Origin of the sequence: Ancylothrix sp. D3o (assembly GCF_025370775.1) — a bacterium.
Taxonomy (GTDB): domain Bacteria; phylum Cyanobacteriota; class Cyanobacteriia; order Cyanobacteriales; family Oscillatoriaceae; genus Ancylothrix.
Genome location: NZ_JAMXEX010000016.1, coordinates 57,672 through 115,342, shown reverse-complemented (window position 1 = coordinate 115,342; position 57,671 = coordinate 57,672). Strand labels below are relative to the sequence as shown.

Genomic DNA, 57,671 nt, shown 5'->3' with positions numbered 1-57,671 from the left:
GGTGGACATTGCCCACCCCTCGCGTTTTTTTTGGAAATTTGCCTTATCCCAAAGGCGAACCATCAGCAGATTCTAAGACAAAACCGCTATCTTTAATCATCTCCCAATCTTGATTAGCCGCTTGTCCTGGCGTCGTCAAATAATCGCCCACAAAAATTGAATTTGCGGCGTATAAACCTAGCGGTTGCAAACTTCTTAAATGCACTTCTCGACCACCGGCAATCCGAATTTCTTGAGAAGGCAACAAAAATCGAAACAGGCAAAGAATACGCAAACACTGACGCGGGTTCAACGCCTGCAAGCCGGCAAACGGTGTCCCCGGAATCGGGATGAGAAAATTCACCGGCACACTCGTCACGCCCAAATTTCGCAAGGAAAGCGCCAAATCAATTACATCATCGTTTGATTCGCCCATTCCCAAAATGCCACCCGAACAAGTCGTTATCCCGGCAGCCTTGACATGATTCACGGTTTCCAGCCGGTGATCAAAGGTATGAGTTGAACAAATACTTGCATGATTTGATTCAGAAGTATTCAAATTATGATTAACTCGATCCACCCCCGCCGCTGCCAGTCTTTTTGTTTGTTCTTCACTCAACAATCCCAAACAAGCACAAATCTTTAAATCATAATTTTGCTTGACAGTTTGAACGGCATCTAATACACGGCTAAAAGTTGATTCATTGGGCGACCGGCCCGAAATCACCATGCAAAAAGTGCCGGCTTTCAGTTGTTTTGCTCTTTCGGCAGCTTCTAAGATTTTTTCCTTTGCCAAAAGCGGATATTTTTCAATTTCAGCCGTTGATATTTTTGATTGCGAACAATAATGGCAATCTTCGGGACAAAGACCACTTTGTGCATTAAGTAAATAATGCAAACGTACACGGTTTCCCCAATAGTGCCGGCGGACTTTAAAAGCGGCGCTAAGTTGGTCTAATAATACTTCATCAGGTGCTTGCAAAACAGCCAAAGATTCTTGACGAGAAAGACATTCTCCTGCAAGAGAACGTTCAGCAAAATTATTCCAGTCTGGGGTAGTAGAAATAACGGAAGTTAAGACCATTTGTAAGACTCCTAAAGGCTATCAAGGACGCGGCGAATTACTTGATAAATTGATTCCAATTCGTCAGCAGTAATGCAGTAAGGCGGCATCATATATATAGTATTACCAAGGGGACGCAATAAAAAGCCTTCTTCTAAAAATCTGGCTTTAAGAATTGGGGCAATGGCGTTAAAATAGCCGCTTTCTGTTTCTGTTTTGACTTCCATTGCGGAAATTGTACCGCAAATGCGGGTGTTTTCAATGAGGGGATGATCTGCCAACCATTTGTTTAAAAAATAGCGGTGTTGGGTTTCGAGGTTTTGATAGGCGGGGTTTTGTTCTAGTAATTCTAAAGATTTGACTCCAACGCTACAAGCAAGCGGGTTGCCGGTGTAGGAATGACCGTGTAAAAAGGCTTGTTGGGGTTGATCGTTGTAAAAGGCTTGATAAATTTCTTCGCTGGAAATCGTTACAGAAAGCGGCAAACATCCGCCGGAGATTCCTTTGGAAAGGCATAATAAATCGGGGGTGGTTTGCGATTTTAAACAAGCGAATAATTGGCCGGTGCGTCCGAAGCCGGTCATCACTTCATCGTAAATTAAAAGAATGCCAAATTGACGGGCAAGTTGTTGTAATTTTTGCAAAAATTCAGGCCGGCACATTCGCATCCCACCGGCACCTTGCACCAGTGGTTCTATAAAAATACCGGCATATTGTTCGCCGCGTTTTTTCAAGTAAGCTTCGATTTTTTCTAAAGCTTTATTTTCTTTAATTTCCACTTTCTCATCGCCGTCAAAAGTTGCGGGAAACGGCACAACATCTGTAGCAAACATAAGGGAATAAAAGGGCTGCCACCAAGTTGAACTTCTGCCTACAGACATTGCCCCAAGAGTATCACCATGATAACCGCCTTCAAATCCTAAAAATTTTGTCCGGTTAGGTTCGCCACGATTGCGCCAATATTGATAAGCCATTTTGAGGGCGACTTCGACAGAAGTGGAACCGTTATCAGAAAAGAAAACTCGCGTCAAAGATTGAGGGAGATGGGAAAGTATTTTCCGGGCAAGTTTTTCTGCCGGTTCGTGGGTAAAGCCGGCAAAAATAACGTGCTCTAATTGTTGCGCTTGTTGGTAAAGCGTCTCAGCGAGATCCGGGTGTGAATGTCCGTGAATTGTCACCCACCAACTTGAAATACAATCAAGAATTTTTTGCCCATTTTCTAGTTCTAACCATACCCCTTTTCCCCGCACAACTTTTAACGGCGCTGGGGCAAGTTTCATTTGGGTAAATGGTTGCCAGATTGGTGATTCTGAAACGTTAATATCTTGATTCATCCTAATAGCCTTTCCCTGATTAATTCTATTGTTTTTTTTGCCCTATCTTGATGCTAAATAAGCTCGCCAACCCCCTAATTCAGAAATCTCATCGGCATTTTTAACGGCAAAAGATTCACACAAAAATCCTTTCACTTCCTCGCCATCTTCTAACACTAAAGTACCTATTCCTAAAGGTGAGGGAATCATCGCTACAAACCGGCCAAAACCTGCCGCCGGCAATTCCCAGACTTCCACTTCAATTGCATATCCTTCGCCATTTCCTTGACGAATTAAACCGGGTTTTGGAATATTTGTGCCGGTGAGGGCATAAAGCCGGTAAATAGGACTGGTTTTGCAACTTTTTACCAAAGTTCCACCCTCATCTGTTAGTTGATAATTGAGAGGCTGGCCGGTTAAATGGGCCCCAACCACAGCAATTTTGATTCTTTCTTCCATCCTCTGCTTCCTATCAAATTTTGTCTTAATTTTACCCCGATATTGCGCCTAAAGCAAAACATTTGTTGCGCCTAATTTTCCACCCAACTCAGCATGAAGTATTGCACCCAACCGGCACAAAAAAGCATCGTTCCATGCCGGTGCCATCAATGTTATTCCTGTGGGCAATTTATTATTTTGAAATCCACTCGGTAAAGCAATTGCTGCCAAATCAAGTAAATTGACAAAATTGGTATAAAGTCCCAAATTGCGATTGAGTAAAAAGGGTTCTTTTTGCACTTCTTCGACGCTATAAATTGTGCCGGTGGTGGGAAGGGCTAAAACATCCATTGATTGCCATTGAATTTCTGCCTGACGCTTCAATTCTGCTAAGTGATAAAAGCTTTTAAAAGTTGTCACAGCATCAAACCGGCTACCCCCAGAAATAATCTCATAAACGATAGGATCAACCGCGTCTTTATTCTGCATCAAAAACTCACCAACGGCTGCCAATCTTTCCGCTACCCAAGGGCCATCATACAATAAAGGGGCGGTTTCTGCAAAGGCTTTGAAATCAATTTCTACAATTTGATTACCTAATTTTTGTAAGCGATCAATTGCTTCTCGATAGCGTTTTTCGGCTTCCAAATTTCCGAAGAAATTTAAATAACTTTCCCCCGGAATTCCTACCCTTAAATTTTTGTTTTCCGGCAAATTTGTCACCGGCGCCAATCGAGAAAAAGCATCCTCTACATCAAAACCCGCCGCAACTTGCAAAATCGCCTCCGCATCTCGACAAGTGAGAGCAAAAATTGATACACAATCTAAACTGCGTACCGCCGGCACCACTCCCCGCGTACTGAGGAGTCCCTTCGTTGGCTTCAATCCGACAATATTTGTAAACGCCGCCGGCACACGACCCGATCCCGCCGTATCCGTGCCCAAGGCAAAACTCACCAGGCCGGCAGACACCGCCACCCCAGAACCGGAACTCGAACCGCCTGGTATATAACGGCTATCAAAGGGATTGCGGCAAGTTTTATATGGTGTGCGAGTGCCGACAAGGCCGGTGGCAAACTGATCCATATTCGTCTTGCCAATCGGAATCGCGCCGGCTGCACAAAGTTTCTCGACTACAGTAGCCGAACGTTCTGGGATATAGGCAAAGGCGGGACAGCCGGCGGTTGTTGGCACATTGGCTAAATCAATATTATCTTTTATGGCAAACGGCACACCATATAAAGGCAAGTTTTTAGCATTTTGTGCCATCAAATTTTCAGCACGTTCGAGAGATTCTGCCGGTGGAATTAAACAAGTCCAAACTGCCGGATCTGCATATTTTTCGATGCGTTCATAAACTAATTCTATAACGTTTGCCGGTGTTAATTTACCACTGTTATAAACAGCAGCCAAACTTCTCAAATCTAAGCTCAAAAATTCATTGGAATTCATAAATTTTTCCTCTTCTATCAAAACAAATTTATCAAAACAAACACAATCTAAATCCCCTGAATAAGTGGCGCAGGCGTTCCGCCTGCGATTGCCCCAAAAATGCCGGCCCCAAAAATACCGGCCCCTCAATTTAAGGTTAAATAAAACGAATCACACGACCCGAAGAAAAAGGCTTAATTGTATTATCCGCCAACCGCAACAAAAATCGACCTTCTGCATCCAAACCGGCAGCCTCTCCCCGAAATTCTTCCCCTCCCAAATCTAACACAACCTCTCGATTTAAAAGCAAATCTCGCCGACGTAATTCCGGCAGCAAAACAGCTAAACCGGCCTCGCCTTGACACAAAATTGATTTCGCCTGCAACAAATAATAACGCAAACGTTCCAACAATACCAAATCTGCCGGCACATCACCACAAACCTCATGTAAACTAATTGCAGAATCCAGCCCCAAAGCCGGTAAATCAACACAACAATTTAAGCCAATACCAACAATAGCACGACTGCGAGAAAAACTCGTAGTTGCCTCACACAAAATACCGGCCAACTTCCGCTCATTTAACCACACATCATTAGGCCATTTCAAACGCAATTTTCCCTGTAAATTTGGCAATAATTCCTCCACCGCATAAACCACCGCCAAACCGGCACTCAAACTTAAACCTGGTAACTGAGAAACCGGCAAATTATCCAAAATAAAACTCGCCGTTAAAACTCCTGCCGGTGACATCCAACTGCGGCCATGCTGTCCCCGTCCCGCCGTTTGATTGCGAGTAAAAACCACATCCCCATCCGCCAAATTTTGACCTTGTTCCATTGCCCAAGAATTCGTACTTTGGCAAGATTCGAGATAGTGTAACCAAGTTTGAGTTCCCGATAAAAAACATTCTTCAGCCAAGATTTGTTACTCCCAAAAAAACCTCTTAATTTTGCCGGTTAAAACCCTATAAATTCTAGCTTTTCCTTAAAACAAAAATTTTTTATAGCTTCTACCATATCACTAAACCTCATACCACATCTGCCTTAAAAAAGTACAGACGAACTGCTGCGAACGTCTCTACATCTGCGTCCATCTGCGTTTATCTGCGGTTAAAAAATTTCTTATTTCCACCGGCCCCACAAAATTCGCTAAAAAATGTATTTGTCTATACAGATTTACCACAATCCCCTGTTATAATCAACAATAGTGACCCAGATTTCAGGGAACCAACCCCAAGTTACCCAAAAATTGCATAGAGAACAGGAATGAGCTTCTAGGGTTCCGGTTTAGCAGATGAGACTGTTAGATGACTGGTCCGAGAGAAGGCGCCGATTTCAACCCCAAAAAATCGGTACACGGCGGGAGAAAAGCCCGGGAGAGCCACACAGTAGAAACTGCTGATGGTAAACTCCTGGGCTTTTGCAGTTGCAAAGAAATCGGAATCCTTGAATACTCGCAAAACCGATAATTTTTAGGAGGAGTATATGGTTCAATCGCTTTCAAATCAAACAACTGCCGGCCTCGATTCCAACCTTATTTTAATAGAAGAAAACATCCGAGGCGGAGACTATTGGACCGGCATAATTAAACGCGGAAACACCCTCAGAATCACAGATTTAAAAGGTTCCCAAGGCGTATCAATGTTGTGTTATAACGCCGACAATCCCCTTGAACGCCTCAACGTCGCCGACACAGCAAAAATCCAATTTAACGCCTTTCTAAAAAAAGGAATGGTGTTATATACAGACATGGGGAGAATCCTCTTTTCAATCACCGAAGATACCAGCGGCTACCATGACTTATTATCTGGTTGTAGCAATGCCAATTCTGTAGCCGCAAAATATGGCGAAGGCGACTATAAAAACTCCCGCACAAACTTTTTAAAAGGCTTGGCACGTTGGGGTTTAACCAAACGAGACATCATGCCAAACTTCAACTTATTTAGCCGCATTGCCGTAGAACCAAATGGCAAAATGGTCTACGTTGAAGGCTGCGAAAAACCCGGCAGCTTTATCGATTTACGCGCCGAAATGAACGTCTTAGTCGTTGTTTCTAATTGCCCCCACGTTTTGCATCCAAATTCAGTTTACGACCCCCAACCAATTCAACTACAAATCTGGAAATCTCCCGCCCCCGCAGCCGATGATTTATGCCGCAATGCCAACCCCGAAGTTGTGCGCGGTTTCATTAACACAGATGCCTTATTTGTTCAGTAAACCTCGACAAAAAAGCCGGTCAATGGCAGGCAAGATGCCTGCCCCACTCAAAACTAGGAGAAAATCAAAAATGGTAGCCACATTTCCAACTCAACTCGACCCCCAAAACGCGATTTACAACGAAGTTTTAGCGGCCACAAAACCCTGGGCCCACGTTGTCAAAAAAGGTCAAATTCTCCGTATCGTTGACCTCGGAGGAAATCAAGCCGTAGACGTTCTTTTTTACAACGCAGACGACACCTCAGAACGTTACAGCGCCCCCGATACAATGGTGCGTCAAGGCAACATTTTCATCACCACCGGCACCCAACTTATCTCTAACGAAGGTCAAGTGATGATGACAGTTTTAAATGATTCTGTCGGACGTCACGACACCTGCGGCGGCGCCTGTAGTCGAGAAAGTAATTCTGTACGCTACGGACTGCATAAAAAACACCTCCACGCCTGCGTAGAAAACTATCTCGAAGCTATCGCAACCTATGAAATGACAAAGCGCGATTTAGTTAGCAACGTTAACTTTTTTATGAATGTGCCGGTGAGTGCAGACGGACGTTTAGAAATTGTTGATGGCATCTCCGATCCTGGCAGCACAATTGATTTACGAGCAGAAATGAATACCCTAGTTGTTATCTCCAACTGCCCGCAAGTTAACAACCCTTGTAATGCTTACAATCCCACACCAATACAGTTAATTATTTGGGATGCGTAGGTTGTTGCTATGCCCACCATTGATTGCCGGTGGGCATAAATTCGCATAATAAATTAATAAAAAAATAACTCATGTTCAACAAAGTTTTAATTGCCAATCGCGGCGAAATTGCCTGTCGAATTATTCGCACTCTCGACCGTTTAGGAATAGCTTCAGTTGCCATTTATTCGGATGCAGATGTTCATGCAAAGCACGTTGCTGCTGCAACCGAAGCTGTTAGAATTGGTGCAGCTGCGGTGGCAGAAAGCTATCTACAATATCAAAAAATATTAGAAGTTGCAAAACAAACTGGGGCCGGTGCAATTCACCCTGGCTATGGATTTTTAAGCGAAAACGTAGAATTTGCAGAAGCTTGTGCCAAAGAAAACATCGCATTTATTGGCCCTACTCCCGAACAAATCAGACAATTTGGATTAAAGCACACCGCCCGTGCCTTAGCAGCACAAAATCACGTCCCGTTATTACCAGGTACCCAACTTTTAGAAACCCTCGAAGAAGCCCAAAAAGAAGCCAATAAAATTGGTTATCCCGTCATGCTAAAAAGCACCGCCGGCGGGGGTGGAATTGGAATGCAAGTATGTTTAAAGGAACAACAACTAACAGATTCCTTTGCCAAAGTACAACGCCTCAGTCAAACAAACTTTAAAGAAAGTGGCTTATTTTTAGAAAAATATATTCAAACGGCCAGACATATAGAAGTGCAAATTTTTGGCGATGGAAAAGGCAATGTTATCGCTTTGGGAGAAAGAGATTGCTCAACTCAACGCCGCAATCAAAAAGTTATTGAAGAAACACCGGCCCCCGAAATCAGCCAAACTCTTAAACAAGAATTATATGATGCTGCTGTGCGTCTTGGCAAAGCCGTAAATTATCAATCCGCCGGCACCGTAGAATTTATTTTTGACGTCGAAAATCAACAGTTTTATTTCCTCGAAGTCAACACCCGTTTACAAGTAGAACACGGCGTTACAGAATGTGTCACCGGCCTTGATTTAGTGGAATGGATGCTCAAACAAGCAGCCGGAGAATTATCCTTAGAAAACTATCAAAATCAATCACAAGGGCATTCAATTCAAGTCCGAATTTATGCCGAAGATGCTCACAAAAACTTTCAACCCAGTAGCGGCTTATTAAGTGCAGTAAAATACCCCGAAAATATCCGCTGTGACAGTTGGATAGAAGCCGGCACCGAAGTCACCCCCTACTACGATCCATTGTTGGCAAAAATCATTGTTTATGCCGAAAATAGACAAGCAGCCCTGGAAAAACTCAAAACCGCATTAGACGAAACCCAAATAGCAGGAATCGAAACAAATTTAGATTATTTGCGGCAAGTTTTAGATGATTCTAACTTTATCGAAGCCAAACTTAGCACGAAGTTATTAAATAACTTTGAGTATAAACCCCAAACCATTGATGTCTTAGAAGGCGGAACTTTTACCGCAATTCAAGATTACCCCGGACGTATTGGATATTGGGATATTGGCGTACCTCCCTCCGGGCCAATAGATCATTTAGCATTCCGATTAGCTAACAGTATTCTAGGCAATTCTGAAGACGCTGCCGGCTTAGAATGTACCGTAATGGGGCCGGTTTTACGCTTCAATACCAGCACAGAAATTTGTTTAACAGGGGCACCCATGAAAGCCACCTTAAACGGGCAACCCGTACCCTTTTGGACAGTAGTTTCAGTGCCGGCCAATAGCACCCTAAAACTCAAAAGCATTCAAGGACATGGCTACCGAACTTATTTAGCAGTAAAAAACGGCTTTGACGTACCCGAATATCTCGGCAGCAAAGCCACATTTACCCTTGGAAAATTTGGCGGACACGCAGGCAGAACCCTCAGAACCGGCGACGTTTTACACCTCAACAAATCCCAAAATCAAACAACAAATTCCCCCGTTTCCTTACCCCCAGAATTAATACCCCAATATACAAACGAATGGGAAATAGGAGTTATTTACGGCCCGCATGGTGCGCCTGATTTCTTCACAGAAGAAGACATCCAAATATTTTTTTCAACCCGCTGGACAGTGCATCACAACTCAGCACGAACCGGCATACGTTTAATCGGGCCCAAACCAAAATGGGCACGTTCAGATGGTGGCGAAGCCGGCTTACATCCCTCCAACATTCACGACAACGCCTATGCTATTGGCACCATTGATTTCACCGGCGATATGCCAATTATTTTAGGCCCAGACGGGCCGAGTTTAGGCGGTTTTGTCTGTCCTGCTACTATTATTCAAGCCGAATTATGGAAAATTGGACAACTCAAACCAGGCGACACCGTTAAATTTTATCGCCTCAACTTTGAGCAAGCATTAGAACAAGAATTAGCCCAAGATGAACGAATCAAAACCCTAAAATGTCCCTCAAATCAAAAGCCGGTTTCCACTTCCCTTGCCCCAAATCATAGCCCCATTCTTCATCAAATCCCCCAATCAGAAAACCAAATCGCCGTCACCTACCGGCCCGCAGGAGATAAATATCTCTTAGTAGAATATGGCCCCCTGATTCTTGATTTAAATTTGCGTTTCCGAGTGCATGGATTAATGGAATGGTTAAAAAACAACCACGTCTCCGGAATCATTGATTTAACGCCCGGAATTCGGTCACTACAAATACATTATGACAGCCGAAGATTGCATCTTAAAGACCTACTTGATAGCTTAATTAACGCCGAAAAACAACTAGCCGCCATTGAAGACATGGAAGTGCCGACGCGCATTGTCCATTTACCCCTAGCCTGGGACGATCAATCAACACGATTAGCTATTGAAAAATATATGCAATCTGTGCGGAATGATGCCCCTTGGTGTCCCAGCAATATTGAATTTATTCGCCGCATAAATGGACTAGATAGCATTGAACAAGTCAAAGAAATTGTCTTTAATGCTAGTTATTTAGTCCTGGGATTAGGTGATGTTTATTTAGGGGCACCGGTGGCAACACCCATCGATCCGCGTCAACGTTTAGTTACCACAAAATACAACCCTGCGCGCACTTGGACACCCGAAAATGCTGTCGGAATTGGTGGCGCTTATATGTGCATTTATGGCATGGAAGGGCCCGGTGGTTATCAATTTGTGGGCCGCACTTTGCAAGTTTGGAATTGCCATAAAGAAACCGCAGATTTTGAAGCAGGAAAGCCCTGGTTATTGCGATTTTTTGACCAAATTCGCTTTTATCCAGTTTCCTCCGAAGAATTATTACGCTATCGAGAAGATTTCCTCCAAGGCAAACACAAACTCAAAATAGAAGAACAAACCTTTAGCCTCAGAAAATATAACGAGTTTCTAAATTCAATTTCCTCAGAAATTGCCACTTTCAAAGCCAAACAACAAGCCGCATTTAACAGCGAAAGAGAACGCTGGGAAAAAGCCGGTGAATTTACCCGCCAAGTAGAAGAACCAGAAGCAGAAACCACAGAAGCAGAAATTAACTTGCCGGCTGATTGTGAAGCAGTAGTGGCGCATCTTTCCGCCAATGTTTGGCAAGTTTTAGTTAAACCAGGAGACATTATTTCTGAAGGAGATCGTTTAGTAATTTTGGAAGCAATGAAAATGGAAATAGCCGTCACTGCGGATAGCGCCGGCACCGTAATAGAAGTATATTGTACCCAAGGGCAAACCCTAACCGCCGGCCAAATATTATTAGCCGTAAAACCTTCCTAACTTTGGCGTTTTAAACGCACCATAAAAAACCCATCCATTTGATAAAGATGGGGCCAAACTTTAACCCAACCTTCCTCACTCATAAAACCCCTAACCGGCGAATTGAGTGAGGGTTTTTCTATTTCCCAATTGGGATTTTTCCCTAAAAAATCCTCAATCACATCCTCATTTTCCGCAGGATGAACCGTACAAGTAGCATACACAATCACACCCCCAACTTTCACCCATTCCGCCGCCTCCGCCAGCAATTCTTTTTGAAGATTTGCCAATTCCATAATATTTTCTGGAGATTGTCGCCAGCGAGCTTCTGCACGTCGGTGTAAAGTCCCCAAACCCGAACAAGGTGCATCAAGTAATACCCTATTTGCTGCATTTTTAAACTGCGGAAAATTGCGACTATCGCCGGTTAAAACTTCTATCGATTTTAACTCAAGCCGGTCTGCATTTTCTTGCACCTTTTTAAGTCGAGAACTTACCTTATCACAAGCCCAAATTTTGCCCGTATCCGCCATCAATTCCGCAATATGAGTCGTCTTACCCCCCGGCGCCGCACAAGCATCAATAATCACCTGATTCGGTTGCGGATCTAGCAAATAACCCACCAATTGCGCGCTACTATCTTGCACACTCCACCACCCCTCTTTATACCCCGGTAAATTTTCAATAGCACCGGCACCCCCAGTTAACCTCAAAGCCTCCGGTAAATGCCGCACTCGACTAACAGCTACCCCCGCACCCATCAACGCATTTTCTACTTCTTCAATCGACGTTTTCAAAACATTAACTCGCAGATCAATTGTCGGAGATTGATTAAACCATTTACATAACTTTTCCGTTTCTTCCACTCCCAGCCGGTTAATCCAATTTTCAACAATCCAATCAGGATAACTATATAAAATCCCCAAACGCTTCACAGTATCAGCCGGCAATTCTAGCGCATCCTTTTCTTTACCCAGCCGGATATATTGCCGCAAAAAGCCATTAACAAAACCCGCCAAACCCGCTAAAGAATTTTGTTTAGTTAACTCCACCGTTGTATCAACAGCCGCCGACTCAGGAATATGATTAAGAAAGCGAATTTGATATAAACCAAGATGTAAAATAATCCGAATATCAACCGGCTGCTGTTCAGCCTTCTTTTTCGCCAATTGATCAATAATTGCATCAAGAGTTCGCTGCCTTCTCACACAGCCATAAATTAACTCAGTTGCTAACCGTTTATCTTGAATACTTAAAGATGATTTTTGCAGCCATTTATCAAGTGCAGCCTCAGCAAAAGCATTCTGCCGGTAAACATCTCTCAGAGCAAAAAAAGCAACTTGACGAGGATTATTAGTCACGTTAAAAACCAACCTAAACGATATTTTTTTTAACAATAGGAACCTCTACCCGAAAATATAACCTTTTATTCCCTTCCCTATAAGGGAAGAATTGGGCAGAGGTGCTTGTGGATTTAAAATATCACAAAAAACGCACGTCCACCACCGGCACCCCAGTAGCAACGTGCGAACGCAAGTCTCAACAAATTCTAAGCAAATTCCAACCGGAAGCTATTAATCTTACAGCGAATCTCATCCAATTGCACTTTTAAAGAACTCGCCTTTTTTTGATGAATTTGTTTCAGCCGCAAAGCCTCCAACAACAAATCATCCCGTCCTTCTTTCTGAGCTAAAAATGCCACCTGCACCCAAGTATAAACCTCATCTTCCGCCTTATCATACTCCTCTTCTAAATGATTTTGGGTGGCAATTGCTATCGCTAATTCTTCCTTTTGAACTTGGTTTTTAGCATTGACAGAATCCTCAATCAATGCCATACCCTGAACCTGGGTGGCCGTTAAAAAATTTTGTGCTGTCATCGTTGTGCGGAGGGATATTAAGTTGCGTAACAAACAAACGCAGTCTATACTAACAGTCATGCCGGTACACTGTTGAAATTACTTAAAAAATCCTATCCTTCCCCAAAATTTTACGGAAAATTTACCCTTGATTTTTCTGCACATCAATGTATTTTTTTTAGGCAAGTTTTTCCTATCAAAAATTGACGGGGAAACAAAAAAGAGGCCGGTTAAGTTCGCCATATTCCAAAATATCCGCCACCACCCGCAACGCCAAAGCCTGAACCCTAGAGATCGCATCATCCTGAGTTTCCCCATAAGCCAAAACTCCAGACATCCCAATCACCAACAGCCAAAAACCGGCCATCCTCTTCTCTGTGAATATCAATCGTAAAATTCAGCCTGAAGCGGTATTGTTGAGACAAGACCAATATAAAAGAACAACTTTCAATGACCTCACTAGCACCCAAACCCGACAAACACAAAAAAGCCAAAGCCCTCAAACCAGGAAGCATCCGCCCCGCCAAAGAACTATGCAGCGAATGCGGCCTTTGTGACACATATTATGTGCATTATGTCAAGGAAGCCTGCGCCTTCATCAACCAACAAATAAGCGAACTCGAAGAACAAATACACGGACAAAGCCGCAACCTAGACAACCCCAACGACCTCTATTTTGGCGTTCATCAAGACATGATGGCCGCCCGCAAAAAACAACCCATCGAGGGCGCACAATGGACAGGCATCGTCAGCAGCATCGCCTGCGAAATGCTCACACAAGGCATAGTTGAAGGCGTCGTCTGCGTCCAAAACACCAAAGAAGACCGCTTTCAACCCATGCCGGTCATCGCCCGCACCCCCGCCGAAGTGCTCGCCGCAAAAGTCAATAAACCCACCCTATCCCCCAACCTTTCCGTATTAGAAGAAATCGAAAAATCCGGCCTTAAACGCCTTCTTGTCATCGGCGTTGGCTGCCAAATTCAAGCCTTACGCGCCGTCGAGAAAAAACTAGGTTTAGAAAAACTCTACGTTTTAGGCACACCCTGTGTCGATAACGTCAGTCGAGCCGGTTTGCAAAAATTCCTAGACACCACCAGCAAATCCCCCTCAACCGTCGTTTATTACGAATTCATGCAGGATTTCCAAGTACACTTTAAACACGAAGACGGCTCTATCGAAAAAGTCCCCTTCTTTGGACTAAACACCAAAGAACTCAAAGACGTATTTGCCCCCTCCTGCATGAGTTGTTTTGATTACGTCAACTCCCTTGCCGATTTAGTCGTAGGCTATATGGGAGCGCCCTTTGGCTGGCAATGGATCGTCGTTCGCAACGACACCGGCCAAGAAATGTTAGACCTCGTAAAAAATCAAATTGACACCCAACCAGTCACCTCCTCTGGCGACCGAAAAGCCGCCGTTCAACAAAGCATTCCTGCCTACGATAAAGCCGTCACCCTCCCCATGTGGGCAGCAAAAATGATGGGAGTTGTTATCGAAAAAATCGGCCCCAAAGGGTTAGAATACGCCCGATTTTCCATTGATTCTCACTTCACCCGCAACTATCTTTATGTCAAACGCAACCACCCAGAAAAACTAGAAAATCACGTTCCCGACTACGCCAAAAAAATCGTCAGTCAATATAAATTACCCAAAGCTTAAACACTGATTGGGTGCTTATCATCCAATTTGATACGCACCCTTTACTTTCTTTATGCAAAAAATATCAAGATTGTCTTTCCTCATAATCCCTTATGGCTTTTATTAACAAAAATTATTAAAACTTGTTTTTAAGGCCCAAATTTTGTAAAATATTCACAGCCGACGGAGATACAGCAAAAATTAAATCCATAAAAACCAAAAACTTTTAATACCGGCTGCCCTTAGTTAAGGCCATAACACAATAGCAAATAAAAATCAACCTCATCCAAATCAACCCCAAAATTTCAATAAAAAATCATGGTCGAATTGTCACATCAACTGCTAGGAGCAACACCATTCATGCCACACGGACACTGTTACCTGTGGAAAACCGGCTTAGTGGGGCTTCATGTTGCGTCTGACTCTCTAATTGCCCTCGCCTATTATTCCATACCCGTCATCCTCATTTGCTTTGTCAGACAAAGAGAAGACCTACCCTTTCCCAAAGTATTTTGGTTATTTGGAGCCTTTATCATTGCCTGCGGCACTACCCACTTTATGGAAGTATGGACATTATGGAATCCTGATTACTGGCTCTCAGGAATTATCAAAGCTATAACCGCCATTGTTTCCCTCTACACAGCCTTAGAACTCATCCCGATTATCCCACAAGCCCTCGCCCTTCCAAGCCCAGCAAAATTAGAAGCCATCAACCGAGAATTAGAAAAAGAAATATTAGAAAGACAAAAAATAGAAGAAGCCTTAAAAGCCTACATGGAGCAACTCGAAACCAGCAACCGGCAACTCGAAGAATTTGCCTACGTTGCCTCCCACGACTTACAAGAACCCCTCAGAAAAATTCTCACCTTTGGCGACCGGCTCAAAACAAAATGCGACACAACCTTAAACGAACAAGCCGGCGACTATTTAGAGCGAATGCAAAACGCCGCCAAACGAATGCAAATTCTCATCAATGACTTGCTGACTCTATCGAGAATCAACACCCCAACCAGCGGCATGAAAACCGTTAACCTCGCTACAATTATCTCAGAAGTCAAAGGCGATCTCGAAGTCAGAATTGAACAGTTAAATGCCAAGCTAGAAATCGGAGAATTGCCAACCCTAGAAGCCGATCCTACCCAAATGCGTCAACTGTTGCAAAACCTTATTGACAACGCCTTAAAATTTACCCCACCCGGAGGAAAGCCCCACATCAAAATTTATAGCCACCCCTACAAAAACCCAGACGGCAATTTTTCAGAAATCGAGGAATATTGGCAAATCTTCGTCCAAGATAACGGCATAGGATTTGATGAAAAATACCTCGAAAAAATCTTTATCCCCTTCCAACGCTTACACGCACGCAGTGAATACACCGGCACCGGCATAGGACTCGCCATTTGTCGTAAAATTGCAGAGCGTCACAACGGCACCATCACCGCCAAAAGCTCACCCACAGAAGGCTCTACCTTCATCATTACCTTACCCATCAACCAAACCAAAAAAGGACAACTAACGTGAACTTCTCCAACAAAAAAAAAATTATCATCCTCATGGCAGATGACGATCCAGATGATCAGCTACTTGCCAGCGAAGCCTTGGAAGAAATCAAATTACCCGCTGTGCTTTACTGCGTAAAAGATGGCGAAGAACTCCTCGATTATCTTTACCAAAGGGGCGCATTCGCCAACCCCGAAAATGCTCCGCGACCGACGATTATTTTACTCGACCTTAATATGCCAAAAAAAGATGGCAGACAAGCTCTTGGCGAAATAAAAGCAGACCCAAGCTTACGGCGAATTCCAGTCGTTGTTCTCACCACATCCAACGCCCAAGTAGACATAAAACAAGCCTACGACGGAGGCGCAAGCTCATTCATTACCAAACCCATGACTTTTGATGCCTTAGTGGATGTTATGCTCACCCTCAGCAAATACTGGTTTAATGTCGTCGAACTACCCCCATTGGGAAGCGGGGATGGACACCAGCCATATCACCATTAAATTTTATCCCCAAGGGTGCTAACTCCCGCCGATTGCTTTTCAAGCCAGCCTCTTTTAATCTTTCTTTTTTTTGCCCACAATTAAGTGTGAAAATTCAAGCCCTGCGTCTCAGGATAAGGCAGTTATTTTTGTTGATTTTGAAACGGTTATTTTCCCTAATTTGGAGCGGAAATTGAGCGATTTAATTGGCCGTTATCCTGCCTTTGGCTCAGCTTTTCTGGAGTGATGATCACAACAAAATGAGTTAATTTATAAAATGTCTTTTTCAAAATATTTAAGTGGTCACCATGTAGTAAAATCTTTGGCACGCAAGCGCTTTATGTTGTTTCAGGTGTTGGTAAAAATTTATGCTGGCGAAAAGAATTTTGCCTTGTTTGGATGTCAAGGCCGGTCGGGTTGTGAAGGGGGTAAATTTTGTTAATCTGCGCGATGCCGGCGATCCGGTGGAGTTGGCGCAGGTTTATAATAAGGCCGGCGCCGATGAGTTGGTTTTTTTGGATATTACGGCCACTCACGAAGACCGCGATATTATTTTTGATGTGGTTTACCGGACAGCAGAGCAGGTGTTTATTCCGCTGACGGTGGGTGGCGGTATTCAAAACTTAGAAACAATTAAAAAATTGTTAAGAGCCGGTGCCGATAAGGTAAGTATCAATTCGGCGGCGGTGCGGGAACCAGATTTTATTAACCGGGCCAGCGAACGTTTCGGCAATCAGTGCATTGTGGTGGCGATTGATGCTCGCCGGCGGACAGACCCAACTAATCCGGGGTGGGATGTTTATGTGCGCGGGGGTCGAGAAAACACGGGCATTGATGCGCTGGCTTGGGCTTCTGAGGTGGTAAAGCGGGGTGCAGGCGAGTTGCTGGTGACGAGTATGGATGCTGATGGAACTCAGGCCGGTTATGACCTTGAGCTAACTCGTGCAATTGCTCAGGCTGTGGAGGTGCCGGTGATTGCTTCTGGGGGGGCCGGCAATTGTCATCATATTTATGAGGCGTTGAGTGAGGGAAAGGCTGAGGCGGCTCTGCTGGCTTCTTTGCTGCACTACGGTCAGTTGACGGTGGGAGAAATTAAGGATTATTTGAGCGAGCAAAAAATGCCGGTGCGGCGCGCCTAAAAACAGCGGCCCACAAGCTGATTATTTGGCCTTACACATCTGGGGGATGATGTTGTCGGGCCAATTCCCCTGGGGTTGCCCCATAGTAGGCTGCTCAGGGGCAATAGCCATAGGGAAAACCACACAATATCCCCCCGTCCGCTTGCCCTTTGTAATAATTTCTTAACAAACGCTTAAGGGTTTTCATTACCCAAGAGTGTTGATACAACCCCTACGATATGTCAAGATAACAATAGTTAAATTATGTAAAGAGATGTTCATAATACTTGTTATTGTTATTGGTTTGGTGGCTTGGTCGCTGCACCTGATGCAGGAAGCCGTGCAACATCGGGAGTTTGCCTTGATGCTGGCCGGTACTCTGGTGGCATCTGCGGCGGCGGCTATGGTAGCGGTTTATTTTTTGATGGGGGGTTATGTGGGTTATGTTACCGAACTGACTCAGCAATCCTATCTTCAAGATTCGGCTGAGGTGGAATATCTTAGCTGGGTTTACCAGACGGATGCGCCGTTTTTTACCGAGGTGCCGACAACCCATCCTTAAACAATTCAACCGGCGCTGTAACTGCTCCAAAACTAACCAGGATCAGTATTTCAAGAAATTACAAAAAAAATTTGCAAAAACGCTTGACATCTTTGAGGAAGTTGTGACAATATGATTAAGCACACCGCAAGGGGTTATAGCTCAGTTGGTAGAGCACCTCAATGGCATTGAGGGGGTCAGCGGTTCGAATCCGCTTAGCTCCACTATAACAATTTTGAATTTTATATTCAGGATTCAATTTCAAATTAAACTTGATTTTGCTTGGTTTTGGCGTTTTTCTAAGCTGGGTGAAACGGCATTTAATAATCAATCAGGATCAGCAATGATGTTTTAAATGGTTCACCGCTCACCGGCCCTCAACAATGAACCATAAATTTGCCGGCATTTTATTCATCTTCTTCTAGCAAGGCTACAGCAACCGCATCAAAAGCAAAAGCAAAGACGAGGGGCATAGGAGAGTGAAGGAGATAACTTAAAACAGCACCGGCAGCGGTGGCAACAAAGGCGGAGGCTGACCAGAATTTTTCATGGCGACTCAAGCCTTTTCGAGCTTTAATCCAGCGCAGGGTTTTTGTAGGGATCGGTTCGGGCATGACGGCGCCGGGGGGAAAAGCCCAATAATTGCTGTAACGTTCTCTAAACCAGTCAGTCCAGCCGTTTTCTTCGCACCATTCTTGAATCCACTCGTCACAGTAATGATTTATATTCATGGTTTTTTAGTTTTTGCAATCAAAGGGTTTTAATAAGTTTGGTTTAAGGGTTGGGGGAGTTTTGAGAAGCCGGTTAAATTGCTCTTCCCCTACGATTTGCCGAGGCTGGTAATAGTTGGGTGAGACAGTACACCAACTGTAATGTAATGCAGCCTTTCATTAATAAATACTAGCAGAAACGAGAGTGAACACAAAGCAATTGATAACAATCTTTACTAAAAACAAGGCATAAGTAATAATACTCAAAAAAGCATAATTGGGGAGATGGAAAACTTAAGATTTTCTTTCTTTTGGCAGTTGTCACTTAAAATAGAAACAGATTTTAGTAAATAGAAAAATTATTTGTGGCTAACATAGAAGCAAGCGAAACCCAGAATTTGCCAACCGCCCCGGCACTTTTGCAGACTCCGTTGTATGAGACGATCCAAAAACTCAAACCTCGGATGACAGATTTTTCGGGCTACTCCATGCCGGTACAGTTTGCCGGTATTAATCAAGAACACCAAGCAGTCAGAACCAATGCGGGGATTTTTGATATTTCTCACATGGGAAAATTTCTCTTTCGCGGTAAAAATTTGATTGAAAAATTGCAAGAATTGGTGCCATCAGATTTAAGCCGGTTGCAGGCCGGTCAGGCACAATATACAGTTTTATTAAATGGACAAGGGGGGATTTTAGACGACATTATTTTTTATTATCAAGGCTGTGATGATGGTGGGATTCATGCGGGAGTAATGATTGTTAATGCGGCGACTAAATCACAGGATAAAGCCTGGATTTTGACGCATTTAGAAGCAGTAAATGGCGAAAATCCAGAGCCGGTTTTGATGCAAGATGTCTCGAAAGATAAGGTTTTAATTGCCATTCAGGGGCCGAAAGCGGTGGAATATATACAGCCGTTTGTTAAGGCTGATTTGAGTGTGGTAAAGGCGTTTGGACATTTGGAAAGTGAGGTGTTGGGGGGTGTCGGGTTTCTGGCAAGAACCGGCTACACCGGCGAGGATGGATTTGAGGTAATGGTAGACCCAGAAATAGGGATAAAATTATGGGAATTTTTGATTGAAGCAGGGGTAATTCCTTGTGGTTTGGGTGCGAGAGATACCCTGCGTTTAGAAGCAGCAATGGGGCTTTATGGGCAAGATATTGATGCCCATACAACGCCTTTGGAAGCGGGGTTAAATTGGGTGGTGCATTTGGAAAGTAAGGGGGATTTTATTGGCAGGCCGGTGTTGGAAAAACAAAAGCAAGAAGGGGTGAAAAAAAGGCTGGTTGGTTTGCAAATGCAGGGGCGGAATATTGCCCGACACGGGTATCCGGTGCTATATGAAGGTAAGCAAGTAGGAGTGGTGACGAGTGGGGCACCGGCACCGTTTTTAGGCTATCCAATTGCTTTGGCTTTGGTGGCGAGTGAGTTGTCAACAGTTGGGCAGGAATTGCAGATAGAAATTCGGGGAAAAAGTTATCCGGCGGTGGTTGTTAAAAAGCCGTTTTATCGTTCAACGAGCCGGTTGTCTAAGTAATTAAAGATTGCCAATGGTGGGCTATGCCCACCCTAAATAAGCTTAAAAAAATGAAGAAATTTTATGGTAGTTTTATTGCGATTTTATTAATTTTGGTTGTGGTCGTTGGCAACATCACATTTACTCACGCTTTCAACACCCCGCAAGCGTTTGGATCACCCGGAAATTGTCCAAATTGGTCGCCTTCTACCTTAACGTTTTTAGGAACTGCTGAAAATCGCAATTCTAAAGTGTGGTTCACCGGCACTTCTGGCATTTTAACTCAAATTTTTTACCCCGCCGTTGATACTCCCGCCACCGTTGATTGGCAATTTTTAATCGGCGATACTGCCAAAACTTGGGTAGATGAAGAAAAACAAGATACCACCAGTGAAGTGCTTTTAAATAACCCTCATTCTCTGGCTTGGGAAATTAGCAATACTGCCAAAAATCAACAATATAAAATTCACAAAACTATCTTTACAGATCCCAACCGTAACACTCTTATTCAGCAAGTTACTTTTACTGCTTTGCGCGGAACTGTAGGCGATTTTAACCTCTACACTTTATATCATCCAGCGATTTCTAATCAAGGCCGCAATACCACCGGCTACCATCGCCAAAACTTCCTCTTTGCTACCAATGAAAAAACTGCTCATACTTCCGCTTTAACAAGTTCTCTGCCTTTTACAAAAAAGTCATCTGGTTTTGTGGCAAAAAGCGATGGCTGGCAAGATTTAAAAGCTACGTCTGATTTTAAAATGGATTGGACGTTTGAGAAAGCAAGTAATGGCAATATTGCTCAAATGGCGATGTTAGATTTGAGTGCTTATGCCAAACAGAAATCGATAACATTTAACTTGGTTTTGGGGCTTGGGGAGAGTGCAAAAGAGGCTGAAAAAAATGCCAGCAAAACTTTAAAAGAAGATTTAAAAAAAGTTTTGACAACCTATAATCAAGAATGGGAAAATTATACAAATCGGCTTAATAATTTTGGTGGCACGGCGGACGAGCAATATTATGTGGCGGCGATGACATTAAAAGCTTCTCAGGATAAAGATTCTGGGGCAATGGTAGCAGGTTTGGGTAATCCTTGGGGCAATTCTAATGGGGGAATTTGTACTGCTTTGGGGGTGACAAATTCGGGAGGATATCATTTAATTTGGCCGCGAGATTTATATAAATTTGCTAGTGCTTTAATGGTGGCTGGGGATAAAGAGACGGCAAATTTTGCTTTAGATTGGTTGTTGAAAAAAGGTCAACAAAACGACGGACATTTTACGCAAAATGCCTGGGTTGATGGTACTCCTTATTGGAATGGGGTGCAGATGGATGAAACGGCTTTTCCGATTATTTTGGCTTGGAAATTAGGGCGAAATGATGCTGAGACTTATCGTAAAAATATCCAACCGGCAGCCGATTATATTATCAAATATGGGCCGGTTACGAGTCAAGAACGTTGGGAAGAAAATGGCGGTTATTCTCCGGCTACTATTGCGGCGGAAATTGCCGGTTTGGTTTGTGCGGCGGATATTGCTAAAACTAATGGGGATTTTGAAAGTCAAGAACGTTATTTAAAAACGGCTGATTTTTGGCAATCAAAGGTGGAAGATTGGACTTTTACGACTTCGGGTAGTCTGGGGAATGGCAGATATTTTGAGCGCATTGATGGAAATGGGAACCCGAATGATGGGGAGGTTTTACTTATTAAAAATGGTGGCGGTTTTTATGATGAGCGTTTGATTGTGGATATGAGTTTTTTGGAGTTGGTGCGGCATGGGGTTAAACGTTGGGATAATCCGGCTATTTTAGCGTCTTTGGAGGTAGTGGATTCTACTATTAAACAAACGATTCCTGGGAAAGGAGAGGGGTGGTTTCGTTATAACCATGATGGTTATGGGGAAAGAGAAAATGGGGATGATTATACGGGGGCTGGTGTGGGGAGATTATGGCCTATTTTTACTGGGGAAAGGGGTCATTTTGAGGTGGCTAGGGGGGGAAAGGCTGATAGTTATTTGGCGACAATGCGGGGTTTTGCGAATGAGTCTTTGATGATTCCTGAGCAAGTTGGGGATTTGAATTCACCGGCCGGTTTTGTGCCAGGAACTCCTACTAAATCTATGACTCCTTTAAATTGGTCTATGGGGGAGTATATTACGCTTTTTGCGTCGAATTATTTGGGGAGGGTTAGTGATATGCCGGTGGTTGTTTTTGAGCGGTATGGGGGGATTTTTGAACCGCAGATGAACGCAGATAAACGCAGATAAATAGGATGGGTTGTCTGTTTGGAAATAGGGGGTTTTGGAGGAAGGGGGGGAAAGTTAGGAGAGTAAAAATCGGTTGATAAGATGGGTGAAACGCCATGTTAAAATTGCGGCGGTAACGGCAAGTCCGAGGGCTAAACCGGCCCATAAACCTACCCCTCCCCATTTGAAATAAAAACACAAAATGCAGCCGGTGACAAATCCAACTCCCCAGTAGGAAAAGATGCCAACAAACATGGGAATTTTTGTATCTTTTAAGCCTCGCAAAGCACCGCCGGCAATGACTTGAATGCCATCAAATATTTGAAACATAGCGGCGATGCCTAATAAAGAAATGGCATAGTTGACAACGGCATAGTTTTCAGGTTTTTTAATATCCAAATATAGAGATACAATTTGTTTAGGAAATAGCCAAAAAATTAAACCCATTGCTGTCATAAAAATAGCGCCTATGGCAATCGGAACAAAGCCAGCTAATCTAGCAGCTTTTGGGTCATTTTGTCCGATCATTTGCCCGACTCTAACAGTTGTAGCGAGGGAAATACCCACCGGCACCATAAATGTCATGGCGCCGGTTTGTAGGGCAATGTGATGAGCAGCGAGGGGAATTGTGCCTAAATATCCCATTAAAAAAGCAGTGGTTGCAAATAGTCCAGCTTCAAATGCAAATAGTCCACCAATTGGCAAGCCGGTGTGGATTAAATCGCCTAAGATTGGGATTTCAATGTGGGAGATTTTTTTAAAAAAGTGGTAAGATTTTAATTCCGATTGAGAGAGCATATAAAAAATAGCAGCAAACAACATTAACCAATAAGTTAAGGTACTTGCCCACGCAATGCCGGCTAAACCAAGGGCAGGAAAACCCAACTTTCCAAACATCAAGATATAATTTCCACAAATATTAAAAACTACTCCTGTAACCACAATAAAAGTAATGATTTTGGCATGGTTTAAAGAAGATAAAATACTTCTTAATACTGCCAAGCCAATACTAGCAGGAAAGCCCCACATAATGGGAGAGAGATAATCTTCTGCTAAACGGATATTATCTGGATTTTGGCCCAATAAACCTAAAACTTTACCAAAATTAGCAATTAATATCATCAAAGGAAAAGAGATAAAAATAGCTAACAAAAGTCCTTGATTAGTAATGCGTCGAATGCGATCTTTATCACCCATCCCAAAGGCGACAGCGGCAAAAATGCTTGTGGAAGAAACAATGCCGGTGATGATTAAAACCAGAGTAGAATATATAACAGATCCTAAACCTCCACCAGCGATAGTTGTGCTACCAAGTAACCCCATCATTACTGTGTCGGCAAAATTAGTGGCGGCTTGAGCAAGTTGCGCGGCGGCGAGGGGTATTGCTAGGCGCAAACAGGCTTTTGCTTCTGTTAAAATTTTTGACATTGCAGGGAGATGTTGTGGTGATCACAACTATTTGTTTAAATTGACTTTATATATTTTACTATGAAACTAACAGATTTACTGCGTTTAAATCGGGAAATTAGAGTGATTGGTTTTGATGATGCGCCTTTTATTCGGGGTAGCGGTGAGGCGGTGAATATTGCGGGTATTGTGTGTGCTGGAACGCGGTTTGAGGGGATGGTTTGGGGAGAAGTTGAGCCGGATGGTTGGGATGCAACGCATAAAATTTGTGAGTTATTAATTGGTAAGAAATTTCTTCGGCAATTGCATTTAATTTTAATTGATGGGATTGGTTTTGGAGGGTTTAATATTATTGATTTACAGGAGTTATCTTTACGGTTAAATCTACCTTGTGTGGCGGTGATGCGCCGGCTACCAAATCTGACAAAAATTGAGCAAGCTATGAGCCGGCTTCCAATGTTAGAAAAGCGTCTGGAAATATTAAGCCGTGCAGGGAAAATTTATGCTTATCCGCCTTATTTTTTTCAGGTTTGTGGGGAGTCTCCCGAAGTTATTGCGGCGGTTTTGCCGCGTTTAACTGCTTGTGGAAAGGTGCCGGAGGCTTTACGTTTAGCTCATTTAATTGGGGCTGCGGTTATTAAGGGAGAGAGTAGTAGTTCGGCTTAATTTATTGATGCCATCAGCCCCTTTGAATTCTAGGCGATTAAATTGCCCATGCGATTAAAAATGAGGCTCCGATATAGGCAAAAGCTTCGATTAAACCGGCTCCTAAATTGGGGATTTGCTGATTTACAATTTCGTCGGATATTTTGACACCAGGAACTAAGATTAAATCGGCTAACCAACGAATAGCGATGAGAGAAACGAGACAAAAAAGGAGAGTAAAAACGTATTGGCTGAGGCTAGTTTTCCAGTCTACAAATTCGGGGGAAAATGCAACGCGGACAATATTGCCTGTGGCGATTAATAAGCCGGCTAAAGCAACACCAGCGGCGGGATTATTGCGTTTTTCAATTTCTCGAAATACGTTGTATTTGGTGATTTTTGGATAAGCTAAACTAACTAAAAGTAGCACTCCTAAACCAATAATCCAGCATACTAAACCGACTAACCAGGTGCCGGTTTCTCCACCTAGTGCAGCGTTTAAAATTAAGCCATTGGCGATATGATTGCCGGCTTCTACTGCTGCTGCGCCGGTGTTTCTTTCTTGGAGGATTTCTCTGTCACAATTAAAGCAACGGAGGATTAATTTATCTCCTACCCAGGCGCCGGCAAGCATGAATAAAATTACGGTTGCACCATAACTGGTTAAAACTTGTAATTCCCCTTGCCAAGTAGTTAGGGTTTTGTCTAAAACTCCGCCTAAAGCTAAGACAATTCCGAAGTAATAACCAACGAGGGAAATAGCAACGGCAGGGTTATCTTTAATAAAGAGTTCCTGGTTGAGATTCATGTGCCGGCGGTAGATTTTTTGGTAGGCAAATTGCCCCACCCAAAACACTGCAAATCCGATAATAATTTCTAAACTAATAAAAACCCATTGAAGCATGATTATTTCTCTCCTAAATGGTGTAATAATGTAATGATAGTATCAGCAAGATTGTCATAAAAAAAGTAATCGTGAGCGCCGATGGTTGTCACCGGCACACCGCCAAATTGCCGTTTAAATTGCGAAAATTTGGAATATGCGTGGTTTGCATCACGAGTATAGCCATAAAAGTCATAAACTTGACAATTTTTTGCTTTTGCACGCCGCATAGCTTCCCAATGTAAGCTATAGGATGCTCGGATTTCGGGATGTTGAAAACTGCGTCCGCCGTAAAGGTATGTGGCGCGATTTCCCCTGTAGATAATAATCACACTGGCTAATATTTTTCCTTGCCAAGTGGCGATGCCAATTTCTGCCATATTTGCAGAAAAAAGCGTCTGACAAAGATTGATAAAAAAGCCGTAGGGTTCGCCAAAAAAATGTTGCCGGCGTACTGTTTCCCAAAACAAATCATAAAAAACTGGGATGCTTTGAGGGTTGGTTGTGAATTCTATTTTTACTCCTTTTTTTTGACTTAACTGTAAATTATAGCGTCCTTTGTGCTTCATTTGCGCTAAAATTTCGCCTTCAGTTGGTTGTAGGTTAATTAAGAGAGTTTCCGAGGGTAATAAGTCTGCCGGTGCGCGCACAAAGCTTTTTAAGAAAGCCGGTTTTTCTTGCCAAAGTGGTTCTATTCGCCATGCTATAGCCCCTACTTCTTTTGCCAAAGCTGCGGCTTTTTGTAATAGCAATTGCATGGCTTCTGCCGGGCAGTTTGGTGGTAAAATGGGGCCACCCGGAGAAAGTAATAAGTTGGATTTTCCTGGGTGGGGGTAGTAGTAAAAAATGCAACCCCCAACCAATGTTTCGCCGCTAAATAAACCACAACGAAACGTTTTATATCCTTCTAATTCTTTAAAATCTGCCCACGCCCAAGATTGCATAAAACAGTCTTGAGAAAGCCTATCCCAAAACTGACTATCTGCTGAAACTAGAGTTTGCAATTTTAAGGGTATTTGCATTAAATTAGTTTCGGTTTTCAGAGCCATTTTTTATCCATTCTTCTAATGCAGACCACAACCAACTACCACCTCCAAAAATCATAATAAATCCGATGATTTGTTTCCAATCGCTGCTACTATCGTAATAAGAATCGGAATAGACACGAGTGCCGGTGCTACTTCCAGAATAATAGCCTTTTGCAAATACAGCATCAGGGGTTAATACGTTGGCAATTAAGAGGGTAACAGACAAAATAGTAATAAATTCTGCTGTTTTGGGAGGCAGTTTAGGGAGGTTTTCACCCGCCTTAATTTTTGCCGCTAGTTCTTTCAATTCTTCTAGTAGCTTCGGCGGAAGTTCCTGCGCCCTTTCTAGCATTTTATTAAGTAGTTGCGCGACATCAACTTCTCCTAAAAGTTGTTGCAAATAAGAAAGCCATTCTCGCGTCATTTTAGGGCTGTGGTAGCGGTGTTGCACCGGCACCATTTTTGCTATATCTTCCTCCGTGATTTGTTCGGCTGCATATATTTTTTCTAACCATACTTTTGCCATTGATTCCAGGGCTAAGTTATCCTGAGTTGCTATTATGCCGGTGGCAACTTCTTGAATTTCCAAAAAATCTATCTTATTGCTTTTATCCTCATCTTTTGCTAAATTAAAATTAGGATTTAGCAAGTAATAATAAAGTTGTTTGCAAGTCAATGTATTAATGGCCAGATGGTGACGATTTTTAGCAATTTTTTCGGAAAATATGAAAGCATTAAGCAAACTTTCAGGGTTGAGAGTTTGCAGGTTATCGGGGAAAATCAAAGCTTCTAAATCGCTGCGATTAATGGGAATTGCAGAAGCGATAAAAAAGCCCCAATTCCCATAACCATGACGTTGAAAAGAAGGAATAGAAACTTGTAAAGGTTTTGCCATCAAGCCGGTAGAGAGCAAGGTTTGATACAGACACCAAAAACCTGAGGTACGATTTTCTGGAGAAACGCCATTCGTAGAAATTACCCCACCGGGAATCAAAATTCGATTTAATTCTTGAAACCACTCTTGAGAGTAAATAGCTGTATCTTCCGCGCAAGTTGGGTAAGTAAAATCGCAAATAATCGCATGATAAGAATTGTCTGCAATGGAAGACACAAATGCAAACGCTTCCTCCGCATAAACCCGCACTCGACTATTTTCTAAACTGCCAAAATTATAAGGTTTAAAAATTGTTTTTGCCAGTTCTAAAACCTCTGGGTTGTAATCCACTAAATCTATGTGGCATACCTGCGGGAAGCGTAGCACATCGCGTGCCACCAACCCATCCCCACCGCCGCAGATCAAAACCCGCAAGTTAACGCCACCAAAACGCTGCGCTGTAAGTGCTATTGTTGGCATAACTAGGAACTCGTGATAAAGCGCCTCATCAGCGGTATCAAACTGTAAATCGCCGTTGATATAAAAAGCAAGGCCGGTGTTGTGATGTTCTACAAATAAAGATGTCGGCATTTTTTGATAATTAACCCATCACTAAAAGTAAACCCCAAATGATCAAGCCTACGGAAAAAATCACTTGAAAAATTGGAAAGGGATTAGAAGTTTTTTTGACCAATTGTTTCTCAATAATCGTGATTTGTTCTGGCTTAATGAGTTTGGTTAAATAAACGTGCAAATCCCCATCCGGCCATGCTTCAATTGCTAAATTGCGTTGATGGCTTCTATCCCAATAATCCCAAGTGATGCGGGTAGTTTTATCATAGTCTCCCTCATAGCTACCTTCAGTTTTTGATTCAAAATAGTAGCTATCTCCATAAAGCTTTAGTTCAGGATAAGGAGTATTATGTTCTTGCATATTTTTCCACACATAAGTAAGGATATTATCTTGGTTTTCTGCATTAAATAAACTAGGTTCTGCGACTTCTTCAGATAAATACCAGTTAACCAAATGGCTGGAGTTATCTGGGTCAACTTCTCGCAGTAAGTAATATTCTAAGTCGCTGTGAGTATTCAGTAACCATTCTTCCGTTTGATAACCTTTTGCATCAGTATAGCTGCTATAATCTTTGACAGAATAGTTTAGTTTGTAATAACTGAAAGCATCGCCTGCTCGCAAACTTTGTAAGCGGTCTAAACTAGAAGTTGAAACCATACAAATTCTCCATTTCTTCACTTTTATCATCGGCCAGTTTCCGGCTGTCTCAAGTTTAGCTTAAGAAGCAAAAAATCAAAGCCATTTTTTTATTAACTTTTGTTAAACCTCACCTATTCATTGCTTTCTTCATTGTCTGAAAACTTGGTAGTTAACCGGCACACTGTTGTTTTTTCCACATCCACCGCTAACTCATCCATTGCATCTCCTAATACTTCTTGTAGCACTTTTGTCAAGGTAATTGAAAAATCTAATTCTAAGCCGCGACTTTGTGCAAGTTCAGCCAATTTTGCAAAGCCGGTTTTCAGGGTTTTTCGCTCAGATACAGACAGTTTAAACTCAGTAGTTTCTGATAAGCTTTGGGCCTGCATTGCTTTTTTAATTCGTTCTTGTAACGCCGTCATTTCTGAGTCTAAAAGTTTCCAATAATGCTCAATTTCCTGATAGCGTTTCGCCAAGATGTTTAAATTTTCCGTAGCAGGATCGGGGTTATTTTTATTAAGCAAATGCAATAAAACGCGGTAAACATGAGCTAAATAAACTGGATCTTTGTGAGCATATTCTAGCTGTTTTTCAGTCAGAGGTCTTTTTCCCCAGTTGCTACCTTGTTCTTCCTTATCGACCTCGGAAAATTTACAAATTTGACTAGCTAAAGTTTTGAGAGATAAATTAGGGACGGGGAGAAGATAGTAGGGCAGTTTTTTTGCCATTTCTAGGGTACAGGTTACATTTTTTGCCGTTGTTTTTCCTAAAAACCTCAAGTCATAGCTGGCATTATGAAAGACTTTTTCTATTTCTTCATCTGCCATGATTTCGTCAATAAAAAGCTCAGTTATCTGGGGTTTATCTAAAACATCAAACACATAGGTTTGTTGGCCGGTGAGGTCTCTGGGGTCTGCTAAAACTTGAATCAAAGAAAGTCTCGGCTTTTTGCTTTTATAGTCCGCAACTTCTGTATCTATCCAGAGAATTTGAAATTGGGAAACTTTGGCAATCACGTTTCTCATGTCATCCGCATCGGTTAAATAAGGCATAAAAGAATCTCTTTTTTGGTTTTGTCTGATTATAGCAAAGAGTGCGCGAGAGCGGGCCGGTGTCTATAAAAAATGCTATAATTTAAACACAACAATTTCATGTATAATCCCAACACATAGACGAGTCAAACTTATGTCAACTACAGAAAAAGTCCGCTGGACAACCGAGGATTTAGAATTCTTGCCAGATAACGGCAACCGTTATGAGATAATTGAAGGAGAATTAATCGTGACAAGAGCCCCCCACTGGAAACATCAATCAGTTGCTAACAATGTTTGTGTAGAGTTAACAAATTGGTCACGGCGCACAAAGTTGGGCAAGGCTGTGCAAGTCCCTGGAATTATTTTCACGGATGCTGATAATGTCATCCCTGATGTGGTTTGGATCAGCAATGAACGGTTAGCCGAAGTATTAGATGAAGCCGGCCATTTACGGGGAGCACCAGAATTAGTGGTAGAGGTGTTATCTCCGGGTGAAGAACAGGAAAAACGCGACCGGCAATCAAAGTTAAAATTATACTCAGTTCAAGGTGTGCGGGAATACTGGATTTTTGACAGGCAACAGCAAAAAGTAGAAGTTTATCGGCGGGAAAACGGTATTTTGAAATTAGCGATGACGTTGTTTAAAGAAGATGATTTAACCAGTCCTTTATTGCCGGAATTTAGCGTGCCGGTGGGGGGTTTGTTTGAGTAGGCTTATGAATATAAAATCTACAATAAAAAGGGCCAGTTAATTTAAATTTTACGGCATCTGTACATTTTTAAAACAAGATACCCCTGATTTTCGCCCCATTCTCGCCATGCTGCTGCCATTTGTTTGACTTTGCCACGTTGTTCTGGTTTGATTGGATTTACCGCTATAATTGCGTTCAATGCTGATAACCAGAAAAGGGGATTTTGAATTTGTTAACGTTCTATTTTCGTTCATAGATCCAAAGATGCTAATAGGGTGGTTTTAGCATTTATGGGAATTAGGAGATGTGAGGCCGGTATCCCAGCGGAAAGCAGGAGGCATTTGAAGAAAAGTAGAAAGTTGAAAAGGTGGGCCGGTGGAACTTTTTTGAAAAAAGGAGATTAATCTATCATCTGGGGAGCATCCCGTTTTTGTAAAAGACCGCTTAGGCTAGTTGACCATTAAGATAAGCACAACGAAGTTGTAACATTTGATTCACGTTATGTTTATTCCACTGCGCCCCTACCACTTTCAGTCTTAAATCAAGCTGTTTAATAGCTGACTCCACTGCGCCGGAGCCAATCGAACAAAGCTCAGAAGCTTGCACTCTCTTATAATTAATAATTCGGCTTTTATGTTCTTGTAAATATTTGAGAAAATTTTGAGCTTTTTGACGACGATACTCGCCTAACACAGCAACCGCCCCCTCAACTTGGCCACACCATAAATAAGATTCAATTTGTTGGAGGCGTTTCAGAGAACCCCCAATTTTATAAAGATTTTCTCTCAGATGATACCAATCTAGTATTTCCCACCTTTGTGAAGAACTATAAATTTCTGACATTAATTTCCACACCCCAGGATGACCATCTCCCAAACAAACTAAAAGCTTAGCCAGTTTTTGAGAATTCACCCAATCGCTCAGGAATAAATTATCTTTAAAAGCTGCATTATAATAAACCTTTTGGAGCCTAATTGCTTTATACTCAAGCCATTCGCAGCTTTGGCCTTTTTCTGTTCTGACTCTAACTTTCCCACCATCTGCGCTTAATGGGCGTGACCGTTTGTTGAGCATCAGGAGTAAAAAATTCCGTTCTTTGTACCTGCCTATGAAGTGTAGTATGACCAATTTTTACTCCCATTAAAATTTCTAATTCTAACGAGCGCATTTTGGTAAGATTCATTAGCGCTAATCCGTAAACAACATTTTTCTAAAAATGGAGAAATCCGACAACGAGTCGGCAGATGTAATCGAGAGGCTTGTTTTTCTGTAATAGGAATTTCTCCCACAGAACTTTTTAACTTTCTTGTTCGTCCCTTAATTGTTCCTGTCTTTTCTTTGATAAAAAAAAGCCCCTTGGGGACTGACTTTTTCTAAGATTTGCTGGCGCACTGATTTTTCAATAGTTTCTATGGAAACTAAATCTTCTGAGGGAGTATTTTGGTAAATAATTTTAGCGATAGCTGTGATATGTTCTTGGAGTTTTTGAGATTCTTCAGGGGTCATAAATAAAGGTTGTATTTATGTGAGTGGCATATAATTTATTGTACCACAGTCTGGTACACTTGCAAAAACGGGATTCTCCCATTCATCGGGATATTAAGCCGGCTAATTTAATTCGCCGCAAGTCGGATGGGAAGATTGTTTTAATTGATTTTGGGGCGGTTAAGGAAATTGGCGGTTTGACTGTTAGTAATCAGGGGCAAGTTATGTCTACGATTATGATAGGAACTGCGGGTTATATGCCGGATGAGCAGGCGAATGGGAAACCGCGTTTTAGTAGTGATGTTTATGCGGTGGGGGTGATGGCTATTCAGGCGTTGACGGGGTTAAATCCTGATCCGAGTTTTGGGGGGTTTCCAGAGGATGCGGTGACGGGGGAATTTTCGTGGCGAAATTTGGGGCCGGTGAGTGGTAATTTGGGGGATGTTATTGATAAGATGGTTCGTAAGGATTACCGGCAGCGTTATGTTTCTGCGGTGGAAGTGGTGCCGGTGTTACAAACTATTTTACAGCAACCTATGAGCCCAACTATTCCCTCTCCCCCTCCTGGTAATTCTCAGCCGAAAGGTTTTGTACCAAAAGTCAAAAAATTTATTAAGGATACGAAAATTATCTTAGAGCTTTTAGCGGCTACCGGGGCAGTTGTTGGTTTAATTTTTGGAATAATGGCGTTTTTGAATTTACCCAAAACTTATGAAGATTCTACGTTAGGCGTGAAGTTGAAATATCCTGATAAGTGGGAAAAGCAAGTTTCGCCAGGTGGGTTTTATGGCAATGGTGTGGTGTTTGTTTCGCCAAAAGATGGGAAGGATGATAAGTTTCAAGAAAGTGTGTCTTTGAGTGTGATTTCTAATCAGTCGGCATCGAAGTTTTACGAAAATTTGAAGAAACAAAGGCAGGCGGAAACGGGGGAAACTTTGCCAAATGTTCCTCAAACAACAACGTTGGCAAAGGGTGAGGCAAATTGGGTGGTGAGTGAAGGTGTAGAGGATAAGGTTAAGGTTAAACGTCAGTATGTTTGGCGAGAGGTTGATGGCAAGTTGTATGTTTTGATTTATGCGGCGAAAAGTGAGGAGTTTTCTGAGTTTCAGCCTAAGTTTGATAAGATTAGGGATTCGTTGGAGATTCGTTAGGGTTTTTAGAAACCGGATTTCGTGAAAGTTAGCCGGTTTCTAAAAACAGTTAAACCAAACTGCGAACAGTGGCAATTTCTCGCTCGGCAATGGGGCGAATTTGAGTATTTTCTAAGGTAATAATGGCTATGGTATCACCGTCTAAGGTAACAAATTCTACTTCGTAGAAGTTGCTGTTATTGTGTTGCAAAACTACGGTGCCAATGTCTCCTTTTTTTAATCCATATTGGCTCAGGTCTTCTGTTAAAATAATTCTATCTAGTTCTTCAATCATGTTTTTTTGTTTTGAGTGGATAGGCGGTAACAAGTCGGGGATTTTCTGCGCCGGTGTCTATAAACCAAACTGAACGAACAGGCGGCGATCTGCCATCGGGTGCCGGTAGTATCCCTTCAATCTATGCTGTTTAACATTGTTTTGCTGAATGGGTTTTTGGGATTATTTGTATTATAGTTTTTGGGGAAGGTAAAAACCAACCCAGGCAAGGATGAGGGTAATATTTATTGTTGATTTTGAAATTGTTTTACTAATTTTTGGGCGGTTTGATAACCTTCCATATTCCCTTGCTGGCGAAACAATTCTGCGGCTTTTTGAAAATCTTTTATTCCACTTTCGGTCTCTCCAGTTAAAGCGTATGCAGCCCCCCGGGTGGCGTAAGCTTCGGCATAGCTAGGATTAATTTTAATAGCTTGAGTGAAATCCTCAATCGCATCCTCATACTTTCCTATCTCACTGCGTGCAACCCCCCGGCCGATGTAAGCTTCGGCCAAGTTAGGATTAATTGAAATACCTTTAGTGAAATCCTCAATCGCATCCTCATATTTTTTTAAATGGCTGCGTGCAAACCCCAGGTTGATGTAAGCTTCGGCCAAGTTAGGATTAATTGAAATACCTTTAGTGAAATCCTCAATCGCACCCTGATCGTCTTTTAAATTCCGGCGTACAAGCCCCCGGTTGATGTAAGCTTCGGCCAAGTTAGGATTAATTTTAATAGCTTCAGTGTAATCCTCAATTGCACCCTGATCGTCTTTTAAATCCCTGCGTGCATTTCCTAGGTTGAAGTAACTCCAAGAATGGTTTTTATTAAGCTCAATAGCCTTCTTATAAGCAGTAACAGCATCCTGATAGCGTTTTAAATCTCTCAACACATTTCCTCTGGATAAGTGCAAGGTAAAATCTTGATTATTAATACTAATTGCTTTATCAAAAGATTTCAACGCCTCTTCAGGATTGTTTAAATATTGGCTTAGTAAACCGCCACGCCAACGCCAAGATTGATAAAATTTCGGGTTAATTTTGGTAGCTTTATCAAAAGACTCAAAACCTTTTTGATATTCCCGGTTATAAGATAATGCTAAACCCCTTGCATACCAAGCTTGATCCAAATCCCGATTCAGTTTAATTGCTTCCTCAAACGCCGCAATAGCTTCTTTATATAACTCAATTCGCCATAACTGATTGCCGTAGTTTATCCAATCTTTTGCCTTTGTTTTATCCTGGGGTATTTTTAGTTTAAATAATTCAGTAAAATAAATTGAAAATTTATCGTTTTCATCAACAGAAGCAGGAATTGATGTTTCCAAACTCAACTTTTGCTTCATCTTTAACTTACTTTCCGCTGACTTTAAATCAGCCACAAAAGTTTTTATTGGCACACCTAAACTATAGCCATACTGAATTCCATCTATGTCATTTCCCTCCGCACGTCCATGAATACCAATCACTCGTCCTTGAGTATCCAAAACCGGCCCCCCACTCATGCCACCTTGAGTTATATTCGTATAAACTAGCTCATAACCATAAGTCAAAGAACCTGGATCTTTTGCATAAATAGAACCGTCCTCTTTACCAAAAATAAAACCCGGAGTAAACTTAGGTTTGGCTTTTTTCCCTTCAGCTTTTCCCCAACCATAGGTAAACACCAAGCGTTTTTCATCTAAACTATAATTCCCCAAAGTTGCCACTTGATAATTTTCACTACTGCTAAACTGCAACACTGCTAAATCAGCCTGCCGCTCAAGAGATTTCACCGTACTTTCATTCACCGGATAACGTTTTCCATCTGGGGTAACAACTTCTTTATTTTCATTTTTTGCCACATGATGCGCCGTCAAAACATAATAATTATTCCCATCTCTCGCAATAATCACCCCCGAACCATTATACCCAGCATAATCAATTCGCACAGTAATTTTTTTAGCAATTTCCCTCACATCATTAGGGATACCTGTTAAACTTAACTCCTGAGTTTCAACTAAACTGGGAGCCAATTTTGCCAACACCGGCACCCCCACCCCCCAACTCACAGCCATCATCTTATTTTTATCATTTTCCGAGGGACGAGAACCATCTTCAAACACAAACGGATCGCCAAAAACCGGATAAGCATCTCTGCCATTAACGGCAATTAATTCGCCGCGATTATTCAAAACCGGCCCGCCACTCATGCCTTTTTCAATAGCATTATCATACCCCAGCCGATAACCACCCTGCAAGGATTTCTCAGGTAGCACAGCAATTTTTCCCCGCGCAATTTTCAAATTATTTTGCTCTGAAGGAAAACCCGCCGCCACAAGTTCATCCCCCACTTTCAAAGCCTTAAAAAACTCGTTTTCTTCCACATTTTCTGGAAATTCCGCTACCTGATAATCTGCGGAGGAACGAAACTGCAACAGCGCTAAATCTTTCTCTTTACTATTGACATTTTTATCAATTTCTGCATCATAAATTTTATCAATTTCTGCATCATAAATTTTGCCGTCGGGAGTTTGGATGCGGTGGGGGGTGCCAAGGTTGACGACGTGCTGATTTGTTAAAACTGTATAAACATCCCCCTTTTTATTAATAATTGTCCCCGATCCCCCTGATTTGCCGGCCATGACTTTAACCGTAATAGATTTTGCAAGTTCCTCCAAATTTTGCTGAGAGGATTGAGGAATTGCAGCGGTTGTTTCCGGTTTTTTTGATGAGGAATTACAGCCATAGAAGACGGGGGAGATGAGTAATAAGCTGCCTAAAAAGGCTGTGAAAAAAAGACGTTGTTTTTTCATATTGTTTGACATAAGTTTGGCTGAATTTGTGCAAATATGTTGATGAACTGGGGTTTGGGGCCGGTAATCGGCAATCGCAGGCAAGATGCCTGCGCCACTAGGGGGGTTGATTGTAGTTCCCGCCCTGTGGTTGCACCATACATTTAATTTGCTTATTTTTCTGACGGAATAGATTTAACCCATTTCTCGAAATCAATAGAAGGCCCGCTGCTACTTTGCTCAATGGGCCCCGCCGCACCGAAATTTAAAAGATCCTCAACTGCTTTACCGGCACTATCATTAGGCTTAAGAGTAAGCAAGGTTAAATCGCATTTCCCTCCTTTGACAGTAGAAAAGCAAATAACATCCTGATTATTTTCTCTGCCAACGGTGATAAAATTCAAAACGCCATTATTCTCAGCAGTTTGCATTTTTTGCGTCACTTCTTCGCAACGTCTTTGCGGCGTATATCCACTACCTTCAAAATATTTTGATACCCAACGAATAACCGGTTTTTGTCCAATAGGTGTGAGTGCATAGGTGGTGGGTATGCCGTTTTTCCCAGCCTTACAAACAAAATTCATTTTAAGACGCGGTGGTGTTTCTTCCTTACAACCGGCCACCGTCAACAACAAAACCCCAACCAAAAAACCACGCCAAATTTTCCTATTCATGGCAGAATTCCCTCTACCTAAAGGTAGAAAACGCTCTCAAACTTGAGAGGTATTATAGCTGAAGTTATGGGCCGGTGGCCCCACTTCAGGAAAAATTAACAAAACTCAAAAAAACGCTATACTATCCCCTTCTACACCAGCATCATTAAACATTCCCAATAGTCACGGGTTAGAGAGTGCCTATACAAAAGAAGTCCTACGGACTATAGAATTAAATGGTTAACCCCTTTGGGGTTTTATTAATGTAGACGCTATTCAACCGGCGACAAATACCAGCTACCTATAAAATTAAATGATTAACCCCAAAGGGGTTTTATTCGTGTATATACCGGCCTCAAAAACCGGCCTCAAAAACCGGCCTCAAAAACCGGCATCAAAAACCCTACAATTTGTAATAGCTTCCATAGTCTTTATCCAAACACCGGCACATCTATTTTATCCAAAATTTCACCCAGCCATTCCCAACCCTTCATCCTAACCCAAATTATTCTACCCAGGCGGCTAAGACAAGGTAGGGTTTTCCCATCCCTAATTATCGACTTTAAGCTATAATAAATAACAGCAAAAAACCAAACGAGGAACCCATGACCGAACAAAATCAAGCACGAGATTTATTTAAAGCCGCTTACGAAAACCGCTACACCTGGGATAGCAACTTCCCCGGTTATAGCGCCGACATCGAATTAAAACAAGGCGAAGAAGAGTATCGCGGTCAAATTAAGATTAACGGCGATATGACAGTCGAAGTCACCGGCATTGAAGGCGAAGAAATTAGCCAAAGCGTATATACTCAACTGCGCGATATTGTCACCCACCGTAAACGCAATAGCTTTGAAGACTCCCACAGCAAAAACTCATTTACCCTCGGAGAAACCGACGACACCGGCGCCAGCGAAATTTTAGTTAAAGGAGACTCAATGGGCTCTAATTATAAAATACGAGGCAAAGAAATTTGCCAAGTAAGCCGCGTCATGGGAAGAGTCGCCTTTGTCATAGACACCTACGAAACTTTAGACACCGGCAACGGATATCTCGCCACCGGCTATGATGTCGTATTCCGCAACCCCCAAACCAACGAAATTATCACAGAACGTCAGCATCAAGATAAATTCGAGAAAGTAGGCGATTATTATCTAATGACACAGCAAGTCATCCACGCCAAAGAAAAAGGCCAAGAAATCACCACCGAGTTTAACTTCACGAATATTAAACTACTCGTGCCGGCCACCGTTTAAACTGGATGCTGGGCAATAAACTTCAATGGCTAGGTGTGCCCAGCGTACTTAAGAAACGATAAGATTGTTAAAGTAGCCCCCGGAAAAGAGGAAAAAAACAATGTCCCTGACACTCAACCGTGAAAACGTCGAAACAGTCTTAGATGAATTGCGGCCCTATTTAATGTCAGATGGTGGAAACGTCGAACTCGTCGAACTTGATGGGCCGATAGTCAAGTTGCGCTTACAAGGTGCTTGCGGTACTTGTCCAAGTTCCACAATGACACTACGGATGGGAATTGAGCGCCGGCTACGAGAAATGATTCCCGAAATTACAGACGTCGAACAAGTCCTTTAAAAACAGGCCGGTTCCCCCTCAGAGGTCTAACTACAGACCTCTTTTTTTTTCAAGGCCAGCACACAGAAGCAAGCACCCCGGAACACAGAGAGGGAGCAAAAACCTACCAACCGGCACTCATATGAAGTGTCGGTTTTTTAGTTCCTGGGGTAAGGTAGAATCTTAGAACACTAGAGAGAAATAAACTTTCTTCACCTCAGTTGAAAATATGCCCCATCCCCTCTACGTTGCATTTATTTGGCACCAACATCAACCCCTCTACAAAAATCGCGCCACCGGCCAGTATCGGCTGCCTTGGGTGCGCTTGCACGGTACCAAAGATTACCTTGATTTGATATTAATCCTCGAACGGTATCCGAAACTACATCAAACCGTTAACTTAGTTCCCTCGTTAATTTTGCAGTTAGAAGATTATATCGAAGGTAATGCCTTTGATCCCTATCTCAACGCTGCCTTAACCCCCGAAGAAAACCTAACAAACGAACAAAAATATTTTATCATTGAGCATTTTTTTGATGCCAATCATCACACCTTAATTGACCCGCACCCCCGCTATTCCCAACTGTATCACCAACGACAAGATAAAGGCTATGGTTGGTGTTTTCAAAATTGGACATTACAAGACTATAGCGATTTATTAGCATGGCATAATTTAGCATGGATAGACCCGATTTTTTGGGACGATCCAGAAATTGATACTTGGTTAAAACAAGGAAAAAACTTTACTCTCGCAGACCGGCAACGCATATATTCAAAACAGCGAGAAATTCTCAGCCGCATTGTGCCGCAACACAAAAAAATGCAAGACAGCGGCCAATTAGAAGTCACCACAACCCCTTACACCCACCCGATTTTACCCTTACTTGCTGATACAAATTGCGGACGAGTAGCAATTCCCAATATGACCTTGCCAAAAAATCGCTTTCAATGGCAAGAAGATATCCCCCGCCACTTGCAAAAATCCTGGGATATGTATCAAGAACGCTTTGGGAGAACACCCAGAGGTTTATGGCCTTCTGAGCAAGCCGTCAGTCCGGCAATTTTACCTTATATTGCACAACAAGGCTTTAAATGGATATGTTCAGATGAGGCAATTTTAGGCTGGACAAAGAAAACATTTTTTCACAGAGATGGGGTGGGGAATGTTTGCGAACCAGAGATGCTTTACCAACCTTATCGCCTAGAAACTCCCCAGGGAGATTTAGCAATTGTTTTCCGCGATCACCGGCTTTCTGATTTAATTGGCTTTACTTATGGCTCAATGGAACCGAAAAAAGCCGCCAATGATTTAGTCGGTCATTTAGAAGCAATTTCCCGCAGTTTAAAATACCGCAACGGCGGCGGCGCTTTAGAAAAACCCTGGTTAGTTACGATAGCTTTGGATGGCGAAAATTGCTGGGAATTTTATCAAAAAGATGGTTTACCTTTTCTGGAAAATCTTTATCGAAAATTGAGTGATTCCCAGGATATTAAATTAGTAACTGTTTCGGAATTTTTAGATCAATTCCCGCCCACCGAAACACTGCCGGCAGATAAATTGCATAGTGGTTCCTGGGTAGATGGCAGTTTGACGACATGGATAGGCGATCCGGCGAAAAATAAAGCCTGGGATTTGTTGACAAAAGCACGGGAAGTGCTGGCAAAGCACCCCGAAGCCACCCCAGAAAATAACCCGGAAGCGTGGGAAGCACTTTATGCAGCCGAGGGTTCTGATTGGTTCTGGTGGTTTGGGGAGGGTCATTCTTCAAATCAGGATGCCATGTTTGATCAGTTATTTAGAGAACATTTGGCGGGAATTTATCAGGCATTAAATGAGCCAATTCCTGAAGATGTTCGCAAGCCGGTAGAAGTGCATGAAAAACACAAAGAACACCGGCCCCAAAGTTTTATTCATCCGACAATTGATGGTGTCGGAGATGAGCAAGATTGGGATAAAGCGGGCCGGTTGGAAGTAGGCGGGGCGCGGGGTACAATGCACCGCAGTTCAGCTATTCAGCGGATTTGGTATGGAGTAGACCACCTTAATTTCTATTTGCGGATGGATTTCAAAAGTGGTATTCAATTCGGCAAAGATTGCCCGCCAGAAGTGAATTTGTTGTGGTATTATCCAGAGAAACCTTTGTGTAATAGTCCCGCACCTTTGGCGAGTTTACCCCATGAGGCACCGGTGAATTATTATTTCCACCACCATTTAGGAATTAATTTGCTAACACATTCGGTGTGGTTACAAGAAGCGTGCGAAAATCAACGCTGGAACCCGCGTCCGTCGCGTGCACAAGTTGCGGTGGATAAGTGTTTAGAATTGGCATTACCTTGGGCTGATTTACCCACGCATCCTGACTGGGGTTTGCGAATGGTGGTGATGTTGTCTGAGGGGGGCCTGTTTAAGGATTATTTGCCGGAAAATACCTTGATTTCGTTTGAAATGCCCTAATCTAATTTTCCTCGTTCTGTGGCTGAGGTTCGCTTTTTTACTCGTTCTGTGATTCAGCCACAGAATGCTGTTATCTGGTTTTAGTAACTGTTTAAGGCAGGTTATAAGCTGTTGTACATTTAAATTTTAATACAAACATCTCCTTAAATATAACGATTCAAAAGTAGACAAAATCAAAAATAAGCCAAAAATAAGTTAGCTTGTTTCTTATTAGAAGAAAGCGCATTTTTTGAAAGAATCCCGTCAGCGAGTCAAAACCTACATTTCTTAAGCACGAATGCTACAAATCAGATAAAATAGAAATTGCCCTCTTGGTAAATTCCAATCTTCAATTTTCTTTCACTTAAACCTGTGACTAAAACCGCTCACCCCCTCCGGCGCCTGTTCAATTACGGTAAGCAATATCAGACTCAAATTTGGCAAGCAACGGTTTGTTCAATTCTTAATAAAATATTCGACCTAGCACCCCCAGCTTTAATTGGGGCTGCTGTTGATGTAATTGTCAAACAAGAAGATTCCCTGATCGCTAAATGGGGAGTTAAAGACGTTTTTAGTCAATTTATTATCCTCTCTATTCTGACAGTCATTGTCTGGATATTGGAATCAGTTTTTGAATATGCTTATGCAAGACTATGGCGAAATTTAGGTCAATCTATCCAGCATAATTTAAGACAAGATGCCTACCGCCACATTCAAGAATTAGAAATATCTTACTTTGAAGAACGCAGCACCGGCGCTTTGATAAATATGGCCCCCTTTATAAAGGTTAATTAATTGTTCTAATCTCTGACAAGTGAGACGCTGAAAAGAGGGTTATTATAAGGGGGAAAAGAGGATCTCCTTGCCTCACTGTCTAACGGTAAATGTCAGCCTCTGCTAAAAGATGGAGCGAAGTGCAAGCTGTAGGCGGTCAATTGCACCGCCTTGTTGTCTGGCTGTTATTTTGCTTTGGTGTCTTTGTGTATGGACTGCTTTTATAATAAAATCTGTGTCAGAATAACCTTGGCTTACGACAGATTCAATGACTTACAGAGAAGCAGCTTTGATTGTTCTGGAAGCATCAGAACAACTAATGACGGTTGGCGAAATCACAGAGGCAGGCATTAAACGTGGTTTGATTAGGCCAGAGGACAAGACGCCTGTTTTTACAAACATGGCCGTTTTATATACGGATGGGCGGGATGGCCAGAGCGGACGAATGAAACGCATCTTTGCACGGCGTAAAACTCGTGTTGGGCCCGGTTATGTTCGCCTGGGTTTAAATTAAGAGTAATATTTATAGAGCGAGGTGGTATTGTGACTTCAGCAAGCCTTTTTGAAGTGAACGACTTGGAAAACACTAATCGACTCGAAGTTTCGGCTGATCTTGGCAATTTATGGGAGTTGAACGGCACAATCCATGAATATGCTTATCTGACGCACAACTTCTTTCGCTACTATGGAAAATTTCCTTCTGCATTGGCGAAGAGAGTCATTAATGAGTTTATAGAAACCAATGGCCCCGCCAACATCATTGACAACTATTCAGGAAGCGGAACAACCCTTGTGGAAGCAGTTATTGCAGGTCATAATGCGATAGGTGTCGATATTAATCCGCTTGGTGTCTTGGCGGCTAATGTAAAAACGACTTTCTTGCCAGCGCAGGCTTTGGAGGATGCGTGTCGAAAAATCTTACTTGTTGCAAAGGACTTTCTCGAAAGCGGCGAGGCTGAAATAGCTATCGATCACCTGCCGATGGAAGAATTGGAGAAATGGTTCTCCCTTCAAGCAACCTTAGAATTGTGCGCCTTACGTCACGCTATTTACGGTTTTGAGTCTGGCACGATTAAAGATTTTTATCTGTTAGCCTTTGCCTCCATCATCCGCAGGGTTTCGAGAGCTTACGATGGTGAAGTGCGGCCTCATATAAACAAAGGTAAAGCGCCTCGTTCACCACTGGAGGTTTTTGAAAAGAAGTCGTTGGATATGTGCCAGAGGATGAAAGAATTCGGCGTAGCTGTCAAAGGCGAGGCCACTGCTGCCTGTTATCTTGGCGATAACCGGGCATTAATCAAGTCCTCAGAGTTTGCTAGCGAATCATTTGATTTGGCTTTAACACACCCGCCCTATGTGAATTGCTTCGATTACCTACCTGTTTACCGTCTTGAACTTCTGTGGCTGGATGGCTTATTTAATCAATGGTCTGTGCAATCTCGTAATTTGTTAGGGAGCGACTACTTAGACTATAAGCAACTGCGGAAGTTGGAAACACGCAGTTGGCCTGCGAACCCACAAGTCATTGAGAGTTATAGGATAGGTAATCTGCAAATGCTCGAAGGGCTATGGCAATTGCTCCGCCCCGGTGCAATGTGCTGTGTTGTGATCGGTGATTCAACAATCAAAGGGGAGCTTCTTCCGGTGCATAGGTGGTTCATCGAAATGGGAGAGATGGCTGGATTTAGACACAAGCAGACAATTTACCGCACGACACACTATGGAACCGGAAAGTATGCTTATAAAAACCGCGCCGATTATCACGGCAAAGCCGAAAAACGTGACGCTATTCTCGTCTTCAATAAACCTAAATCGGGTTGATATTCGTGATATGTTGCTCGACCACTGTGAGTAAAGACACTGAATCGCCTTCAAGTGCTACAAAATCGTCGTCATCAACTTGAAAATTATCATTCTTCATAGTTGTCATTCCAGAGAAATAATCCATATAGAATTGTAAAAAGTCTTCTCCTTTCTGTTGGGATAGGTTTCGCACATAATCGCAATAGCGAATAATAGAAGTGTCCGGCACTAGATAAACGTGGTCAACATAAGTCAACAAGACCCTACGCGACTTTCTTTCCCAATGAACACCATTGCCAAGCACCACAATTGATAAGTAGCGGCGTAACTGTTGTGGCACAGCTTGTGGCTTAACGGTGCCATTGAAACGCAAGTCAGCATCAATCGCAACCAAAGCGGCTTGCTTTGCCTTCTCGATAGTTTGGATTCCAGCGCCCAGTTTGTCACTACTAGAAAACCGTTGGGCTCCTACCCGCTTGCTTTCAATAGTGGCCAGGGGTACAGCCGGTTCAAGTAAAGCTAACTCTGCATAATCCGAACTGACTTCTATCAACCGGGCGACAAGTCCCTCGCGTCTAAGGCGCAGCAAGAGTGGTTTGCTATTAAACGTCGCGCCTTTCTTTATCTCGCTAACAAGCCTGACAGGATTATCTTCATCCAACCACCGCGCTACAATTTTGGCAGAATCATTTTTCCCAGAAACCATTTGTAACTCAATACCACCATACTGAATTGGCTGGTTGATGGGCATCACGAGCCGGTCTGACAAATTACAAACCAAGAATTCCAGTTTGTGAGTTGCTCCTGAGAGTCCTTCTACAGAATGTTCCAATAGGATGCGTTCAGCCACTGCCGGAGATTGCATCAGATACTTTCTTAGCATAACTTCCTGCATAACCCCGATTTTTCGTCCTATCGTGCGACCGGTTTGAAGACTGGAAAACTGCTCGAAGTAATAAAAAATGTCCGAAATAGCTGGGTCTCTTGCCATGATTCTGCAATCCTTGCTCGGTTGTCGGGTGTGCCAATAGATTATCTTTGCATCTGGCGGTGATTTGCAATTGTTTGATGAGTATTTTTTTGGCTGTTTCTTTTTCCACTAAGCGGCGGGCGGCCCCGCTACTATTAGTTGTAGGGCAGTTGCGCCATAAAACCTTTGAAGGCATTAAACCGCAAACAGCTTTTGCGTGTAAAGTCATGTTCCTGATTACTGGCGATAGCGAGTGTTTCTTCTCAATCGGCCACTGTATACTGCAACGGCGAAGTCAAGCGAACTAGACAAACGAGTATTCGGCCCCTCCATATAACTTGAAAATATCCTTAGCAAATACCGAGAAAATTGGAGCATTTCATACTCAGCTTTCTCTAGCTTACAAGAAAGGGGCTTTTTGAAAAATTACACCAGTCACTAAAAACCTCCAGTTCCGTACCACGAATCCTACAAATCAGATAAAATAGAAATTGCCCTCTTGGTAAATTCCAATCTTCAATTTTCTTTCACTTAAACCTGTGACTAAAACCGCTCACCCCCTCCGGCGCCTGTTCAACTACGGTAAGCAATATCAAATTCAAATTTGGCAAGCAACGGTTTGTTCAATTCTTAATAAAATATTCGACCTAGCACCCCCAGCTTTAATTGGGGCTGCTGTTGATGTAATTGTCAAACAAGAAGATTCCCTGATCGCTAAATGGGGAGTTAAAGACGTTTTTAGTCAATTTATTATCCTCTCTATTTTGACAGTCATTGTCTGGATATTGGAATCAATTTTTGAATATGCTTATGCAAGACTATGGCGAAATTTAGGTCAATCTATCCAGCATAATTTAAGACAAGATGCCTACCGCCACATTCAAGAATTAGAAATATCTTACTTTGAAGAACGCAGCACCGGCGCTTTGATGTCTATCCTCAGCGATGACATTAATCAACTCGAAAGATTCCTTGATTTTGGTGCAAATGAAATCTTGCAAGTCAGCGCCACCGTTATTATTATTGGCGGTGCATTTTTCATTCTGGCGCCGAGTGTGGCGTGGATGGCGATGTTACCGATGCCATTTATTTTGTGGGGTTCTGTTTTATTTCAAGGTTTGCTTGCACCCCGGTATGCAGAGGTGCGGGAAAAAGTCAGTTTACTCAATGGACAATTAGCCAATAATTTGCAAGGAATTACCACGATTAAAAGCTTCACCGCCGAAGCCTACGAAGCCAAACGTATCGAGAGAGAAAGTGAAGCATATCGCCAAAGTAACCGCCGTGCAATTACCCTTTCTGCTGCCTTTGTTCCCCTAATTCGGATGATTATTTTGGTGGGGTTTACGGCTTTATTACTTTATGGTGGGATGGAAGCTGTGAATGGTAAAATGTCGGTGGGAACTTATAGCGTTTTAGTGTTTTTAATTCAGCGGTTGTTATGGCCTTTAACGCGATTGGGAGAAACGTTTGATCAATATCAAAGAGCAATGGCTTCTACCACAAGAGTGCTGAATTTATTAGACACTCCCATAGAAATTCATTCTGGGGATAAAGCTTTGCCGGTGGAATGGGTACGCGGTGAAATTGAGCTAAAAGATGTCGCTTTTGCCTATCCAAATAGGAGGCCGGTGATTCAAAATTTGAGCCTGCAAATTCCCGCCGGTGCAACCATTGCGATTGTCGGTTCAACCGGCAGCGGAAAAAGCACTTTAGTCAAGCTATTATTGCGCCTTTACGAAATTGAATCAGGGACGATTACTATTGATGGAACCGACATCAAACAAATTCAATTAAAAGACTTGCGGCAAGCCATTGGATTAGTCAGCCAAGATGTATTTTTATTTCATGGAACCGTATCAGAAAATATCGCCTACGGCACGTTTAATGCCACCTTTGAAGCAATCATAGAAGCGGCAAAAATAGCAGAAGCCCACGAATTTATTACCCAACTTCCCCAGGGTTATGATACGATTGTAGGAGAACGGGGACAAAAACTTTCTGGCGGACAAAGACAAAGATTAGCAATTGCTCGCGCCATCCTCAAAAACCCGCCAATATTAATATTAGATGAAGCCACCTCCGCTGTAGATAACGAAACAGAAGCAGCTATTCAAAAATCCCTAGAACGCATTACCCAAAACCGCACTACCATTGCTATTGCACACCGGCTATCAACAGTCAGAAATGCTGATTGCATTTATGTCATGGAACATGGCAAACTTATAGAATGGGGCCGGCATGAACAACTGCTCGAACAAAAAGGCATATATGCCGGTTTATGGCAAGTGCAAATGGGAATACGAGCATAAAAATCAGCCCCACCCGTGATAAAGTAGAAAACATTCCGAAATCTCACTCCGAAAAGAAGGCAGAAAACATCATGTTTGGCAATCCTATCCAGCCTAATGTTACAGAAGAAAAATGGCGCCGGCAGCTAGGCGAATTTGTGCGATATAATCAGAAAGAAATCGCTGCATTAGCCTGGGGATTACATTTAGAGAAAGGCAAAACAGACGAAACCTTGGGTATCGATTTAAAGCCGCAACCGCATTTTGTGTATTGTCCCAGAACAGCCATTGAACAATTAAATAAAAATGCAAATAATCACTTTCGGGAAGTGTTAGGAATTGTGGATAACCACCAACCGGAAAAAGAAGTTTTAATTATTGGAATTGGTGCCGGTCAAATCAAACTCATCCAATACCAACCAGATCCTTTACCCCCCGAATGTTTTGCTCAAGTTGGCGTAGATGTCGATACTTTAATTTCCCGCTTAGAACAGGGGATGAGCCAACAAATTGAAGCTATTATTTAACCCTAAATGAACGCAGATAGGCTATCTGCGTTTATCTGCGGTTTAAATTCCAAACTCTAAAATATGCCGTGCTGTAATTTCTGGTTGTTCCAAATGCGGCACATGACCACAATTTTTAATCCAAATTAACTTACTTCCAGAAATTGCGGTTTCAAACTTAGCCGCATCTTTTATACCCAAAATGCGGTCATTTTCTCCCCATAAAATCAGCGTTGGTTGGGTAAGATGGTGCAATTTATCAATAAATGAGCGATAACCACCGCTTTTTGTAAAGGCAATTAAAGCTTGATTCCAGCGCGGCATTTTTAGATGTAAAGCTGCACAAAGGGCGGCATCTTCCGAGGCAAAAGTTTCATCAAAATAAGCGGTTTTGCTGATATTTTGCCGTACTTTTGGATTGCGTAAAAACTCGGTGGCTAAATAGCCTAAAGGGGAAATTAAAAACTTACCCATTGCCGGCCCGCTTGTCATCCCAGCACTGTCTACAAGCACTAATTTTTGCACCATTTCTGGGTAAGTTAACGCAATATCAATTGCCGCCGCACCACCCATAGAAACGCCGACTAAAATAACAGGCCGGTTGATTAAACTTTTCCAGAAATAATAGAGATGGGTTTTAATGGCTGTGGGGGAGATAGGCAGATTTTCCAGGCGTTCTGTGAAGCCAAAACCTAATAAATCAACCGCCCAAGTTTCGTGGTTTTCTGAGAGTAAAGGAAAGAGTCGGCGGAATTCAAAAAGTGAGCTATCAAAGCCATGTAATAATAAAATTGGTACGCCACTGGCACCTTTGCGGACAAAGGTTGTAGGAATTGATTGCTCACTCAAGGGAGTGGCGATATCGGCACGTTCCACACTCGCTGCAAGGGCAATAGAGGTGGGCTCAATGAGGTTTTTAAATTCAGGAGGTAGGTATTTAGACATTATTGTATTTTACCCAATATTCAATCATTTCTTGCTGAACATGAAAACCGGCCTCCTTCCTTTAAAAAATTTTAATAAATTTCAGCAGTTAAATCTAAAAAAAGCCCATTTTGCCCAAAAAACATCTAATTTGCCTTGACATTGCCCGAAAAATTGAATAATAAACATCAGCCTTTAAAAAAATGCTATCGTATCTGCCGGAGGGCCGGTGAAAAACAGCGAATCCATCTGAAAAAGTACAACAAAACTACCATCAAAAAACTGCCTTGACACCCACAAACCAACTACTGCCAACCTTTCGACAACTGCCGGTGCGAGAAACCCCCATTCTCTCACCCCAGCAAGACATCACCACACGCATCAACAAAGCCCACCGCTGCTGCATCGACAACCCCACCACCGGCCTAGTTTTTGCCAGAGATGCGGGTGAAGCCTTATTGCAACTGCAAGAACAACTCACCCCCAGCGAATGGCAAACCTGGCTGGCACAAAATTGCAATTTTTCCGAAAAAACAGCCCAAACCTACATTTCAATTGCCCAAGGTTGGCCAACATTAACCCCGCCGCCTAGCAGCGCTTTGCTAACCAAAAAACCCGAATATTTTCATCCATCACTAACCTTTGACATTGACGAAGAAAACTGGGAAGAAGAAACCGAACAACCAATACAAATGACAGCCACATTAGAAGCAACTCCCAGCCTTTTTAAACAAAAAACCGTTGAAAAAATCACGTTTTTTCTCCCTGGTAATGTCGTTCCCAAAGCACGCCCCAGAGTCACCCGAAACGGAACTTATTTACCCCCCCGATATCGCGCCTGGCGAAACTTTGCCGAAGTGGAACTCTACCGACAAATGAATGAAAAACAAAATTTGCCGGTGTTCCCTATCCCCCGCGCCGCCGTCAAAGTTCGTCTGATTGGAAAACACCGAATGAATGCCGACGCAGACAACATTATCGGCAGTTTTCTTGATGCTTTAGTTGCCGTCGGAGTATTCAAAAACGACAACATCTCTTACATCCCAGAAATCGCTTTTAAACTTATACCCGAAGGCATCCAAGGCGCACATATAACCATTATTCCTCTGCCAACTGATCTAACGGCTGATTAATAATCTACAAACAATTGATACTGCTGAGAATCAATTCTGCCGGCTTGATATAAAGTCTCAGCAATTTCTGAAATTTTTAACACCGAATGACCCCGATAGCCATTTTCCCTGAGCCGGTCTTTCACCCCTTTTTCATGGTCAATAAAAACGACAATATCTTCTACTTCTAATCCCGCCGCCTTCAACTTTTGGGCACCTTCCATAACGCTTTTTCCGGAAATTAGAATATCATCCACCACGACAATCTTTTCCCCCTCCACAAAGTTACCCTCAATCACTCGTTTTGCTCCATGTGCTTTCACTTCTTTGCGGGGAAAAATCATCGGCTTTTCTAAACGCAACGCTAACCCCGTCGCCGTTGGCAAAGAACCATAAGGAATTCCGGCAATGCGGTCATACTCCAACACCTCTAAAATCTCTGCATACGCCCCGACAATTTGATGAAAAATCTGGGGCTGGGAAATAATTTTTCGCAAGTCAATATAATAGGGAAAAATGGCACCCGATGCTTGTACATGATCGCCAAATGTAATACAACCAATATCAAAAAGCTGTAAAATTAAATCCCGATGCGCCTGATGCTGCAAAAAACAAACATCCGGCAACCAAAGCTCACAGCTTGGCCCTTCTCGCATGATTTCAAGCCGTTTAATGTTCACCGTATCTCGCAATCGTTGCACCGCTTCTGAGCAGCGTTCTTCTGCCAGCAAATCTGCCGGCACCGGCACTAATAATCCCTCGCCATTTTCATTCAAACCGGCTGCTAAAATTTCTCCTAAATCTTCTCTTTTGACCACATCCCCCAGCCATAAAATTAAACGTTCGGGGGCATTTTTTCTAACTTTTCCTACCACATCTGGTATTGATCCCATTACTTCTAAACCTAATTGTTCAGGCGTTCCCCAATTTTTTGCTGCTTGCACTAATTGTAAATACCAAGGTAAATCTTTAAGCGAATATTCTTGCAATTCTGCGCCGGAAAAATTCGCTGTAGCACATAATATAAACACGGCTTTCCCCGGATACACCAAAAAGGGCGCAACATGATCCAAACCGGCAAATGGACTCAGCGTGCAAGCATCCACGCCCCAACGTTCAAATGCCATCCGGGCAAATACTGTGCTTGTATTCAAATCGCTGTGCTTGGCATCTAAAATCACCGGCACATTCTCAGGAATCAATTGCAGGATATCTTCCAGCAGTTCTAAACCGGCCGGCCCAAGCGCCTGATAGTATCCCAAAGTGGGTTTATATGCACAGACTATATCAGCGGTTTCTGTAATAATATCGTGCAACCAATCGCGGAGGCCGGTGAGCCGGTTGTCGCTGGCATAGCGTTGTGGCAAGCTGTCGGGGTCAGGGTCAAGCGCAACGTAAAGCAAACTCTGATTACGTTCTGTTGCAACAAGCAGCTTGTCAAAAAAGTTCATGGCCTTTCCTTCCAGCGTCGGGACACTCAGATGTTACAACTTCTTTACGTCCGAACAACTTGATAAGTTTTCCTAATGTCTCTGAAAAGTTAAATTAATTAAATAAGTATTGCGAAATGTAACAAAACTGAGTTATGGTATTCACATCGGCGGAAAACAACCGCCCTGAACCTTGAAAAACAAATAAGCACTCATAAAACGATGACCACCACCTTACAGCGCACAGAGCGCTCTAACGTTTGGGAACGGTTCTGTAGCTGGGTTACAAGCACCGAAAACCGCCTTTATATCGGCTGGTTCGGCGTTTTGATGATCCCTACTCTCTTAACCGCCACCACCTGCTTTTTGATCGCCTTCGTTGCAGCCCCTCCGGTTGACATCGACGGTATCCGCGAACCCGTTGCCGGTTCTTTACTCTATGGCAACAACATCATCACCGGCGCCGTTGTTCCTTCTAGCAACGCTATCGGTCTTCACTTCTACCCCATTTGGGAAGCCGCTTCTCTCGATGAGTGGCTCTACAATGGTGGCCCTTACCAGTTGGTAATTTTCCACTTCTTGATCGGCGTATTCTGCTACATGGGTCGTGAGTGGGAACTCTCCTACCGTTTGGGTATGCGTCCTTGGATCTGCGTAGCTTACAGCGCTCCCGTAGCCGCTGCTACCGCAGTATTCTTGATCTACCCCTTGGGTCAAGGTTCTTTCTCCGATGGTATGCCTTTGGGTATCTCTGGAACCTTCAACTTCATGTTGGTGTTCCAAGCTGAGCACAACATCTTGATGCACCCCTTCCATATGTTGGGAGTTGCCGGTGTATTCGGTGGATCGTTGTTCTCTGCTATGCACGGTTCTTTGGTAACTTCTAGCTTGGTTCGTGAAACCACCGAAGTTGAAAGCCAAAACTACGGCTACAAATTCGGTCAAGAAGAAGAAACCTACAACATCGTTGCTGCTCACGGCTACTTCGGTCGTTTGATTTTCCAATACGCTTCTTTCAACAACAGCCGTTCCTTGCACTTCTTCTTGGGTGCTTGGCCGGTGATCGGCATCTGGTTTACCGCTTTGGGTATCTCCACGATGGCTTTCAACTTGAACGGTTTCAACTTCAACCAGTCTGTGATCGACTCTCAAGGTCGCGTAATCAATACCTGGGCTGATGTTATCAACCGCGCTAACTTGGGTATGGAAGTAATGCACGAGCGTAATGCTCATAACTTCCCTCTCGACTTGGCTTCTGTGGAAGCTCCTTCCATCAAAGGCTAAGATTTAGCAATCAGGTTTTATGAGGGCTTGTTCCTCGAAAACTGAATAATTACAAAAGGCGCTCTCCAGAAATGGGGGGCGCTTTTTGTGTTTGCCTTATTTTTTTTATTTCTTTGGCTTTATTTTTTATTGATTATCAAAGCTCGCACTTTTTTAAGCGATTTTTAATAAATCAATTGGTTTTCTAATAAATCAAGCGAATTTAACGGAAAATTGCGGTGTCTATTAGAGTGGAGCCATAAAGAAAAACTTGAGAATAGATTATGCCTAGAAAGATCGGAGAATTAAAAAGCCTTTTGCTCAAAGCAGGATTTATTTGCCAACCGGCCAAGGGTAGCCATAGTAAGTGGAAGCACCCGAAATTGCCACAGGCTATCATTATTGCGGGTAAGGATGGCAGTGATGCTAAACTTTATTTGGAAAGGCAAGTGAATGATTGTTTAGAAGCACTGAAAAAAATTGAAGAGGAGGAGGAAGAGAAATGAAATATACTGTTATTATTCAATGGTCGCAAGAGGATGAATGTTTTGTTGTTTTTCTGCCTGAATTTCTGGAGGTAATGCAGCCGGTGACTCATGGAGAGAGTTATGAAGATGCTGTGAAAAATGCTCAAGAGGTTATAGAGTTGCTGGTTGAAAGTTATCGAGAAGAAGGGAAAGCTTTACCTGAAATGAAAAAAATCAAAGAAATATTGCCGGCTGCATAAGTTTATACAAGAAAGAGCCGGTGTTGCCACTCCTATGAGGTTTTTGATAAGAATTGGCAATTTATCATAAAGCTCTGTGCTTATTCATATCAACTGATAGAGTAATTGGATTGTATGTATTGTTTAAAGATAGGGTTAATTTGAAACCTTGCTTTTGCTGAGAGTTGCTCTTTTTCTACTAAGCTGCGCCGGTTTAAGGATTCTATGGCTTGCAAAAATTGAGTTTTTGATAATGCTGTTTCCACCGGCCCTTGTGAGATTTCTACGGGTTTTGTTTGGCCGGCCAACCACCTTATCACGGTTTTTTCAGAGTCGGATAGGCGCTGTAATTGAGTTTCTAAGGCCGGCTCTATCTCTCCTAAATATATATCATTCGGGTCGGCTAAATACTGGGAGACGCTACCGTTAAAGAATTCTTGAATTGTTGAGGCTATGATGTTTAACCAGGTAGGATGACTTTGATAAAGGGTAATTAGTTCTGGCCATTTTTCCTCGCCGTTTAATTGTTGTTGTTTTAAGATTTGTTTGGCTTGTTCTCCTAAGCCTTTGAGGTGTAATTTTTTGGCGGGCCTGTTTTCTCCTTCTAATGCTGTTATTTCTCTGGGTTTTTCTGATGTCAGGAGTATTAAGCAACTTTGATGGGTTGTGGTGGCTATTTGTTTAAAAAAATTGTGGTAATCTTCATATTCGTGTAAGTATTGGCCGGCTATTTCACGGGTTTTAAAGATGTTTTGGAGGTCATCAATAATAACTAAACAGCGATAGGTGCGGAAATAATCTAGGATTGTTGGGAAGGGGGTTTTTTGGGTTTGGGAAAAAATTTGTTTGAGGTTGGTTTGTAGGGTGGTTAGGGTGGGTTTGTCGTTGAGGCTTTGCCAGATAATGTAGTCAAATTCTGTTTGTATTTCTTGGATAAGTTGGAGGGTGAGGCTGCTTTTTCCTATTCCATTTAAGCCGTAGATTGTAATTAGGGGGGTAGTGGTGTTTAATATCCAGTTTTTGAGGGTGGTTTCTTCTGTGGTGCGGGGGTAATATTCGGTTAGGGCCGGTGCTTGTGTTAAGTCTATTATTGGGGTTTGATTTTTGTTTTGGGGAGTGTCTGGGGGTGAGGGTGAGGGTGGTTTAATTTCTTCTGGATAGGGCCGATTTTCTGTACAGATATTGATATGACTCTTCATGTAACCAACAATCTGTGAAGACTTACCATAATTGTAAATCGTAGATATTACTTTTCTTTCTAAGATAGAGCGAACATTAGCTTGTTTAATATCTTCTTCCAAAAGCTCAGAGAGAAGTTTCCATAATTTTCTAGCAACTTGTTTAATATGCTCTTCTGAACGATTGCACTTTTTAGCTATTTCAGTATATTTCTTACCTTGCCAAACTTCCTCTAATATAAGTTTTTGCAACGAATCAAAATGTTTTCCTGTCTTGGCGAATACTTGCTCATCAGTCCATTGCAAAACCTCTTGAATGTCCATAGCTAAAAGTGGCGTAATTTTTAGGTCATCACACTATATCATACTTGCCAACACTTAAGAAAACCAAATCACACTTTTTCTTACTCTATTTAACAGATAAAATTTTTGTTTAGCATCCTAAATAACACTTTATACATCTTGACAATTTTTTTAAGGTATATAAGCTATATATTAGCCATAATTTTTGAAGAAATCTATACAAGGAGCGAGTAAAAATGTTTGTTATTCTTGAGCTAGATCCAAACGCACAAGGAACTCCTGAGAGCGATATAATTACAGGAACAGGGGGTAAAGATACTATTTTTGGGAACGGAGGAAGTCAAGACATCATTTCTGGACTTGCAGGTAGCGATTTTATTGTTGCTGGGAATGGGAATGATAATCTTAATGGTGAAAACGGGAATGATACGATTATCGGTTCAGACGGTAATGATTTTATAATAGATAACGGAGTAGAACAACCTGATCGAGACGATGATTTGTTTTTTGGTAATCTTGGGCAAGATTTTTTACAAGGAGATCGAGGCAATGATACCCTTTATGGAGGGAAAGGAAATGATGAGCTAACAGGTGGGGATGGAAATGACTTTTTGTTTGGAGATTTAGGTTCGGATGAACTGACGGGAAGTGCGGGTTCAGATGTATTTGCTCTGAGAGTTAATGCTAACGATATTGATGTGATTAATGATTTTCAAGATGGAGTTGATCGAATTGGTTTAACCGGAGGTCTTAAATTTGATGACATTCTCTTGAAGCAAGTAGATTCTTTACAACCCGATTCAGCATTGACACAAAAAGGACTTAGTTATACCTTGGCTGATATAGTGATTAGTCTCAAATCTAGTGGTCAAATCATAGGTGCTATTAACTCTCCAAATGCAAATGAAACCTTGAACGTAAGCCAACTAGACGCGAGTGATTTCATCTCTAGTTCAGATTTTTTTAGCTTTTAGCATTTCGACTTGATGGCATCTGCTGCATGAAAATCATCGGTTACTTTGACTGGTAGGTTGGGTTGAGTAACGAAACCCAACCTACATTTTCCAAAATTCCCTCCTCGCTTGTAGGCAGAAAAGTTTTAACTCCTTCCCCGCGCAGGGGGAGGATTGGGGGGGTTCTTTTACAAACATTACAGCTAAAATAAAAACACAATACAAATGAACTATTAAAAAATTGACAAAAATCCGTAAATATGATATATTATATACTCCTTAAAACTTTATTAGACAATGCCAACAGTTTTAAGATTTGAAGGCTATCGCTTCTACTTTTACAGCCATGAACCAAACGAACCTCCCCATATTCATATTGATAAAGATGAAATGTCAGCTAAATTTTGGTTATCTCCGGTATCTTTAGCAAAAAATATCGGATTTAAGGCTAAAGAATTAAGGATAATACAATTACTTGTCGAAGCTAATCAACAAAAATTTTTGGAGGCATGGAATGAATATTTCAACTCAAACTGATATCCGGGTAAAAACCGTTATTATCCATGAAGATTCTTTCAGCGTTGAAATCATGGATGGACGCATTATAACAGTTCCCCTAGCTTGGTTCCCCCGACTCCTCAAAGCTACCCCCGAACAGTTAGAAAAATGGCAAATTTGCGGCGGCGGTTACGGGATTCATTGGCAAGAAATAGATGAAGATATTAGCATCGAAGGATTATTACGCGGTGCACCGGCACCTCGAAATCAAGCATCAATCCCTAGCGTAAATGATTAAGAAAATGTTGCAAACAAAAAAAGAACTAACCCTCGAAGAATTTTTTGCCCTACCGGCAGATGATGTAACTTACGAATTAGTTAATGGCGAGGCTATCCCTAAAATGTCACCGAAAAAATTTCATTCTCGACTCACCAGAGTTTTACTTCAATTGCTCTCAGAATGGTGTGATGAACGAGGAGAAGTTTGCCCCGAACTAGGCATTAAATTAACTCGAACAAATCGAGACTGGGTACCCATCCCAGACCTTTTGTACATTTCAGTTGAGCGATTTCCTGCTGACTGGGATCAAGATGGTGTCTGTTCCGTACCCCCAGAATTAGTCATCGAAATTATTTCACCCGGACAAACTTTTGGGGACTTGATGACTAAAGCAAGAGATTACTTAAATGCCGGTGTATTACGAGTTTGGATTGTCGATAGTCAAGCTAGAAGCATTACAGTTTTTTATCCCGATGCACCGGCCCAAACTTATAGGTCAGATACCCCCTTAATTGATTCTTTGTTTGAAGGTTTAGAAATTACCGCAGAACAGGTTTTTCAATTGGCAAAAATTCCTAAGTAAGTTATTTTTTCCTCAAGTTTACTAAACCCAAAACCCCGCCGGCAAAACCTACCCTATCACTATTGTTGAAAACAATAAACCTAGAGTTTTATTCAGTTGGCTTCACCCTATTATTAAAATTATGCCGGTTTGCAATCTGAATTAACATCCTCAAAGCATCATTCACAGCCGCATCATTTGGAAAAGCTTCAGCCACATCAGAATCTAAAAGCACTAAGTTCGTCCCTGCACGATATCGCTCAACATACTTACCTCTAACACCTCCTTGCATCTGAGCAAAATCATATTCAGAAAGTAATTCATCTTCCATTTCTTTGTTTGATTTTAAAAAACCAATAAAAATGTTATCTAAATAAACATATTAACCAATTCGTAAATTTTACTGCAACCTGTGTTTGAGGACGAAGAGCCTGACTTGTAATTGCTTTCCCTAATGGATAACCGGGTTCATCCTGCCAAGCAAGATATGTATGAATAACCGCTTTACTACTATGCACATCTTTAAAAGTTTTCACATTCCTTTCCTTTGCTTGTTCAACACATTCTCGCGCAAATTCCAGAGATGCCGGTTCGGCAAGTTCCGCACAAAAATCTTCTAACATCCCACGATCTTGATTATTTGGCATTAGCCAAAATCCAAGCTTAGGTTTACCTTCACCCTCAACAATTGTCCCATCAGCATTAGGAATTTCTGGCAGCAAATAAGTGTGATTATTATTTCTTAATTTATCTTTTATACTCTGCCATCTCCCTTCAACAGACGGCTTATCCGCATCAAGCATAACACCAATTACTTGAGGCGGATTAGGACGTAGAATCAGAGCATTTAAACGCTTTAAAACCCCCTCATCTGAACCACATTGATATATCCCAAAAATCTCAGGGACATTATGAGCCTTACATAAAGCCATCACCACATGACAATCATTATCACCCTCAACCAATAAAACTTTATCTGAATCTTGCTTACAAACATCCCCCATCCTATCGCACCTCAACATCCATTTCAATCGCATCTGTAAGCGTTTCCGCTGTATATTCTGTGGCTTTAACCCCGTGACTCTTGGCATCAAGTCTGAAAAAAGCACCCTGTTTAGGATACTTATTCCAGGCATAATCAAAACCTTTTATACAATCGCGGCTGTGAGTTGTTGCAAACACTTGCACATTCAGCCTTTCCGATAGCTGAAAAACAATATCCCAAACTTTAGGCTGCACACTCCAATGCAACCCGTTTTCAAATTCATCAATTAATAAAATTCCATTTTTAGCATTTACAAGAGCCAGAATTATATGGAACAAACGAGTCATCCCATCTCCCATACTTTTGAGCGGTAATGGCTCATCAATACCTTTCATTTTTACCAAAGGAATACGGTTATCAATGGCACGTCTACTAGCATCCTCTACAAAAGCAACTCCAGAAACTCTTTCATCAATTAAACCAAGGGCAGAAATAACCTCCGACTCTAAATCAGTTAAACTCGTTAAATCCCAAAGTGCCGCTAATTTTCGATTTGGCATATTATTTGTGGCAACAATCTGCCATGTGTATTTGGTTTCCGATCCCGGCTTTT

55 protein-coding genes, 1 tRNA gene, 2 pseudogenes and 1 riboswitch (1 of these 59 only partly in view) are annotated in these 57,671 nt (G+C 42.3%); of the genes and pseudogenes, 31 read left to right on the top strand and 27 right to left on the bottom strand.

Annotated elements, in window-relative coordinates; all coding sequences use genetic code 11:
• Nucleotides 1-43: 43 nt before the first annotated feature.
• The 5 genes from bioB to NG798_RS21620 all read right to left on the bottom strand — a co-directional run bounded on the left by bioB (nt 44) and on the right by NG798_RS21620 (nt 5,143).
• Nucleotides 44-1,063 carry a biotin synthase BioB gene (gene bioB / locus NG798_RS21640; RefSeq protein ID WP_261225782.1) on the bottom strand — a complete coding sequence of 340 codons (1,020 nt, stop codon included), beginning with the start codon at nt 1,061-1,063 and terminating at the stop codon, nt 44-46.
• An 11-nt stretch (nt 1,064-1,074) separates the two neighbouring features.
• Nucleotides 1,075-2,376 carry an adenosylmethionine--8-amino-7-oxononanoate transaminase gene (bioA, locus tag NG798_RS21635; protein ID WP_261225781.1) on the bottom strand — a complete coding sequence of 434 codons (1,302 nt, stop codon included), beginning with the start codon at nt 2,374-2,376 and terminating at the stop codon, nt 1,075-1,077.
• A gap of 42 nt (nt 2,377-2,418) precedes the next feature.
• Nucleotides 2,419-2,814 (bottom strand): hypothetical protein, encoded by a 396-nt coding sequence (locus NG798_RS21630; RefSeq protein WP_261225780.1) that lies wholly within the window; start codon nt 2,812-2,814, stop codon nt 2,419-2,421.
• 48 nt (nt 2,815-2,862) lie between these two features.
• A complete protein-coding gene (gene atzF / locus NG798_RS21625; RefSeq protein WP_261225779.1) occupies nt 2,863-4,245 on the bottom strand; it encodes an allophanate hydrolase in 1,383 nt (460 codons plus the stop codon).
• Between the two features lie 136 nt (nt 4,246-4,381).
• Entirely contained in the window at nt 4,382-5,143 is a 762-nt protein-coding gene (locus NG798_RS21620) for a biotin--[acetyl-CoA-carboxylase] ligase (RefSeq protein WP_261225778.1), read from the bottom strand.
• A 344-nt stretch (nt 5,144-5,487) separates the two neighbouring features.
• Nucleotides 5,488-5,605: riboswitch (guanidine-I (ykkC/yxkD leader) on the top strand.
• A 104-nt stretch (nt 5,606-5,709) separates the two neighbouring features.
• Here NG798_RS21620 and NG798_RS21615 point away from each other — a divergent pair.
• The 3 genes from NG798_RS21615 to uca all read left to right on the top strand — a co-directional run bounded on the left by NG798_RS21615 (nt 5,710) and on the right by uca (nt 10,830).
• Nucleotides 5,710-6,441 carry an urea amidolyase associated protein UAAP1 gene (locus NG798_RS21615; protein WP_261225777.1) on the top strand — a complete coding sequence of 244 codons (732 nt, stop codon included), beginning with the start codon at nt 5,710-5,712 and terminating at the stop codon, nt 6,439-6,441.
• A 70-nt stretch (nt 6,442-6,511) separates the two neighbouring features.
• Nucleotides 6,512-7,150 (top strand): urea amidolyase associated protein UAAP2, encoded by a 639-nt coding sequence (locus tag NG798_RS21610; RefSeq protein WP_261225776.1) that lies wholly within the window; start codon nt 6,512-6,514, stop codon nt 7,148-7,150.
• A 71-nt stretch (nt 7,151-7,221) separates the two neighbouring features.
• Nucleotides 7,222-10,830, top strand: a complete 3,609-nt coding sequence (gene uca, locus NG798_RS21605) for an urea carboxylase (RefSeq protein WP_261225775.1) — start codon at nt 7,222-7,224, stop codon at nt 10,828-10,830.
• Here uca and NG798_RS21600 read toward each other — a convergent pair.
• The 3 genes from NG798_RS21600 to NG798_RS21590 all read right to left on the bottom strand — a co-directional run bounded on the left by NG798_RS21600 (nt 10,827) and on the right by NG798_RS21590 (nt 13,034).
• Nucleotides 10,827-12,170, bottom strand: a complete 1,344-nt coding sequence (locus NG798_RS21600; protein ID WP_261225774.1) for a 16S rRNA (cytosine(967)-C(5))-methyltransferase — start codon at nt 12,168-12,170, stop codon at nt 10,827-10,829. The genes uca and NG798_RS21600 overlap by 4 nt on opposite strands.
• Nucleotides 12,171-12,358: 188 nt before the next feature.
• Nucleotides 12,359-12,748 carry a PspA/IM30 family protein gene (locus NG798_RS21595; RefSeq protein WP_261225773.1) on the bottom strand — a complete coding sequence of 130 codons (390 nt, stop codon included), beginning with the start codon at nt 12,746-12,748 and terminating at the stop codon, nt 12,359-12,361.
• A 115-nt stretch (nt 12,749-12,863) separates the two neighbouring features.
• On the bottom strand, nt 12,864-13,034 hold the full coding sequence (locus NG798_RS21590; protein WP_261225772.1) for a hypothetical protein: 171 nt from the start codon (nt 13,032-13,034) through the stop codon (nt 12,864-12,866).
• A gap of 83 nt (nt 13,035-13,117) precedes the next feature.
• Between NG798_RS21590 and NG798_RS21585 the strand changes: the two genes are divergently transcribed.
• The 6 genes from NG798_RS21585 (at nt 13,118) to NG798_RS21560 (ending at nt 18,170) form a co-directional block, all read left to right on the top strand.
• On the top strand, nt 13,118-14,326 hold the full coding sequence (locus NG798_RS21585) for a Coenzyme F420 hydrogenase/dehydrogenase, beta subunit C-terminal domain (protein ID WP_261225771.1): 1,209 nt from the start codon (nt 13,118-13,120) through the stop codon (nt 14,324-14,326).
• Nucleotides 14,327-14,623: 297 nt separating this feature from the next.
• Nucleotides 14,624-15,826 carry an ATP-binding protein gene (locus tag NG798_RS21580; RefSeq protein WP_261225770.1) on the top strand — a complete coding sequence of 401 codons (1,203 nt, stop codon included), beginning with the start codon at nt 14,624-14,626 and terminating at the stop codon, nt 15,824-15,826.
• Nucleotides 15,827-15,858: 32 nt separating this feature from the next.
• Nucleotides 15,859-16,308 carry a response regulator gene (locus NG798_RS21575; protein WP_261225769.1) on the top strand — a complete coding sequence of 150 codons (450 nt, stop codon included), beginning with the start codon at nt 15,859-15,861 and terminating at the stop codon, nt 16,306-16,308.
• 347 nt (nt 16,309-16,655) lie between these two features.
• Complete coding sequence (gene hisF / locus NG798_RS21570; RefSeq protein WP_261225768.1) at nt 16,656-17,426, top strand: imidazole glycerol phosphate synthase subunit HisF; 771 nt, start codon at nt 16,656-16,658, stop codon at nt 17,424-17,426.
• A gap of 253 nt (nt 17,427-17,679) precedes the next feature.
• Entirely contained in the window at nt 17,680-17,967 is a 288-nt protein-coding gene (locus NG798_RS21565; RefSeq protein WP_317619621.1) for a hypothetical protein, read from the top strand.
• A 130-nt stretch (nt 17,968-18,097) separates the two neighbouring features.
• A tRNA-Ala gene (locus NG798_RS21560) sits at nt 18,098-18,170 on the top strand.
• 183 nt (nt 18,171-18,353) lie between these two features.
• On the opposite strand, the gene NG798_RS21555 is transcribed toward NG798_RS21560, so the two are convergent.
• Entirely contained in the window at nt 18,354-18,677 is a 324-nt protein-coding gene (locus tag NG798_RS21555; protein ID WP_261225767.1) for a hypothetical protein, read from the bottom strand.
• Nucleotides 18,678-19,021: 344 nt separating this feature from the next.
• On the opposite strand from NG798_RS21555, the gene gcvT reads away from it, so the two are divergent.
• Together gcvT and NG798_RS21545 are read left to right on the top strand one after the other, a co-directional pair.
• Entirely contained in the window at nt 19,022-20,197 is a 1,176-nt protein-coding gene (gene gcvT, locus NG798_RS21550; RefSeq protein ID WP_261225766.1) for a glycine cleavage system aminomethyltransferase GcvT, read from the top strand.
• Nucleotides 20,198-20,247: 50 nt separating this feature from the next.
• Nucleotides 20,248-22,443 (top strand): glucan 1,4-alpha-glucosidase, encoded by a 2,196-nt coding sequence (locus NG798_RS21545; RefSeq protein ID WP_261225765.1) that lies wholly within the window; start codon nt 20,248-20,250, stop codon nt 22,441-22,443.
• A 54-nt stretch (nt 22,444-22,497) separates the two neighbouring features.
• Here the strand turns inward: NG798_RS21545 and NG798_RS21540 are convergent, their stop codons facing one another.
• A complete protein-coding gene (locus NG798_RS21540; protein ID WP_261225764.1) occupies nt 22,498-23,850 on the bottom strand; it encodes an MATE family efflux transporter in 1,353 nt (450 codons plus the stop codon).
• 60 nt (nt 23,851-23,910) lie between these two features.
• Here NG798_RS21540 and NG798_RS21535 point away from each other — a divergent pair, with 60 nt between their 5' ends.
• Complete coding sequence (locus NG798_RS21535; protein ID WP_261225763.1) at nt 23,911-24,495, top strand: DUF99 family protein; 585 nt, start codon at nt 23,911-23,913, stop codon at nt 24,493-24,495.
• A gap of 37 nt (nt 24,496-24,532) precedes the next feature.
• Here the strand turns inward: NG798_RS21535 and NG798_RS21530 are convergent, their stop codons facing one another.
• The 5 genes from NG798_RS21530 to NG798_RS21510 form a co-directional block, all read right to left on the bottom strand.
• Nucleotides 24,533-25,378 (bottom strand): DUF350 domain-containing protein, encoded by an 846-nt coding sequence (locus NG798_RS21530; protein WP_261225762.1) that lies wholly within the window; start codon nt 25,376-25,378, stop codon nt 24,533-24,535.
• Nucleotides 25,379-25,380: 2 nt separating this feature from the next.
• Entirely contained in the window at nt 25,381-26,406 is a 1,026-nt protein-coding gene (locus NG798_RS21525) for a peptidoglycan bridge formation glycyltransferase FemA/FemB family protein (RefSeq protein ID WP_261225761.1), read from the bottom strand.
• Nucleotides 26,384-27,850, bottom strand: coding sequence for a methyltransferase domain-containing protein (locus tag NG798_RS21520; RefSeq protein WP_261225760.1), 1,467 nt, complete (start codon nt 27,848-27,850; stop codon nt 26,384-26,386). The genes NG798_RS21525 and NG798_RS21520 overlap by 23 nt, the downstream gene beginning before the upstream one ends.
• Nucleotides 27,851-27,860: 10 nt before the next feature.
• Nucleotides 27,861-28,490 carry a DUF4178 domain-containing protein gene (locus NG798_RS21515; RefSeq protein ID WP_261225759.1) on the bottom strand — a complete coding sequence of 210 codons (630 nt, stop codon included), beginning with the start codon at nt 28,488-28,490 and terminating at the stop codon, nt 27,861-27,863.
• Between the two features lie 113 nt (nt 28,491-28,603).
• Nucleotides 28,604-29,524 carry a ribonuclease D gene (locus NG798_RS21510; protein WP_261225758.1) on the bottom strand — a complete coding sequence of 307 codons (921 nt, stop codon included), beginning with the start codon at nt 29,522-29,524 and terminating at the stop codon, nt 28,604-28,606.
• Between the two features lie 133 nt (nt 29,525-29,657).
• Between NG798_RS21510 and NG798_RS21505 the strand changes: the two genes are divergently transcribed.
• On the top strand, nt 29,658-30,218 hold the full coding sequence (locus NG798_RS21505; RefSeq protein WP_261225757.1) for a Uma2 family endonuclease: 561 nt from the start codon (nt 29,658-29,660) through the stop codon (nt 30,216-30,218).
• Nucleotides 30,219-30,642: 424 nt separating this feature from the next.
• Here the strand turns inward: NG798_RS21505 and NG798_RS21500 are convergent.
• Nucleotides 30,643-31,704 (bottom strand): annotated as a pseudogene (locus NG798_RS21500) (ISKra4 family transposase).
• A gap of 23 nt (nt 31,705-31,727) precedes the next feature.
• Between NG798_RS21500 and NG798_RS21495 the strand changes: the two are divergent.
• Nucleotides 31,728-32,834: a hypothetical protein gene (locus NG798_RS21495; protein ID WP_261225756.1), complete on the top strand. Its 1,107-nt coding sequence runs from the start codon at nt 31,728-31,730 to the stop codon at nt 32,832-32,834.
• 49 nt (nt 32,835-32,883) lie between these two features.
• On the opposite strand, the gene NG798_RS21490 is transcribed toward NG798_RS21495, so the two are convergent.
• From NG798_RS21490 to NG798_RS21480, 4 genes are all read right to left on the bottom strand, one after another.
• Nucleotides 32,884-33,108, bottom strand: coding sequence for a DUF4926 domain-containing protein (locus NG798_RS21490; protein ID WP_261225755.1), 225 nt, complete (start codon nt 33,106-33,108; stop codon nt 32,884-32,886).
• Nucleotides 33,101-33,220, bottom strand: coding sequence for a DUF6883 domain-containing protein (locus NG798_RS28220; RefSeq protein ID WP_375338992.1), 120 nt, complete (start codon nt 33,218-33,220; stop codon nt 33,101-33,103). The genes NG798_RS21490 and NG798_RS28220 overlap by 8 nt, the downstream gene beginning before the upstream one ends.
• Nucleotides 33,221-33,332: 112 nt before the next feature.
• Entirely contained in the window at nt 33,333-35,882 is a 2,550-nt protein-coding gene (locus tag NG798_RS21485; protein WP_261225754.1) for a serine protease, read from the bottom strand.
• Nucleotides 35,883-36,034: 152 nt separating this feature from the next.
• Nucleotides 36,035-36,535, bottom strand: coding sequence for a COP23 domain-containing protein (locus NG798_RS21480; RefSeq protein ID WP_261225753.1), 501 nt, complete (start codon nt 36,533-36,535; stop codon nt 36,035-36,037).
• 292 nt (nt 36,536-36,827) lie between these two features.
• Here NG798_RS21480 and NG798_RS21475 point away from each other — a divergent pair, with 292 nt between their 5' ends.
• From NG798_RS21475 to NG798_RS21445, 7 genes and pseudogenes are all read left to right on the top strand, one after another.
• Nucleotides 36,828-37,013, top strand: a complete 186-nt coding sequence (locus NG798_RS21475) for a hypothetical protein (protein WP_261225752.1) — start codon at nt 36,828-36,830, stop codon at nt 37,011-37,013.
• Between the two features lie 106 nt (nt 37,014-37,119).
• A complete protein-coding gene (locus NG798_RS21470; protein ID WP_261225751.1) occupies nt 37,120-37,770 on the top strand; it encodes a DUF3386 domain-containing protein in 651 nt (216 codons plus the stop codon).
• Nucleotides 37,771-37,876: 106 nt separating this feature from the next.
• Nucleotides 37,877-38,107, top strand: a complete 231-nt coding sequence (locus tag NG798_RS21465) for a NifU family protein (RefSeq protein ID WP_375338991.1) — start codon at nt 37,877-37,879, stop codon at nt 38,105-38,107.
• Nucleotides 38,108-38,315: 208 nt separating this feature from the next.
• Nucleotides 38,316-40,541, top strand: a complete 2,226-nt coding sequence (locus tag NG798_RS21460; protein ID WP_261225749.1) for a glycoside hydrolase — start codon at nt 38,316-38,318, stop codon at nt 40,539-40,541.
• Between the two features lie 351 nt (nt 40,542-40,892).
• Nucleotides 40,893-41,291 (top strand): annotated as a pseudogene (locus tag NG798_RS21455) (ABC transporter transmembrane domain-containing protein); the annotation flags it as partial.
• A 271-nt stretch (nt 41,292-41,562) separates the two neighbouring features.
• The gene (locus NG798_RS21450; RefSeq protein WP_261225748.1) at nt 41,563-41,808 is read left to right on the top strand and encodes a winged helix-turn-helix domain-containing protein; all 246 of its coding nucleotides are present in this window, start codon (nt 41,563-41,565) and stop codon (nt 41,806-41,808) included.
• Between the two features lie 29 nt (nt 41,809-41,837).
• Nucleotides 41,838-43,115 carry a site-specific DNA-methyltransferase gene (locus tag NG798_RS21445; protein WP_261225747.1) on the top strand — a complete coding sequence of 426 codons (1,278 nt, stop codon included), beginning with the start codon at nt 41,838-41,840 and terminating at the stop codon, nt 43,113-43,115.
• On the opposite strand, the gene NG798_RS21440 is transcribed toward NG798_RS21445, so the two are convergent.
• On the bottom strand, nt 43,102-44,088 hold the full coding sequence (locus tag NG798_RS21440) for a hypothetical protein (RefSeq protein WP_261225746.1): 987 nt from the start codon (nt 44,086-44,088) through the stop codon (nt 43,102-43,104). The two genes, NG798_RS21445 and NG798_RS21440, sit on opposite strands and share 14 nt — an antisense overlap.
• A 518-nt stretch (nt 44,089-44,606) precedes the next feature.
• Here NG798_RS21440 and NG798_RS21435 point away from each other — a divergent pair.
• Nucleotides 44,607-46,379 carry an ABC transporter ATP-binding protein gene (locus NG798_RS21435; protein WP_261225745.1) on the top strand — a complete coding sequence of 591 codons (1,773 nt, stop codon included), beginning with the start codon at nt 44,607-44,609 and terminating at the stop codon, nt 46,377-46,379.
• Nucleotides 46,349-46,885 (top strand): hypothetical protein, encoded by a 537-nt coding sequence (locus NG798_RS21430; RefSeq protein ID WP_317619620.1) that lies wholly within the window; start codon nt 46,349-46,351, stop codon nt 46,883-46,885. Before NG798_RS21435 ends, NG798_RS21430 begins: the two co-directional genes overlap by 31 nt.
• A gap of 42 nt (nt 46,886-46,927) precedes the next feature.
• On the opposite strand, the gene NG798_RS21425 is transcribed toward NG798_RS21430, so the two are convergent.
• The gene (locus NG798_RS21425) at nt 46,928-47,812 is read right to left on the bottom strand and encodes an alpha/beta hydrolase (RefSeq protein WP_317619622.1); all 885 of its coding nucleotides are present in this window, start codon (nt 47,810-47,812) and stop codon (nt 46,928-46,930) included.
• 263 nt (nt 47,813-48,075) lie between these two features.
• Here NG798_RS21425 and NG798_RS21420 point away from each other — a divergent pair, with 263 nt between their 5' ends.
• Entirely contained in the window at nt 48,076-48,921 is an 846-nt protein-coding gene (locus NG798_RS21420; RefSeq protein WP_261225743.1) for a RusA family crossover junction endodeoxyribonuclease, read from the top strand.
• On the opposite strand, the gene NG798_RS21415 is transcribed toward NG798_RS21420, so the two are convergent.
• The gene (locus NG798_RS21415; protein WP_261225742.1) at nt 48,918-50,351 is read right to left on the bottom strand and encodes a bifunctional orotidine-5'-phosphate decarboxylase/orotate phosphoribosyltransferase; all 1,434 of its coding nucleotides are present in this window, start codon (nt 50,349-50,351) and stop codon (nt 48,918-48,920) included. The two genes, NG798_RS21420 and NG798_RS21415, sit on opposite strands and share 4 nt — an antisense overlap.
• Nucleotides 50,352-50,552: 201 nt before the next feature.
• Between NG798_RS21415 and psbA the strand changes: the two genes are divergently transcribed.
• The 3 genes from psbA (at nt 50,553) to NG798_RS21400 (ending at nt 52,320) form a co-directional block, all read left to right on the top strand.
• A complete protein-coding gene (psbA, locus tag NG798_RS21410) occupies nt 50,553-51,614 on the top strand; it encodes a photosystem II q(b) protein (RefSeq protein ID WP_261225741.1) in 1,062 nt (353 codons plus the stop codon).
• Between the two features lie 263 nt (nt 51,615-51,877).
• On the top strand, nt 51,878-52,099 hold the full coding sequence (locus NG798_RS21405) for a type II toxin-antitoxin system HicA family toxin (RefSeq protein ID WP_261225740.1): 222 nt from the start codon (nt 51,878-51,880) through the stop codon (nt 52,097-52,099).
• Entirely contained in the window at nt 52,096-52,320 is a 225-nt protein-coding gene (locus NG798_RS21400) for a type II toxin-antitoxin system HicB family antitoxin (protein ID WP_261225739.1), read from the top strand. The genes NG798_RS21405 and NG798_RS21400 overlap by 4 nt, the downstream gene beginning before the upstream one ends.
• A gap of 89 nt (nt 52,321-52,409) precedes the next feature.
• On the opposite strand, the gene NG798_RS21395 is transcribed toward NG798_RS21400, so the two are convergent.
• On the bottom strand, nt 52,410-53,801 hold the full coding sequence (locus tag NG798_RS21395) for an NB-ARC domain-containing protein (RefSeq protein ID WP_261225738.1): 1,392 nt from the start codon (nt 53,799-53,801) through the stop codon (nt 52,410-52,412).
• Between the two features lie 215 nt (nt 53,802-54,016).
• On the opposite strand from NG798_RS21395, the gene NG798_RS21390 reads away from it, so the two are divergent.
• The 4 genes from NG798_RS21390 to NG798_RS21375 all read left to right on the top strand — a co-directional run bounded on the left by NG798_RS21390 (nt 54,017) and on the right by NG798_RS21375 (nt 56,094).
• A complete protein-coding gene (locus tag NG798_RS21390; RefSeq protein WP_261225737.1) occupies nt 54,017-54,754 on the top strand; it encodes a calcium-binding protein in 738 nt (245 codons plus the stop codon).
• A gap of 276 nt (nt 54,755-55,030) precedes the next feature.
• On the top strand, nt 55,031-55,270 hold the full coding sequence (locus tag NG798_RS21385) for a DUF4160 domain-containing protein (RefSeq protein WP_261225736.1): 240 nt from the start codon (nt 55,031-55,033) through the stop codon (nt 55,268-55,270).
• Entirely contained in the window at nt 55,248-55,529 is a 282-nt protein-coding gene (locus NG798_RS21380) for a DUF2442 domain-containing protein (RefSeq protein ID WP_261225735.1), read from the top strand. Before NG798_RS21385 ends, NG798_RS21380 begins: the two co-directional genes overlap by 23 nt.
• A gap of 4 nt (nt 55,530-55,533) precedes the next feature.
• A complete protein-coding gene (locus NG798_RS21375) occupies nt 55,534-56,094 on the top strand; it encodes a Uma2 family endonuclease (RefSeq protein ID WP_261225734.1) in 561 nt (186 codons plus the stop codon).
• 88 nt (nt 56,095-56,182) lie between these two features.
• Here the strand turns inward: NG798_RS21375 and NG798_RS21370 are convergent, their stop codons facing one another.
• The 3 genes in view from NG798_RS21370 to NG798_RS21360 are tightly spaced (at most 34 nt apart) and all read right to left on the bottom strand, a layout consistent with a single transcriptional unit that may run on beyond the window.
• Nucleotides 56,183-56,404 (bottom strand): hypothetical protein, encoded by a 222-nt coding sequence (locus NG798_RS21370; RefSeq protein WP_261225733.1) that lies wholly within the window; start codon nt 56,402-56,404, stop codon nt 56,183-56,185.
• 34 nt (nt 56,405-56,438) lie between these two features.
• Nucleotides 56,439-57,077, bottom strand: a complete 639-nt coding sequence (locus NG798_RS21365; protein WP_261225732.1) for a DUF3226 domain-containing protein — start codon at nt 57,075-57,077, stop codon at nt 56,439-56,441.
• 1 nt (nt 57,078) lies between these two features.
• Nucleotides 57,079-57,671, bottom strand: partial view of an ATP/GTP-binding protein gene (locus NG798_RS21360; RefSeq protein ID WP_261225731.1) — the 3' portion only. Its footprint extends 526 nt past the window's final position; 593 of the gene's 1,119 nt are visible here — the last part of the coding sequence; its start codon lies off the right edge, out of view — the gene reads right to left on this strand; its stop codon occupies nt 57,079-57,081.

Excerpts from the sequence above, each read along its gene's own strand:
- bioB (WP_261225782.1), bottom strand. The coding sequence starts at position 1,063 with ATGGTCTTAACTTCCGTTATTTCTACTACCCCAGACTGGAATAATTTT.
- bioA (WP_261225781.1), bottom strand. The coding sequence starts at position 2,376 with ATGAATCAAGATATTAACGTTTCAGAATCACCAATCTGGCAACCATTT.
- NG798_RS21630 (WP_261225780.1), bottom strand. The coding sequence starts at position 2,814 with ATGGAAGAAAGAATCAAAATTGCTGTGGTTGGGGCCCATTTAACCGGC.
- atzF (WP_261225779.1), bottom strand. The coding sequence starts at position 4,245 with ATGAATTCCAATGAATTTTTGAGCTTAGATTTGAGAAGTTTGGCTGCT.
- NG798_RS21615 (WP_261225777.1), top strand. The coding sequence starts at position 5,710 with ATGGTTCAATCGCTTTCAAATCAAACAACTGCCGGCCTCGATTCCAAC.
- NG798_RS21610 (WP_261225776.1), top strand. The coding sequence starts at position 6,512 with ATGGTAGCCACATTTCCAACTCAACTCGACCCCCAAAACGCGATTTAC.
- uca (WP_261225775.1), top strand. The coding sequence starts at position 7,222 with ATGTTCAACAAAGTTTTAATTGCCAATCGCGGCGAAATTGCCTGTCGA.
- NG798_RS21595 (WP_261225773.1), bottom strand. The coding sequence starts at position 12,748 with ATGACTGTTAGTATAGACTGCGTTTGTTTGTTACGCAACTTAATATCC.
- NG798_RS21590 (WP_261225772.1), bottom strand. The coding sequence starts at position 13,034 with ATGGCCGGTTTTTGGCTGTTGGTGATTGGGATGTCTGGAGTTTTGGCT.
- NG798_RS21585 (WP_261225771.1), top strand. The coding sequence starts at position 13,118 with ATGACCTCACTAGCACCCAAACCCGACAAACACAAAAAAGCCAAAGCC.
- NG798_RS21580 (WP_261225770.1), top strand. The coding sequence starts at position 14,624 with ATGGTCGAATTGTCACATCAACTGCTAGGAGCAACACCATTCATGCCA.
- NG798_RS21575 (WP_261225769.1), top strand. The coding sequence starts at position 15,859 with ATGGCAGATGACGATCCAGATGATCAGCTACTTGCCAGCGAAGCCTTG.
- hisF (WP_261225768.1), top strand. The coding sequence starts at position 16,656 with ATGCTGGCGAAAAGAATTTTGCCTTGTTTGGATGTCAAGGCCGGTCGG.
- NG798_RS21565 (WP_317619621.1), top strand. The coding sequence starts at position 17,680 with ATGTTCATAATACTTGTTATTGTTATTGGTTTGGTGGCTTGGTCGCTG.
- NG798_RS21555 (WP_261225767.1), bottom strand. The coding sequence starts at position 18,677 with ATGAATATAAATCATTACTGTGACGAGTGGATTCAAGAATGGTGCGAA.
- NG798_RS21545 (WP_261225765.1), top strand. The coding sequence starts at position 20,248 with ATGAAGAAATTTTATGGTAGTTTTATTGCGATTTTATTAATTTTGGTT.
- NG798_RS21540 (WP_261225764.1), bottom strand. The coding sequence starts at position 23,850 with ATGTCAAAAATTTTAACAGAAGCAAAAGCCTGTTTGCGCCTAGCAATA.
- NG798_RS21535 (WP_261225763.1), top strand. The coding sequence starts at position 23,911 with ATGAAACTAACAGATTTACTGCGTTTAAATCGGGAAATTAGAGTGATT.
- NG798_RS21530 (WP_261225762.1), bottom strand. The coding sequence starts at position 25,378 with ATGCTTCAATGGGTTTTTATTAGTTTAGAAATTATTATCGGATTTGCA.
- NG798_RS21525 (WP_261225761.1), bottom strand. The coding sequence starts at position 26,406 with ATGGCTCTGAAAACCGAAACTAATTTAATGCAAATACCCTTAAAATTG.
- NG798_RS21520 (WP_261225760.1), bottom strand. The coding sequence starts at position 27,850 with ATGCCGACATCTTTATTTGTAGAACATCACAACACCGGCCTTGCTTTT.
- NG798_RS21515 (WP_261225759.1), bottom strand. The coding sequence starts at position 28,490 with ATGGTTTCAACTTCTAGTTTAGACCGCTTACAAAGTTTGCGAGCAGGC.
- NG798_RS21510 (WP_261225758.1), bottom strand. The coding sequence starts at position 29,524 with ATGCCTTATTTAACCGATGCGGATGACATGAGAAACGTGATTGCCAAA.
- NG798_RS21505 (WP_261225757.1), top strand. The coding sequence starts at position 29,658 with ATGTCAACTACAGAAAAAGTCCGCTGGACAACCGAGGATTTAGAATTC.
- NG798_RS21490 (WP_261225755.1), bottom strand. The coding sequence starts at position 33,108 with ATGATTGAAGAACTAGATAGAATTATTTTAACAGAAGACCTGAGCCAA.
- NG798_RS21485 (WP_261225754.1), bottom strand. The coding sequence starts at position 35,882 with ATGAAAAAACAACGTCTTTTTTTCACAGCCTTTTTAGGCAGCTTATTA.
- NG798_RS21480 (WP_261225753.1), bottom strand. The coding sequence starts at position 36,535 with ATGAATAGGAAAATTTGGCGTGGTTTTTTGGTTGGGGTTTTGTTGTTG.
- NG798_RS21475 (WP_261225752.1), top strand. The coding sequence starts at position 36,828 with ATGATTAACCCCAAAGGGGTTTTATTCGTGTATATACCGGCCTCAAAA.
- NG798_RS21470 (WP_261225751.1), top strand. The coding sequence starts at position 37,120 with ATGACCGAACAAAATCAAGCACGAGATTTATTTAAAGCCGCTTACGAA.
- NG798_RS21460 (WP_261225749.1), top strand. The coding sequence starts at position 38,316 with ATGCCCCATCCCCTCTACGTTGCATTTATTTGGCACCAACATCAACCC.
- NG798_RS21450 (WP_261225748.1), top strand. The coding sequence starts at position 41,563 with ATGACTTACAGAGAAGCAGCTTTGATTGTTCTGGAAGCATCAGAACAA.
- NG798_RS21440 (WP_261225746.1), bottom strand. The coding sequence starts at position 44,088 with ATGGCAAGAGACCCAGCTATTTCGGACATTTTTTATTACTTCGAGCAG.
- NG798_RS21430 (WP_317619620.1), top strand. The coding sequence starts at position 46,349 with ATGGCAAGTGCAAATGGGAATACGAGCATAAAAATCAGCCCCACCCGT.
- NG798_RS21415 (WP_261225742.1), bottom strand. The coding sequence starts at position 50,351 with ATGAACTTTTTTGACAAGCTGCTTGTTGCAACAGAACGTAATCAGAGT.
- psbA (WP_261225741.1), top strand. The coding sequence starts at position 50,553 with ATGACCACCACCTTACAGCGCACAGAGCGCTCTAACGTTTGGGAACGG.
- NG798_RS21405 (WP_261225740.1), top strand. The coding sequence starts at position 51,878 with ATGCCTAGAAAGATCGGAGAATTAAAAAGCCTTTTGCTCAAAGCAGGA.
- NG798_RS21400 (WP_261225739.1), top strand. The coding sequence starts at position 52,096 with ATGAAATATACTGTTATTATTCAATGGTCGCAAGAGGATGAATGTTTT.
- NG798_RS21395 (WP_261225738.1), bottom strand. The coding sequence starts at position 53,801 with ATGGACATTCAAGAGGTTTTGCAATGGACTGATGAGCAAGTATTCGCC.
- NG798_RS21390 (WP_261225737.1), top strand. The coding sequence starts at position 54,017 with ATGTTTGTTATTCTTGAGCTAGATCCAAACGCACAAGGAACTCCTGAG.
- NG798_RS21385 (WP_261225736.1), top strand. The coding sequence starts at position 55,031 with ATGCCAACAGTTTTAAGATTTGAAGGCTATCGCTTCTACTTTTACAGC.
- NG798_RS21380 (WP_261225735.1), top strand. The coding sequence starts at position 55,248 with ATGAATATTTCAACTCAAACTGATATCCGGGTAAAAACCGTTATTATC.
- NG798_RS21375 (WP_261225734.1), top strand. The coding sequence starts at position 55,534 with ATGTTGCAAACAAAAAAAGAACTAACCCTCGAAGAATTTTTTGCCCTA.
- NG798_RS21370 (WP_261225733.1), bottom strand. The coding sequence starts at position 56,404 with ATGGAAGATGAATTACTTTCTGAATATGATTTTGCTCAGATGCAAGGA.
- NG798_RS21365 (WP_261225732.1), bottom strand. The coding sequence starts at position 57,077 with ATGGGGGATGTTTGTAAGCAAGATTCAGATAAAGTTTTATTGGTTGAG.